Genomic DNA, 57,671 nt, shown 5'->3' with positions numbered 1-57,671 from the left:
ACTCAGATGCAGGGTCACGCCCATGGCGCGCTGACCGAAGCGCGCCAGCAGCTGCCGCAAACGGCCGTGGAGATGGTCGTGCTCTTCACGGGAGAGCCTGATGCCTTGGGTGCAGATCGACACGTTCATTGGATGCGCCTCGGTGCAGGTTGGACATGCATTGCAACCTACCGGTCAGGTTTTCTCACGTAAATTCGAATTTGATTAAAACTCAATAAGGAAAAATCGAAGTGAACTACCGGCACTTGCAATACTTCTGGGCCGTCGCCCGCCTGGGAGGGGTGATCAGGGCCAGTGAGCAGCTGCACGTCACCCCCCAGACGGTCAGTGGCCAGGTCCAGTTGCTCGAAGAGGCGATCGGACGACCACTGTTTCGCAAGAAGGGCCGCAAGCTGGAGCTGACCGAAACCGGCGAGCTGGTCTACAGCTATGCGCGCGACATCTTCCACTTGGGTTCCGAGCTGGAAGAGCTGCTGCGGCAACCCCGCGGCGTCCAGCGCCCGGTTGAACTGCGGGTCGGCATCGTCGATGCCGTGCCCAAGCTGGTGGCCGGCCAATTGATGACACCGGCCATGGTGGGGGCACAGCCTTTCCGGGTCATCTGCCGCGAGGGCAAGATCGAGAGTCTGCTGGCCGACCTGTCGGTGCACCGGCTGGAGCTGGTCCTGTCGGACCGCCCCATGCCACCGGCCCTGAGCGTGAGCGCCTACACCCATCGACTGGGCGGCTCGCATGTGGGCTTCTACGCTGCGAACCAGCTGGCGGCGACCTTCGACAGACCCTTTCCCCAACTGCTCGACGGGGCACCGCTGCTGTCGCCGGGCAGCGAGTCGGCAATGGGCCTGCGTCTGCGCCAGTGGCTTGGAAAGCACAAACTGCGTCCGCGGGTGGTGGGCGAGTTCGACGACAGCGCGATGGTCAAGTCACTGGGAATGCAGGGACTGGGCGTCTTTATCGCGCCGCGGGTGCTCGACGCCTCGGTGTGTCGGCAATATGACGCGACCTGCCTGGGCGAGGCCACCGACCTGATCGAGGAGTTCCACGTCATCACGGTGGAGCGCCGCATCACCCACCCCGGCGTGGCGGCCATCACCGAGGCCGCCCGACAGGGGCTGTTCGCCGACTGGGGGCGTTGAGCCACCAGCCCTGCGGATGCGATGCCGCACTGGCGAAGACGCGGGCGGCGTTATTTCGGACTCGCCTGCCGCTCGGCGTCGAGGCGCTCGGTGATCAGCGCCGCCGGCATCGGCCGGGCGAAATGGTAGCCCTGCATGACACGGCAGCCGAGCTCCTGCAGGGTTTGCGACTGGGCAGATCTCTCCACACCCTCCGCCACCACGCCGACGCCGAATGCCTTGGCGACCGCCAGGATCGCCTGCACCACCGCCCGGTCACCGTCCGCGTCCGGCAGGCCGGCGACGAAGGCACGGTCGATCTTGAGCCGGTCGACCGGCAGCTCGCGCAGGTTGGCGAGCGAGGCGTGGCCAGCACCGAAGTCATCGATGGCAAAACGCACGCCGAGTTCACGACAGGCCTGCATCAGTGCCTGCGCGCGCGGCAGGTCTTCGAGCGCCGCGGTTTCGGTGATCTCCAGCATCAGCCGCTCGCGCGGCAGGTCGCCGTGATCGGCCAGCAGTTCGGTGAGGCTGGCGAGAAAACCCTCCTCCAGAAACTCCCGTGCCGACACGTTCACCGACACGGCGATCGGGTGGCCCTGCCGGTGCCACGCCGCAGCCTGCGCCAGCGCGCTGCGCAGCACGTAGCGGCCGAGTGCGACCATCAGGCGCCGGCTGTGGCGCTCCACATCCGGGATGAAGCTGACCGGTGGACGCAGGCTGCCGTCGGGCTGTGGCCAGCGCAGCAGCGCCTCGACCGCCACCATGTGGCCACCCGGCAGCTCGACGATCGGCTGATAGTGCAGAACGAAGCGGCCGTCGTTGAGCGCCTGCTCCACCTCCTCCAGCAGCACTTCGCGCTGGCGCACGGCCTGTGCGATGGAGCGGTTGAAGAAGCAGACCTCACGCTCGCCATGGCGCCGTTTGGCCTCGTACATCGCCAGATCGGCATTGGCGAGCAGCGTGCCGGCGTCGTCGCCGTCTTCGGGAAAAGCCGCGATGCCAATGCTCGGCGTCACCGCCGTGGTGCCACCCGCCACCGCCACGCGCAGCGTCAAGCGTGCCTTGACGCGCGCCGCTACGGTGGCCGGCTCCTCCGGCCAGGACTGGAACTCCATCAGCAGTACGAACTCGTCGCCGCCGAGGCGGGCGATCACGTCGCCGCCACGCACCACCTCGCGCAGCCCCTGCGCCACGTCGCGCAGCAGGGCATCGCCGACCGCATGCCCGGCCCGGTCGTTGACGGCCTTGAAGCCGTCGAGGTCGATCACCATCAGTGCGTAGCGCCGCCCGTAGCGTCGACCATCGGCCACCGCCTGTTGCAGACGTTCGAGAAAATGGCCTCGGTTCGGCAGACCCGTCAGGTCATCATGGTTGGCGCGGTGCTCCAGACGCTGTTCGAGTCGCCAGCGATGGTGAGCAAGACCGACTTGGGCGGCAATGGTGCTCAGCAGTGACAGCAGCGCCTGGTCGGGCGCGTGCACCGCATTCCTGAACCAGGAGACCACCAGCACACCGACCGCCTCGCCCGCGCTGTGCAGCGGCACGGCAAGATTGGCGCGCAGCCCGCTCGCCACGAACTCCGCAATGGCGCCCGGATGCGCTGGATAGTCCGGCACGAAAACCGGACGACGGTGCGTCAAAGCCTCGCCGGCAACGCCCGCCTGCCCCCCGAAGCGATAGCCGAGAAACTTGTCGCTGTACCCATCCGGCACGCCGAGAAAGAACTGATATTCGAGCTGGCCATCATCGTTCAGCAAGATCAGCGCCGCCGCGTCAGCGCCGACCAGATCCGCCGCCGCGCCCGCCGCCTTGCGAAAGAACGCCTCGAAATCGGCCTCCAGCGACAGCGCCTCGACCACCTGACGCAGGGCACGGATGGCGGTGAAAGTGTCGGTGTGACGGATGATCATGCAATGGCTGCTTCTCGCGGTGATGGCGGTAACCGATGTGGCGCATAAAAGGCAATATTTGTGCCCGCAGCACGCTTCGGCGGCAGTGCACAGTCACAACAACACACGCCCATCACTCTGGCCCGGAATTGGATCACCACCCCAACCGGATACGCACCACAACAGTGCTGACGTTCGCTGAAAACCGATCAGAGGCTCGCGAGAGAACACACAGCAGGACGCTTTGTCGGCGAGAAGAGGAATCAGGCGGGCCGCAGCGGTTACAGGATTCGTCGCACCCTACCCCTTCGCTTCCAGCGCTCCGAAGAAGCCGACCAGGCGTTGCAGTTGACCGGTGGGAGACAGCTCGCCGAAGTCGATCCCTTCGACAAAGAGCGTTCCATCGGCGTTCAACATGCGCCAGTTGAAGCGAAAGTAGCGATCGTGCGCGTCGATCTCGCTGGTACGCTCGAGACGTGACCCCGGATATTGCTGAATGAACGCCCCCATGTGGTCGACAAGCGCCATTCTGCCGGCCACGAGACCGAACGGGTCGGCATAGGTGCCCTGCTCATCCCAGACCGATTCGAGCAGTTGCTGCCGACGCGCGCGGTCGGGCTGGCTCCAGACATCGGCGTAGTGCGCGATCAGTTCCGACAGTTCCATGATTGACCTCCGCTGTACTGGGTGGGTGCTCCAGTGTGCGGCATCGGCACCGGTCGGACAATCCGCAGGGATTCAGCGCAACGGCGGCTCGGGTGTGAAGCCCTGAATGTCGGCCTGCTCGATCAGCTGGGCGATGTAGCGGGCGATGGCGCGGCGCTGCGCCTGTTCGGCGAGGCGGGCGGCGATGGTGGCGCTGACCGCCTCGAACGGCAGGCGCTGGGGTTCGCCGCGCCGGAGCAGGCGGATCAGATGGAAGCCGTAGGCAGTCTCCAGCGGGGCGGAGAGCTCACCCGGTGCGAGGCATTGCAGGGCGGCTTCGAACGGTGGCGTGGTCTCGCCCGGGCCGAGCTGGCCGAGACGGCCGCCGTCGGCGCCCGAGGCGCAGTCGGAGAAAGCGCGCGCCAGTTCGGCGAACCGCTCCGGGGCCTGTTGCAGCCGTGCATGGAGTTGCTCCGCCTTGGCGCGTGCGGCGGCAAAGGCGTCGGCCTGATCACGGCGCGCGGCGACCAAGATGTGCTCGGCCTCATGCAGCAGCGGGGTCATGAAACGCTCGGGGTGGTCGTCGTAGTGGCGGCGCACCTGCTCGGCCGGGGCTTCGCATGGCGGAACCTCCCGTTCGATCAGGGTGCGGATCAGCGCATCCTCTTCGGTTTCAATGCCGCCCTGGGGCTCGGCCTGCGGGATGGCGTCGAGCGCCAGCCGGCGCGCCTGCTGCAGCAGCAGTTCGCGGATGATCAGCGCCCGCGCGGCCTGCTGCCAACTGCTCTCGAACTGATCGCCCGGAAAGTGCTGCATCTCGGCGGCGATGCGCTGCGGCGCGATCGGCTGGCCGTTGACCGTCAGCATCGCTGGCGTGGCGTGTGCCGCCTGGGGCGGATCCGCGTCCAGGTTGAACAGTGGAATGACGCCCTGATTCGGAAAATCGGCTGCGTTGTGCTGCATGATCCGTTCCTCAGGCATTGCGCGGCGGCTGGGCGCGGCGGCGGACGATCTGGTAGCCGGGCCGACCGAGGTACCAGATCGGCGCGCTCCAGATGTGCACCAGCCGGGTGAAGGGGAACAGCAACAGCAGCGTCAGCCCCAACAGCAGGTGGGCCTTGAAGATCGGATGGACATCGGCGACATGGACCGCGGCAGCCGGTTGCAGGGTGACGATGCCCTGGGCCCACGCCATGAACTTGACCATTTCGTGGCCATCCAGATGTCCGAGCGAGACGAAGATGGTGCAGAGCCCCAGCGTGAGTTGCAGCCAGAGCAGCAGCAGGATGGCGATGTCACCGACGCTCGAGGTGGCGCGGATGCGTGCATCGAACAGCCGCCGGTGGGCCAACAGCGTGATGCCGATGAAGCAGACCACGCCGGCCAGACCGCCGACGACGATGGCGAGCGTCTGCTTGAAGCCGTGGCTGATGCCCAACTGATCGAAGATCTCGATCGGCGTGAGCAGGCCGACGAAGTGGCCGGCCAGAATGGTCAGGATGCCGACATGGAACAGGTTCGATCCCCAGCGCAGCTGGCGCTTGCGCAGCAGTTGCGAGGAGCCGGTCTTCCAGCTGTACTGCTCGCGGTCGAAGCGCAGCAGGCTGCCGAGCAGGAAGATGGTCAGGCAGAGATAGGGATACCAGCCGAACAGGGTCATGTTGAGGGTCGCGGACATGGGTGCTTCTCCGTCGGATTCAGGTTTGCCGCGCCCGTCGGGGCACGGCTGACAGGGGAACGCTGGCCACCGTCGCGCCCGCGCCTTCGCAGGCCGCCGCGCCGGGACCGAAGATCACCGGCGGCTCGGCCCACTCGGCATCGAGTTCGGCCAGCAGATCGCTCGCCAGGTTGACCGTCACGGTAGGGAGCGACTGGTCGCCGGCTGCACTGCGAATGGCCCGCAGCAGGCTGGCATAGCCGCTGTCGCGTGCCCGCAGCCGCTCTTCGAGGGCGGCGAGGATCTGCAGCGTCTCGGCCAGCAGCGATTGGGCCTCGTCGAGCGGTCGGGTCGAGAGGTATTCGAGGAACAGCGGCAGGTAGTCCGGCAGCTCGTTGTCGACCCGCTCCAGTCCGCCCTGTTCATAGAGCGCAGCCAGATCGACCAGCGCCTGGCCGCGGTCGCGGCTCTCGCCATGGACATGCTCGAACAGGTGGAGTGACAACTGGCGGCTGCGGTCGAACAGCGCCACGTAGTGCTCCTGCAGGTCGATCAGATCGCTCTGCTCGATGAAGGCGCAGAAGCCCTCCAGCTCGGCCAGAACCGCCGGCGCGATTTGCCCTTCAGCCGCGATGAGGCCGCGAATCTCGGCGATGGCCGCCTGCAACGTCTCACTCGGATAGCAGAGCAGCGCCGACAGCGCCTTGAAGGTGAGGCTCATTTCAGCACCTCCCCGGGGTTGTGCGATTGACTGCCCTGCGCCGGGCTGAACAGTTTCACCGGCGTGAACAGCTCGGCCTTCGAACTGCCGCCGGAGCAGCCGTTGCCGAAAGAGAAGCCACAATTGCCGCGCAACGCGTAGAGATCCTCGTGCGCCTCGCGGCGGGCGGTGGGGATGACGAAGCGGTCTTCATAGTTGGCGATCGCCATGATCCGGTACATCTCCTCGATCACCGCGCCGGACAGCCCGACCCGCTCGGCGATCGACTCATCGATGCGCCCCTCGACGCTCTTGGCGCGCATGTAGCCGCGCATCGCCAGCATCCGCTCCAGCGCCAAGGCGACGGGCGCCTCGTCGCCGGCGGTCAGCATGTTGGCGAGGTAGCGCAGCGGAATGCGCAGCGAGCGCACATCCGGCAGGCCGGCGTCGATGCCGATCTGCCCGGCGGTCGCGGCCGACTGGATCGGCGACAGCGGCGGCACATACCAGACCATCGGCAGCGTGCGGTACTCCGGATGCAGCGGAAAGGCGATCTTCCACTCCATCGCCATCTTCCACACCGGCGAATGGCGGGCCGCCTCCAGCCAGCTCTCAGGAATGCCGTCGGCGCGCGCCTGGGCGATCACCGCCGGGTCGTGCGGATCGAGGAAGAGGTCGAGCTGCGCCTGGTAGAGGTCGCGCTCATCCGCTGCGCTGGCCGCCGCCTCGATGCGGTCGGCGTCGTAGAGCAGCACGCCGAGGTAGCGGATGCGGCCGACGCAGGTCTCGGAGCAGACCGTCGGCTGTCCCGACTCGATGCGCGGGAAGCAGAAGATGCACTTTTCCGATTTGCCGCTCGACCAGTTGTAGTAGATCTTCTTGTAGGGACAGCCGGAGACACACATCCGCCAACCGCGGCATTTGTCCTGGTCGATCAGCACGATGCCATCTTCCTCGCGCTTGTAGATGGCGCCGGAGGGGCAGGCGGCGACGCAGGCCGGGTTGAGGCAATGCTCGCACAGCCGCGGCAGGTACATCATGAAGGTGTTCTCGAACTGGCCGTAGATCTCCTTCTGCACCCCCTCGAAGTTGACATCGGCGCTGCGCTTGGCGAATTCACCGCCGAGAATCTCCTCCCAGTTCGGCCCCCATTCGATCTTCTCCATGCGCTCGCCGGTGATCGCCGAGCGCGGGCGCGCCGTCGGAAAGGCCTGGGACTCGCGGGCGCTCTGCAGGTGTTCGTAGTCGAAGTTGAACGGCTCGTAGTAGTCGTCGATCTCGGGCAGGTCGGGGTTGGCAAAAATGTTCGCCAGCACCCGCCACTTGGCGCCGATGCGCGGCTCGATGCGGCCGTTCGGCTTGCGCCGCCAGCCGCCGTTCCAGCGCTGCTGGTTCTCCCAGTCGCGGGGGTAGCCGATGCCCGGCTTGGATTCGACGTTGTTGAACCAGGCGTACTCGACCCCTTCGCGGCTGGTCCAGACGTTCTTGCAGGTGACCGAACAGGTGTGGCAGCCGATGCATTTGTCGAGGTTGAGCACCATGCCGATCTGTGCGCGGATTTTCATCGTGCAACCTCCTCAGGGGTTCCGGGTGTCGAGCGGCGCTTCGAGCCAGTCGACTTTCGCCATCTTGCGGACCACGACAAACTCGTCCCGGTTGGAACCGACCGTGCCGTAGTAGTTGAAGCCATAGGCCTGCTGGGCATAGCCGCCGATCATGTGCGTCGGCTTGAGCACCGTGCGGGTGCAGGAGTTGTGGATGCCACCGCGCAGGCCGGTGATCTCCGAGCCGGGGGTGTTCACGATCTTCTCCTGCGCGTGGTACATGAACAGTGTCCCCTCGCGGATGCGCTGCGACACCACCGCACGCGCGGCGAGAGCGCCGTTGGCGTTGAAGGCCTCGACCCAGTCGTTGTCACGGATGCCGGCCTTCTGCGCGTCGGTTTCCGAGAGCCAGACCACCGGGCCGCCGCGGTTCAGTGTCAGCATCAGCAGGTTGTCGGAGTAGGTGGAGTGGATACCCCACTTCTGGTGCGGGGTGATGAAGTTGAGCACGATCTCGGCCTCGCCGTTGGGCTTGAGGCCCTTCACCCAGGTGGTCTTCAGGTCGAGTGGCGGCTTGTAGAGACAGAGCGCCTCGCCGAAGGCGCGCATCCACAGGTGGTCCTGATAGAGCTGCTGCCGGCCGCTGAGGGTGCGGAACGGGATCAGCTCGTGGATGTTGGTGTAGCCGGCGGTGTAGCAGACCTTCTCGCTTTCGAGGCCGGACCAGATCGGCGAGGAGATGATCTTGCGCGGCTGGGCCAGCAGGTCGTGGAAGCGGATCTTCTCATCCTCCTTCGGCAGCGCCAGATGGGCATGGGGGCGGCCGGTCTTCTGCTCCAGCGCCTCCCACGCCTTCACCGCAACGCTGCCGTTGGTCTCCGGCGCCAGCGCCAGAATCGCCTCGCAGACATCGATGTCGCGCTCGAGCCGCGCCAAACCTTGGGTCGCGCCTGCCTCATGCACCGCGCCGTTGATCTGCCGCAGCCGCTCGACATCCTCACGGGTGTTCCAGGTGAGCCCCTTGCCGGCATTGCCCAGCCGGTCGAGCAGCGGCCCCAGCGCAGTGAAGCGCTGGTAGAGGTTCGGATAGTCGCGCTCGACCACGCTGATCTGCGGCATGGTCTTGCCGGGAATCGGCTCGCACTCGCCCAGATACCAATCCTTCACGTCGAGCGCCTGCGCCAGCTCGCCGGCGCTGTCGTGCTGGATCGGGCTCAGCACCACATCCTTCTCGACCCCCAGCACCTCGGGCGCGACGGCCGAGAATGCCTTGGCGATCGCCTTGAAGATCTCCCAGTCCGATTTGCTCTCCCAGGCCGGGTCCACCGCCGCACCGAGCGGGTGGATGAAGGGGTGCATGTCGGAGGTGTTGAGGTCGTTCTTCTCATACCAGGTCGCGGTCGGCAGCACGATGTCGGAGTAGACCGCAGTGGTCGACATGCGAAAATCGAGCGTCACCAGCAGGTCGAGCTTGCCCTCGGGGGCCTCGTCGTGCCAGGCGACCTCGCGCGGCTTCTGCCGCCCCTCCTGCCCCAGATCCTTGCCCTGCACCCCGTGGGGAGCGCCCAGCAGGTGCTTGAGGAAGTACTCGTGCCCCTTGCCGGAGGAGCCAAGCAGATTGGAGCGCCAGATGAACAGGTTGCGCGGCCAGTTGGCCGGATCGTCGGGGTCCATGCAGGAGAGTTCGAGCCGGCGCGACTTGAGCTCGTTGACGGTGTAGGCCACCGGGTCGACCCCGGCCGCGGCAGCCGCCCGCGCCACCTCCAGCGGATTGGTCTTGAGCGCCGGCGTCGAGGGCAGCCAGCCCATCCGTTCGGCGCGGGCGTTGAAGTCGATCAGCGATGCATCCCAAGGCCCCGCCGGCGCCGTCGGCGACAGGATCTCGGCGGTGCTGACGGTCTCGTAGCGCCACTGGTCGGTGTGGGCATAGAAGAACGAGGTCGAGTTCTGCTGGCGCGGTGGGCGAATCCAGTCGAGGGCGAAGGCGATCGGCGCCCAGCCGGACTGCGGACGCAGCTTCTCCTGGCCGACGTAGTGGCTCCAGCCACCGCCGGACTGGCCCACGCAGCCGCACATCACCAGCATGTTGATGACGCCACGGTAGTTCATGTCCATGTGGTACCAGTGGTTCATCGCCGCGCCGATGATGACCATCGACCGGCCATTGGTCTTCTCGGCGTTGTCGGCAAAGCCGCGCGCCACGGCCAGAATCTGCTCGCGCGGCACGCTGGTCATTTGCTCGGCCCAGGCCGGCGAGTAGGGTTCGGGATCGTCGAAATCGCGCGGCATGTGCTCGCCGCCAAAGCCCTGATCGACGCCGTAGTTGGCCAGAAACAGGTCGTAGACCGAGGCGATGAGCACCTCGCCCTCCTTCAGCTTCAGCCGCTTGACCGGCACGTTGCGCACCAGCACGTCGGGGTGGTCGGTCGCGGCGAAGCCGTTGCTGGCCGCGTTGGCGAAATAGGGAAAGCGCACCCCCGCTACCGCGTCATGCACCCCGTTGAGGCCGAGGCGCAGCGTGGTGTCGCGGCCGGCGGCATCTTTTTCTTCGAGGTTCCATTTGCCGGCGTCGTCGCGCCCGTCCGGGCCCCAGCGAAAGCCGATCGAGCCGGTGGGCACCACCACCTCGCCGCTGCGCTCATCCAGCGCCACCGTCTTCCATTCGGGGTTGTTGCCCTGCCCCAGCCCATCGTCGAAGTCGGAGGCGCGCAGCAGGCGCTCGGCGACATACGCCCCCTCCTGCGGCACCAGCCGCACCAGCAGCGGCAGGTCGGAGTATTTGCGCAGGTAGTCGCGGAAGTAGGGCACCTGCCGGTCGACGTGGAACTCCTTCAGGATCACATGGCCGAACGCCATCGCCAGCGCGGCGTCGGTGCCCTGCTTCACGGCGACCCACAGGTCGGCGAATTTCGACGCCTCGGAGTAGTCGGGGCAGATGACCACGCTCTTGGCACCCCGGTAGCGCGCCTCGGTGTAGAAGTGGGCATCGGGGGTGCGGGTCTGGGGCACGTTGGAGCCCCACAGCACCAGGAAGCCGGAGTTGTACCAGTCCGCGCTCTCGGCGACGTCGGTCTGCTCGCCCCAGGTCTGCGGCGAGGCCGGCGGCAGGTCGCAATACCAGTCGTAGAACGAGCCGCAGCCGCCGCCCAGCAGTTGCAGGTAGCGCGCCCCGGCGGCGTAGGAGATCATCGACATGGCCGGAATCGGCGAGAAGCCGAACACCCGGTCGGGCCCCCAGCGCTTGACGGTGTAGGCGTTGGCGGCGGCGATGATCTCGGTGATCTCGTCCCAGCCGGCGCGCACGAAGCCGCCGTGGCCGCGGATCGCGGTGTAGGCGCGCCGCTGCGCGGGATCCTCGACGATGGCGGCCCAGGCCGCGACCGGCGGCAGCGTGGCCCGCGCGGTGCGCCATGCGCGCAGCAGCCGGCCGCGGATCAGCGGGTACTTCACCCGGGCGCCGGAGTAGAGATACCAGCTGTAGCTGGCGCCACGCGCGCAGCCGCGCGGCTCGTGGTTGGGCAGCTCCTCACGGGTGCGTGGGTAGTCGGTCTGCTGCGTCTCCCAGGTGACGATGCCGCCCTTGACATAGATTTTCCACGAGCAGGAGCCGGTGCAGTTCACGCCATGGGTGGAGCGCACGATCTTGTCGTGCTGCCAGCGCTTGCGGTAGCCCTCCTCCCAGCTGCGATCCTCCTGGGTCACGATGCCGTGGCCCGCGGAAAAATCACCGACGGTTCTGCGAAAGAAGGTGAGCCGATCGAGAAAGTGCGACATGGTGAGGGTCCCTGGTTACTTGGCCGCAGCCGGTTGAGCAGGTGCAGCGCGCCGCTGCCGTTCGAGGTCGTGCAGCAGGCCGCCCTTGCGGGTGTAGACCCGCCAGGTGATGACCAGACAGCTGACGTAGAAGATCAGGAAGCACCAGAGCGCCGCCTGTGCGCCACCGGTCAGCGCGATCGAGGTGCCATAGCTCTTCGGGATGAAGAAGGCACCGAAGGCGGCGATCGCCGAGGTGAAGCCGGTGATGGCCGCCGCCTCCTTCTCGACCTGCCGCTGGCGGCTCTCGGCGTCGACGTCGGGCATCAGCCGCTGCAGCTCCTTGGTCATGATCGCCGGGATCATCTGGAAGGTGGAGGCATTGCCGATGCCGGTGGCGCAGAACAGCGCCAGGAAGCTGGCAAAGAAGATCGGGAAGCTCTGCATCTCCAGCCCGTAGAGCACACCGCCGACGCCGGCCATCATCGCCACGAAGACCCAGAAGGTGACGCGCCCGCCGCCGTATTTGTCCGCCACCCAGCCGGTCAGTGAGCGCGACAGCGCGCCGACCAGCGGACCGAGAAAGGCCAGTTGCAGGGCGTTGACCGCCGGGAATGCGGTCTTGGTCAGCAGCGGGAAGGCCGCCGAGTAACCGATGAAGGAGCCGAAGGTGCCGGTGTAGAGCCAGCACATGATCCAGTTGTGTCGCCGCTGGAAGATGACCGACTGCTCGGAGAACGACGCCTTGGCCGAGGCGATGTCGTTCATGCCGAACCAGGCGGCGATCGCCGCGGCGGCGATGAAGGGCACCCAGATGAAGCCGGCATTCTGCAGCCACAGGCTCACTGTCTTGTCACCCTGGGTCGCGACCCGCGGATCACCCCCCAGCGCGCCGAACACACCGGCGGTGATCACCAGCGGCACCAGGAACTGCACCACGCTGACCCCGAGGTTGCCGAGCCCGGCGTTGAGTGCCAGCGCATTGCCCTTCTCCGCCCGCGGGAAGAAGAACGAGATGTTCGACATCGAGGAGGCGAAGTTGCCGCCGCCAAAGCCGCACAACAGCGCCAGCAGCAGAAAGACCCAGTAGGGGGTGGCCGGATTCTGCACGGCAAAGCCGATGCCGACGGCCGGGATCATCAGCGACCAGGTGGTCAGCGTCGTCCACATCCGTCCGCCGAAGATCGGCACCATGAAGGAGTAGAAGATGCGCAGCGTCGCGCCCGACAGTCCCGGCAGCGAAGCGAGCCAGAACAGCTCATTGGTGCTGTAGCGAAAGCCGATGGCCGGCAGCTTGGCGACCACCACCGACCAGACCATCCACACCGCGAACGACAGCAGCAGACAGGGGATCGACAGCCAGAGGTTGCGGCGGGCGATCGATTTGCCCTGCTGCTCCCAGAAGGTGCGCTCCTCGGGCCGCCAGTCGGCCAGCACGCGATGCGGTCCCAGGACGCCCACCTGTCTGGCGCCATGCACACCCTTCATCTCCGGCAGCTCCGGCAGCGTGCTGAGGAGGGGGGCCGCCGCTTCACGCTCCATGCGCAGAATCGCCAGATGCATCCAGACCATCGCCACCAGCACCAGCACGAACAGCGCCATGAAGCAGCTGGTCCACAGCCCGGTCAGGTCGAGCAGGACGCCGAACAGGATCGGCAGAACGAAGCCGCCCAGGCCGCCGATCATGCCGACCAGACCACCCACCGCGCCGACATGCTCCGGGTAGTAGACCGGGATGTGCTTGTAGACCGCCGCCTTGCCCAAGGCCATGAAGAAACCGAGCACGAAGACGATGACGACGAAACTGGGCAGCCCCATCTCCAGGTGGAACGAGAAGGTCTCCTTCACCCCGTGCACCACGTAGTCGGTCGGTGGATAGGAGAGCAGAAAGGTGGCGACGATGGAGACGAAGAAGGTCCAGTAGAGCACCCGCCGCGCGCCGTAGGCATCGGAGAGGTGGCCACCATAGGCGCGGAAGAAGCTGGCCGGAATCGAGAACAGCGCCGCGATCATCCCGGCACTCTTGATGTCGAGCTGGTAGACCTGGGTCAGGTAGCGCGGCAGCCAGAGCGCCAGCGCGACAAAGGCGCCGAAGACAAAGAAGTAGTAGAGCGAGAAGCGCCACACCTGCACATTCTTCAGCGGCTCCAGCTCGAGCCAGGCGCTTTTGGCCTTGATGCCGGCACGGCGACGCTCGACCAGCACCGGATCATCCTGGGTCGTCAGCCAGAACAGCACGGCGGTGATGGCAAGGGCCGCCGCCCAGATCTGCGCGACGCTCTGCCAGCCGAACGCCACCAGCGCAAACGGGGCGAGCAGCTTGGTGACGGCGGCGCCGATGTTGCCCATGCCGAAGATGCCGAGCGCCGTGCCCTGCTTCTGCTGCGGATACCAGCGCGAGACATAGGCGACGCCGACCGCGAAGGAGCCGCCGGCAATGCCGACCCCCAGCCCCGCCAGCAGGATCTGCGGATAGGTCTCGGCCTGCGACAGCAGCCAGGTGGCCACGGCGGCGGCCAGCATCGTCAGCGTGAAGACCAGCCGGCCGCCGTAGAGGTCGCTCCAGACCCCCAGCGCCACCCGGATCAGCGAGCCGGTCAGAATCGGCATGCCGACCAGCAGGCCGAACTGGGTCTCGTTCAGACCCAGCTCTTCGCGAATGCGGATGCCAATGATCGAAAAGATGGTCCATACGGCGAAGCAGACGGTAAAAGCCACCGTGCTCGCGCTCAGGATGCGGGTCGATTGGGGATGGGCCTCGCTGTTCATCGCTCGATTTCCTTCTGTCGATGGGGGGTCGGAAAACGGTGAGCCTGCATCAGGCTCGCGACTACGGTGACAGGACCTCGCAGCTCTTTCATTGATCCAAATCAAATGTTGCCGTGACATTTATCACAATACTTGTCGCCAAGCAAAATCGGCCGATGCAGCGGATCAAGCCCTGAAAACATTTCGCAGCCCAGCGAGGAGAACCCAACAGTGACCGTGGAGGAGGAGATCGAACTGCAGACGGTACCGCCGCTGTGCCGGTTGCCACAGGCCAGCCGCGAGCGGCTGCTGGCCAGCGCGATTCAGCACCGGGTGGCGGCGGGAACGGTGCTGTTCGAGCAGGGCGAACTGCCCACCTTCCAGATCGTGGTGCTGGCCGGTTCGGTGCAGCTGTTCGGCCGTTCGACCCAGGGTCGTGAGGTGCTGGTGGAGGTGGCGCGCGCGCCGGACCTCATCATTCCGGCCGCAGTGGTCACGGGTGCGCCCTATCTGATGCAGGCGCGGGTGCCGGAGCCTTCGCGCCTGCTGCTGATTCCAGCGGCGCTGTTTCGCGACACCCTGCTGCAGGATCCGCTGCTGGCCCACGAGGTGATCGATGCGCTGGCACGGCAGTTCCGGCGCATGGTGCGGCAGGTGAAGAACCTGAAGCTCAGGTCGTCGGTGCAGCGGGTGGGCTGCTATCTGCTGACGCTGTCGAAGCGCCAGGGCACGCCGGGGCAGGCGGTGCTGCCCTATGAAAAAAATCTGATCGCCTCTGAGCTCGGCATCACCCGCGAATCGTTTTCGCGTGCGCTCGCCAACTTGGAGCAGGCCGGCATCCGGGTGAATGGACAGACCATCATGATCGTCGACGCGACACGGCTGGCAACGGCCTGTCAGCCCGATTCGCTGATCGATGACATCGAGGGGGCCGTGGCAGTGTGAGCCTGCCGCGCTGTCGGGGCAAAAATCGAACCGCGCTCACCCCGCCCGGTGAGCAGCAGTGGCCGTCGCGGCCTGCTTGCCATGCTCGACGATGGCGCCGGCCATCTGCGTCAGCGACAGCGAGCGTTCGACCGCGCCCAGCCTGACCGCCTCCCTGGGCATGCCGTAGACCACGCAACTGGCTTCATCCTGTCCCAGCGTCATGGCACCGGCATCGCGCATCTCCTTCAGCCCACGCGCGCCATCATCGCCCATGCCGGTCATGATGATGCCGAGCGCATTGCGCCCAGCGACACGGGCCACCGAACGGAACAGCACGTCGACCGAGGGTTTGTGGCGGTTGATCGGTGGACCGTCGATCACCTCGACATGGTACTGGGCCCCGCTGCGCTTGAGTGTCATGTGCCGTCCACCCGGCGCGATCAGTGCACGACCCGGCATCACCCGGTCACCATGCCGCGCCTCACGCACCTCGATGGCCGACAGCCCGTTCAGCCGCTCGGCAAAGGCCGCAGTGAACTTTTCCGGCATGTGCTGGACGATGACGATGCCCGGCGCCACCCTTGGCAGCGCGGTCAGCACCACTTCCAATGCCTGAGTGCCCCCGGTGGAGGTGCCAATGGCCACGATCCGCTCGGTGGTGGTGGTCAGCAGCGGCGCAGCGGCGGCGGGCAGCAGTGCATCGACCGACAGCTTCGCCGGTACCGGCAGCGCTGCCAGTTGGCTTGTAGACTTTTTCAGCCGCTGCATGTCAGCGGCCGCTGCGCTCTTGATGGCGGTGACGATGCTGCCGATGTCATCCTGCAGAAAGCCCTTGAGCCCGGCCTTGGGCTTGGTGACGATGCCCACCGCGCCGGCCGCCAGCGCCTGCATCGAGATCTCCGCCCCCTTCTCGGTGAGCGTCGAGCAGATCACCACCGGCGTCGGTCGCGTCGCCATGATCTTTTTCAGAAAGGTGAGGCCATCCATGCGTGGCATCTCCAGATCGAGCAGCACCACATCGGGCCAGTCGCGGTTCATCCGCTCCAGCGCGAAGATCGGGTCGGACGCGGCACCGACCACCTCGATCGACCGCTCGCGGTTCAGCAGGGCGGTCAGCACCTGCCGCACCACGGCGGAGTCATCGACGATCAGCACCCGGGTCCTGGTCGGGCTCATGCGACACCTCCGCTGGCTGTGCCTGCGACATGCCTGAGCCAGACGTGGCCACTCCACAGCTCGAGCAGCAGCGTGCGGTGGCCGGTGCCGCCGACATGTTGTGCCTCGAGCCTGAAGCCATAGTCAGCCAGTAACCGCTGGCCCGCCTCGATGTTGCGCTCCGGCACCTTGCCCCCCGCGCTGTCCTGCAGCAGTTCGGGAAACTGGTTGCCGCCACCGAACAGCTTCACCTGATACTGCTCCGGTCGGGTGCCGCTGCGGGCCAGCTCGCGCATGAACCGCAGCATGGCCTGGTCGGCATAGCGGCCATCCAGCTCAGCCGAGCTGCTGCCCGGCCCGGCGCTCGGCAGCAGATAGTGGCACATGCCGCCGATCAGCAATTGCGGATGCCACAGCGTAATGGCCACGCAGGAGCCGAGCAGCGTGCGGATGCGGGTGTCGCGGTGGCCGAAGTGGAATTCGCCCGGATTCAGAAAGATTTCGACCGGTCGAGCCGGAGGCTGTCGAGACATCGGGTTCTTCATGCGCTGGCACTGCGGTAGATCGATGGCTGCACCGGCTTCAGCGCGGTACTGATGCCATTGAGCGTCTCGGAGTGGCTGATGATGAAGTAGCCGCCGGGACGCAGCAGCGGTTGCAGCTTGTCCAGCAGCCGCTGCTTGGTCGGCATGTCGAAGTAGATCATCACATTGCGCAGCAGGATCACATCGAACAGCCCCAGCTCGGGCAGCGGCTGCAGCAGGTTGGCGCGCAGAAAACGGACCCGCCTGCGCAGCGCCTCCTGAATGCGCAACAGCCCTTCATGTTCATCGCGCCCCTTCAGGCAATACTTTTTCAGCAGCGGCAGCGGAATCTTGTCGGCGGCGGCGAGCGGATAGAGTCCGCGCTGCGCCTTCTCGATGACCCGACCGGAGATGTCGGTGCCGATCACCTCCCACTCGCTGGGACCATGCTCCGCCAGCAGCATCGCCAGCGTGTAGGCCTCCTCGCCGCTGGAGCTGGCCGCGCTCCAGCAGCGCAACGGGCGGTTGCGCGGGTGGGATATGAAAAGCTGTTCGCGCAGGAATTCAAAATGTTTCGGTTCGCGAAAGAAAAAGGTCTCGTTGGTGGTCAGCAGATCGACCACCAGTGCCGCCTCCGCCTGCTGGCCGGGCTGTCCGAGCAGGCGAAAATAGTCGCCATAGCTGCCCAGCCGATGGTGCCGCAGCCGCTTCTCCAGCCGCCCGGTTACCAGTGCCCGCTTGCTGTCGTTGAGGGCGATGCCGCTCTGCTGATGCAGAAAACGGCGAATCCACTCGAATTCGTCAGGACGCAGCTCGGGCGACGGATTGGCGCGATGGACCGATGCCTCCTTCACTCCGACAGACACGGTGCAACCTCCTGCCCCAGCAGCGCCACTTGGTCGTCCGACAGCAGATGGTTCAGATCGAGCAGGATCACGAAGCCGCTGCCGCGCTGCGCCATGCCATGGATGAATTCCGGCTGGACCCCGGCGCCAAAGGTCGGCGGCGGTCTGATCGCATCGCCGTCGATCTCGACCACTTCGTTGACCGCGTCGACCAGGATGCCGATCTCCTGAAGTTCGCCGTCAGCCTGTTCTCCCTCATCAACGCGGGTCTCGATGATGACGATGCTGGTGCGGCGCGCCACCCGCGTGGACGCACGGCCAAAGCGGGCTGCCAGATCGACCACCGGCACCACCCGGCCACGCAGGTTGATCACCCCGCGAATGAAGTCCGGCATCAGCGGCACGGTGGTCAGGGCACCGTACTCGATGATCTCCTTGATGTTGAGAATGCCGAGGGCAAAGGTCTCACCCGCCAGCATGAAGGTCAGGTACTGGCCCGACTCCATGGCGGCGGCAGGCGCGACGACGGCGGGCAGCCGATCCCCGGATGCAGCGATGGTTTTCATGGCGCCCTCCTAGAACCGGCTGAATTTGGCTTCGTCGATGCCGGCCTCCGCCACCGCCGCAGCAGGGCGGGGCGACATGCCCCGGCCACGGGTCGGCGGCACGGGCGATGCCAGGCCGCGCAGCGCGCTGTCGTGGCCGGCCAGCTTGAAGAAGTCCATCAACGTTTGAAGCTGCTCGGCCTGTGAAGTCATCTCCTCGGCCGTGGCGGCCAGCTCTTCGCTGCTGGAGGCATTCTGCTGGGTGATCTGGTTCATCTGGCTCATCGCCATGTTGATCTGGCTGGCACCGGAAGATTGCTCCTGCGAGGCCGCTGCGATCTCCTGCACCAGATCGGAGGTCTTGCCGATGCTCGGCACGATCTCGGCCAGCAACTCACCGGCGCGCTCCGCCATCCTGACACTGCCGCCGGCCAGCTCGCCGATCTCCTGCGCCGCCACCTGGCTGCGCTCGGCCAGCTTGCGCACCTCGGCTGCCACCACGGCGAAACCCTTGCCATGCTCGCCGGCACGGGCCGCTTCGATCGCGGCATTGAGCGCCAGCATGTTGGTCTGATAGGCGATGTCGTCGATGATGCCGATCCGCTCGGCGATCTGCTTCATCGCCTCCACCGTCTGCCTGACCGCGCCGCCGCCTTCATTGGCCTCCTGCGCCGCCTTGCTGGCCATGCCATCGGTCACCTTGGCATTCTCGGCATTCTGGTTGATCGAGGCCGACATCTGCTCGACCGAGGCCGAGGTCTCCTCCACGCTGGCCGCCTGCTCGCTGGCTGCCTGCGACAGCGCCTGTGAGGTGGCGCTGATCTGTCCGGAGGCGTTGGCAAGCTGATCGGCAGCGGTCATCACATCACCGATGATCTGCGACAACCGGTTCATGGTGTCGTTGTAACCTTGCTGGATGACACCGTAGCTGCCCTGATAGCTGCCGTCGATCGGTGCGGTGAGATCACCCCTGGCCATGCGCTCCAGGGCACCGACGGTCTCATTGATGATGGCCTCGGTGTTGCTGACCATGCCGTTGATCGATCCGGCCAGTGCCCGGAAGAATCCTTCCTTGCCTGCCAGATCGATGCGCCGGGTCAGGTCACCGCTGGACGCAGCGTCGACGATCCGCGCCACTTCACCTTCGATCGCCACCTCATCGGTGCGGTCCTTCCACTCCACCACGCTGCCGAGGCGTTCACCCTGGGCCGAGATGACCGGGTTGGCGATGAGCCCGAAGGTGCGTCCACCAATCTTGATCTGGGCGCGATGGGTGCTGCTGAAGGTCGCCAGCATCTGCCGTTGATGCTCCGGATGTTTGTGGAACTGATCGATGTTCGATCCGATCAGCCTGCCGGCATTGAAGTTGGTCAGCTCCTTGCGGATGTCGGACTCCGCATTCCTGAGCATGTCGATGACCGACTGGTTGGTGTAGACGATGTTGCGGTCATTGTCGGCAATCATCACATTGGTGGTGACATTGTCGAGCGCGATCCTGATCCGGCTGTTTTCGGCCAGCATCTGCGCCATCACCTCGGCATCCGCCTTCATGCGGGCACGCACTGCATCGAACGCCTTGAGCATCTGGCCAATTTCGTCATGACCGGTCTCGATCTCGGGATCGGTCTCACCGCTGGCCAGCCGGTCGAAAAAGACGACTGCCGCGCTGAGTGGTCGCCGGATGCCGCGGATGACGACCGCGGCGAACAGTATCAGCAATGCAGTGGCGCCAAGAGCGCTGACCAGCATCAGGGTCGTGGCACGCGTCGCGTCGGCCTCCCCGGTGGCCACCGCTTGGGTGCCCACCCGCTCATTCAGATCGGAAATCTCGCGCAGCGTGGTCTGGGCAGCGCCAAAGAGCGGCAACACTTCACGCAGTTGGCTTTCCATTTTGGCAAAGAGCACCTTCTGCCCCTCGTCGGACTGCCCCTTGCTCAACGCCTCGATGGTCTCGCTCATCCGGTTGTCGGCGGCTCTCCACAGCTGCCACTCCTGGACGAACCGCTTCCACAGCACTGCCTCTTCTTCGGTCTGCGGCAGCGGTTCATAGAGCTTCCAGCCATCGTCGATGCGCGCCCAGATGTTCTGCTTCTCTTTCAATATGGCGGCAAACTGCTCCCGAGCCTTGGGGCTGCTCTGCAACACCAGCACGCCGCGGTTGGCCGAGCGTATCGCGGTCTGCCCCTCGGAGATCATGTGCAGCCCCACCACCGAAGGCAGCCGAACACTGCCGATTTCATGCATGGCGCGGGTGGTGTCACGCAGCCCCAGCACTGCGATGGTGCCGACGACAACCGTGATACCGATGGCAATGGCGAGCAAAAAAATCAACTTCGCCCTGATGGTCATTTTGGCAAACATGGTCAATGCTCCTTTGGGTTTTTCCGCTTCAATCAACAGCGATGCTGCTGAGACATTTCTGCGGTTCAGCCGCCTGCGCGGTCTGACCGGCACGTTTTGTCGTCGCCGCTCCAATCGACGACGACAATTCCGGGAGCACGGCCGCATTGACGGCCCAACCCCCTGAATTCCGGGTGGTCACGGCTTGTGAGCCGGGTTTCTTGTACATACAATCAGGCCGATGGAGATCGCGTTCGACCCGGACAAGAGTGCCCGCAATCTGCTTGAACGCGGCCTGTCGTTTGAGCGGGTGGCTGAGTTTGATTTTGAGTCCGCCCTGTTCGAAGAGGACCGTCGCCGGGATTATGGCGAGTTGCGCATCCGCTCCTTCGGCTTCCTCGATGGTCGCTTGCACGCCTTGGTCTTCGTCACGACCCAGGTTGGCATCCGCGTCATCAGCTTGCGCAGGGCCAATGCACGAGAAGTGAGGCATTACCATGAACAAACGTCCGAACCCTGAAATGATCGATGAGGAGAATCCAGAGTGGACGAAGGAGGCGTTCGCCCGCGCCGTACCCTTCTCCGCCTTGCCGGAGACGTTGCGCACACAGCTCTCATCGTTGCGTGGGCGTGGCCCGCAAAAAACGTTGCCCAAGGAGCGCATCACCATTCGCCTGTCGCCCGAGGTGGTGGCACACTTCCGTGCCACCGGCCGCGGCTGGCAGACGCGCATGGACGAGGCGCTGAAGGAGTGGCTGAAGACGCATCCGTAGCTTGGCATCGCCTGTCGCTCCACTGCTTCAGCCTGCCGCCAGCACGCGGTGGGGTGCATCGTCGGGACTGGCCCCAGTGATGCCGGCTTCGCGCACCACTGCCTGCTGAATCAGCGCTGGCACATCCAGAATCAGCGCCACATCGCCGCTACCGAGGATGGTGGAGCCGGAGATGCCCTTCAGCCGTGAGAAGATCTTGCCCAGCGGCTTGATCACGGTCTGGAATTCGCCCATCAGCCGATCGACCACCACACCGGCCTTCTGGCCACCGTACTGCACCACCACGATGTTCTCGCGCCGCCCGGGGTTGCCGCCGATCTCGAAATGGTCGCGCAACCGCACGAAGGGCAACGCCTCGCCACGCAGGTTGACATAGCGGCGATGGGCCAGCGCCTGGCGGTCGGCCTCCGCCAGCTCGACGCACTCCAGCACCATCCCCAGCGGCACCACGTAGGCGGCATCCCCGACGCCGACCAGAAAGCCATCGATGATCGCCAGCGTCAGCGGCAGACGGATGCGCACGGTGGTGCCCTCGCCGGGCACACCCTCCAGCTCGACGGTGCCGCGCAGCGCCTCGATGTTGCGCTTCACCACATCCATGCCGACACCGCGGCCGGAGAGGTTGCTCACCTGGTCGGCGGTGGAGAAACCGGCCGCGAAGATCAGCTGATGGATGTCGTGGTCGCTGAGATTCGCGTTGGGCGCGACGATGCCGCGGTCGATCGCCTTGGCCAGGATCCTGTCGCGGTTCAGGCCGCCACCGTCATCGCCCACTTCGATGACGACGCTTCCAGCGTCGTGGCAGGCATTGAGCATCAATCGGCCCCTGGCCGGTTTGCCGGCCGCCAGTCGCCGCTCGGTCGATTCGATGCCATGGTCCATGGCGTTGCGCACCAGATGGGTGAGTGGGTCACCGATCTTCTCGACCACACTCCGGTCCAGTTCGGTGTCGGCGCCGCGGATGACCAGCTCGATCTCCTTGCCCAGCTCGCTGCTGACATCGCGCACGACACGCTGAAAGCGGCTGAAGGTGGTGCCGATCGGCACCATGCGCAGTTGCAGGGCGCTGTCGCGCACCGCCTCGACCAGCCGCATCACTTCGGCGGTGGCTTCGTTCAGGGCAGCATCGGCCACCACCGAGGCACGCAGGTTGGCGCCCGCGCCAGCAATGACCAACTCGCCGACCAGATCGATCAGCCGGTCGAGCCGTTCGGCGTCGACCCGGATGCTCTGCGCCTCGCGGGCTTTTTTCTCCTTGATCTGCTGCTGTCTTTCCAGCACTGCTTCGACGACCGGCTGCTGCACCATCTGCTGCTCGACCAGAATCGCGCCGATCGGCTGATGCGGCGTGCCTGCGGCACTGCTCTGCTGCTGCAAGCGCAGCCCCTCGTCCAGTTCACGCTGGGTCAGGATGCCGCTTTTGACCAGAATCTCACCGAGGCGGGCCTCCTCTTCCGGCAGTGAGCGGATCAGCTCGATGTAGTCGCTGACCTGGCTGTCAGGCGGCAGGATGCGGACCGTGCTGCCATCGAGCACGAATTCGAAGACGCTCTCGATCTCCTCCTTGCTGGCACCGCTGTGAAAATCGATCTCGAAACCGAGGTAGCAGCACTCCGGATCGATCGCCGTCACACTGGGCAGCCTGTCGGTGAGCGTCGTCAGATGGATGATGTCACCCAGCGTGGCCAGATAGCGGATGAACGAGAAGGGGTCCATGCCGTTGCGCAGACACTCCTCGGCAAAGCGCAGCGACAGGTGCCAGTTGCCGCTGCGAAGCGGGCCACCACTGGTGTCGATGCGCGTTGTCCCCTGCTCGGCCGGGGTCACTGCCTGAATGACGCCGCTCACCAAGGGCTGCAACCGTGCCAGCAGGGCAGTGCCGGCGGCCAGCTGCGGTCCTTCATCGGCATCGCCGCCGGCTGCGACCGCCTCGATCAACAGGCCGATGTGGTCATGGCATGGCAGCAAGGTGGCGATCAGCTCGGCGCTGACTTCGATCCGTCCGTCACGCAGCGCATCGAGCACGCTCTCGACCACATGGGTGAACTCGACAATGTGCGTCAAACCGAACAGGCCGGCCGACCCCTTGATGGTGTGGACGGTGCGAAATATCGCATCGATCGCCTCCGCCACCTCCTCGGCCTGCTCCAGGCCGAGCAGTGCCTCCTCCATCTGTTGCAGCAGTTCGCGTGACTCGACGATGAAGGTGTCGAGCGCAACCCTCATCTCATCCTTGAAGCTCATTGGCCATCACCTCATGCACGGTCGGGTCGATGGGAGAGCACCAGCGGGTCATCGAAGAAGTTGACCAGATTGGCCAGCTCGAACAGTTCGATGACGGCCGGGCTGTGCAGCACGAAGCCGAGCCGCTTGCCACTGTGCCGCGCCTGCTGCTTGGCCATGATCAGCAACTGCAGGCCGGCGGTGTCGATCTCATCGACCGCGGCGAGGTCGATCTCCAGCTCGTCGCCACGGTCAAGAAAGGCCAGCAACTGCGCCTTCTGCTCGGCGGCGTGGTAGATGGTCATCTCGCCCTCGAATGCCAGCCGTTGCATCGTGATTTCCTCCTTTCTCCGGGCCATTAGGGCAGAATCAGCTTGGAGACGGCCTGCAGCATCTGTGCGGGCTGAAACGGCTTGACCACCCAGGCCTTGGCACCGGCGGCCTGGCCCTCGGCCTTCTTGCCCTCCTGCGACTCGGTGGTCAGCATGATCACCGGGGTGAATCTGTAGCTGGGCAGCTTCTTGACCTCTTTGACGAAAGTGATGCCATCCATGTTGGGCATGTTCACGTCGCTGATGATCAGATGGATCTTGCGGCCATCGAGCTTCGTCAATGCATCCTTGCCATCACAGGCCTCCACCACCTCGTAACCGGCCCCCTTGAGGGCAATGCCGACCACTTGGCGCAGCGAAGCGGAGTCGTCGACGATCATGATGCTTTTGGCCATGGTGGACTCCTGTTGGCGCTCGTTCAGAAAAAGGTGATCTCATTCGACTGCGGTGCTGCGACCGCCCGCCCCGCATGGGCCTGGTGCTGGTCGACCATCGTGTAGCGTCGGGACGACTCTTCGAGCCAGCGCCTGGCATCAAGCGGTTCCCGTGACCCCTGATCGCGCTCGAGCCACTGCTGCAGCGCACCCAGATCGTCGCAGACATGCCCCAGGATCTGCTTCACCCGATCCTGGAACTGCAGCGAGACCAGCACTTCGCTGAGCTCATCGCCAATCATCCGGTTCTGCGCCTGCAACGCCTGTGCTGAATCGAGCAATGTCGAGGCGGTCTGCTCGAACCGATCGAGCACGCCCGCGATGCGCGTTTCGGCACTGCTCACCCTGTCGGCATGTTGCTGTGAAGTGGTTTCGGAGAGCTTGAGCGTGTGATGGATGGCACCACTGACCGCCGCCACCTTCGCGTTGATGCGCTCGACAGTCTCGCCCGAGCGCAGCGACAGCTTGCGCACCTCATCGGCCACCACCGAAAAGCCCCGGCCCGCTTCACCGGCACGCGCCGCTTCGATCGAGGCGTTGAGCGCCAGCAGTTGGGTCTGGGTGGCAATCTTGCCCACCTCACCGGTCATCTGCTGCAATTCACCGGTGAAGGCGGCAAGCTGCTGGATGCTGGCTGCGGTGGTTTTCTGGGTTTGAAGCACCGCGTGCAGGGCGTCCATCACCACCTGGAGTTCGCCGCTGCTGTGTTGCAGCAGCGCGTTGAGGCTGCTGTCCTGATTTTCCTGCGAGGCCACCACACCGCCACTGATGTGGTCATAGAGATTGGCGAAACGGCTCGACAGCGCGGTGATGGCCTGCTCGGTCTGCGACTGCGCCATGTCGATCTGCCGCATCCAGATCGGCAACGCATCGCCACAGAACCGTTCGAACTGGAGCTGCTGCTCTTCGGTCCGGCTTACGGCGGTCGGTTCGGCGTCGGCATCGGCTTGCAGCGGCGCCACGGTTTTGCGGTACTGGCGACCGAGCAGTACACCCACGACACAGCCAGCCAGGAGCAACAGCGTGGATGGAAGCAGTGCCAAAGAGTCGGCCGGATGCACGGCCCACACCGTGAGCGCGGCGGCCAGACCCAACAGCGCAGGCGTCATGCGGCATGGCAGCAGAAATCTGGCCTGCTCCTTCGATTTCAGGTTCTCCGCCATCGAAAACATCTCCTTGAAAACTGTCTATTGCTTTGCCCGAACTCCCTTCGCTCTTGGCGGCCGCCTTGATGGCTTTTTGCAGGACTCACGGATAAACCTAGACCAGATTGGCCGCTTCGCAACTTTGTGTTCAGATCACCCATGAAAATGCACCACCACACCAACCAACCGCGGAGCATGGGCAAATGAACGATGCAAACAGCCTGAGCGGCCTGACCGTCGCCCTTGCCGAGAGCCGTGAACTCGACCTGCTGGCGCGGATGGTCGAGGAGCGTGGTGGCCGGGTATGGCGCTGTCCGCTGGTGGCGATCGTCGATGCGCCGGACGAAGCGGCGGTGCAGGCGTGGATCGGACGGATGATCGCCGGCGAGTTCGACCTGTTCATTCTGTTCACCGGCGAGGGGTTGCGCCGCCTGCTGGCGGCGGCCGGGCGCAGTCAGCGCGAGGCGGCACTGATTGCCGCCCTGGCCGACACCGAGATCCTCTGCCGCGGCCCCAAGCCAGTGCGCGAGCTGCGCAGGCTCGGGCTGAAGCCACGGCATCAGGCCAGCGCGCCGACCACCCAGGGGGTGATCGAGACCCTCGAACAGCTCGACCTGCATGGGCGCCGGGTCACCCTGCAGCTCTATGGCAGCGACCCCAACCCACCGCTGATCGACCATCTGGCCGCACGCGGCATCGTGCCGGTCACGGTGGCGCCCTACGCCTATGCACCAAAGAGCGACGAGATGCAGGTGGTGACACTCATCGACGCGCTGGCGCAGGGTGGCGTCGATGCGCTGCTGTTCACCAGCCAGCCGCAGTATCGCCGCCTGGTCGAGGTGGCACAGCGCCACGACCGCGGTACACAGTTGGCAGCTGGACTGGAGCGAATCAAGGTGGGAGCGATCGGGCCGGTGATGGCCGATCTGCTGCATCAACAGGGGGTGCGGGTCGACTTCATGCCCGAGGCGCGCTTCTTCATGAAGCCGCTGGTGAGCAGTCTGGTTCGCCACACCGAGGGCGGCGAGCCGGCCTGAGTCGCAACCCTACAGTTGCAGAAGCTGCAACCGGTCGTCGTCGTCGGCGGCCGCCGGCGCAGCGCTGGCGGTAAGGTTGACGAAATCGAACAGCCTGACATCGGCCAGTTGCGACGGGGCGACGTTGCGGATGGCGGCAAAGATCACATCGAGCCGGCCCGGCTGCTGCCGCTCCCACTGCTGCAGCATCTCCTTGACCTTCTGCCGTTGCAGATTCTGCTGCGAGCCGCAGAGGTTGCAGGGAATGATCGGGAACGCCTTCAGCCGCGCATAGGCGGCGATGTCCTCCTCGGTGCAGAAGGCCAGCGGCCGGATCACCACATTGCGCCCATCATCGCTGAGCAGCTTCGGCGGCATCGCCTTCAGCTTGCCGCCATGGAACAGGTTGAGAAACAGCGTTTCGATGATGTCGTCACGGTGGTGGCCGAGCGCGATCTTGGTGGCGCCGATCTGCTGCGCAAAGCTGTAGAGATTGCCGCGCCGCAGCCGCGAGCAGAGACCGCAGGTGGTCTTGCCCTCGGGGACGATGCTTTTGACGATGCTGTAGGTGTCGCGCTCCAGAATGTGGAACGGAACGCCGAGCCGGCTCAGGTAGCCGGGCAGCACCTCCTGCGGAAAGCCGGGCTGCTTCTGATCGAGGTTGACGGCGATCAGCTCGAAGTCGAGCGGCGCGTGGTCGCGCAGGTTGAGCAGAATGTCGAGCAGGGTGTAGGAGTCCTTGCCGCCGGAGAGGCAGACCATCACCCGGTCGCCCGCCTCGATCATGTTGTACTCTTCGATGGCACGGCCGACATTGCGCCGCAGCCGCTTCTGCAACTTGTTGAATTCGAAACGGTCCCGCTTCGAGAGCTGCTCGATCTCCATCGCCTCGCCTCTGCTGTCCGCCGCGCTGACTCCGGAGCCCTCCGCAGCATCGATCTGTCGTGTTGTCATGGTGTGCTCTCAAGGTTCGGCCGGCGGACGCTCGCCGACCGTGGCCGTCAGCTCCATCGGCTCACTGCCGCGCAGCACGCTGATTCTGACCTGCTCGCCCGGCCTGGCCCGGGCAATCTGCTCCATCGCCAGCCGGCCATTCCAGCTCTCCCGACCGCTCAACCGGGTGATGATGTCATTCTCTGCGATGCCGGCCTGCTCGGCCGGACTGCCGGGCACCACCGCGGTGACTCGCAGACCCTCGACCTTGGCGGTGGCAGCGCCGGGCAGTTCCACCCGCTCCACCTCGATGCCGAGCCAGCCGCGCACGACGCGGCCATGGTCGATCAGTGCCTGCATCACCTGGTAGGCCACCGCGGCCGGAATGGCGAAGCCGATGCCGAGCGAACCGCCACCCTGCTGGCTGTAGACCGCACTGTTGATACCCACCAGCCGTCCCTCGGCATTGACCAGTGCACCGCCGGAGTTGCCGGGATGGATGGCGGCATCGGTCTGGATGAAATTCTCAAAGGTGCTGAGGCCGAGGCCAGCCCGCCCGGTGGCGCCGATGATGCCGAAGGTCACGCTCTGCCCCACGCCGAAGGGGTTGCCGATCGCCAGCACCACGTCGCCCACCTCGATCTGCTTGCCGTCGGCCAGCTCGATCGGTTGCAATCCGGTCAATTCGATCTTCAGCAGCGCCAGATCGGTCTCGGGGTCGGCCCCGACCAGCCGGGCAGCGGCCTCACGCCCGTCGCGCAGCAGCACCAGAATGTCCTCGGCATTGGCCACCACATGGTGGTTGGTGAGAATGTCGCCCTTGTGGCTGACGATGACGCCAGAGCCGAGACTCGACTGCATCCGCTGTCGACGCGCCTCGTCGTTGCCGCCATGGATTCTGGCCAGCAGAGGATCATCGAGATAGGCGCTGGTCGCCGCAGAGCGCTTGCGGGTGTAGACATTGACCACCGCCGGCGCGGCGCGCTTCACCGCCTCGGCGTAGGAGGCGACGACCGCAGGAGGCGTCTCACGGTGCGGTTCGCTGACGGGCGGCGGTGCAGCCGGCGGCGCGGCGGATGGCGCCGGAGCGGGCACTGGCTCGGGCTTGCGCAACCAGTCAGGCGAATTGAACAGCAACAACAGGCCCACCAGCAGCCCCAGCAGGGCTGCGATCAGCAGCTCACGCGGACCCCGGTTCATGCCAGTCCGAAAATCGCCGTGGCGGTGGTCCGGATCGGGTCAGTCAGCATCCGCTTCAAGGCTGATCGAGGCCGTAGTCATCGGCCAGCAGCCCCTTCTCGTCAGGGTGGCGTTTGGGTGCGTAGTCGCGCGGCGGCGTCAGTGGCAGCTCATCGCTGAGTGGCAGCCGCTCGGTCAGCCGCTCCTTCTGAATCCGGTTCTGGATGACGATGCGTTCGACAGCCTCGCCGTTGCACAGCCGCTGGGCGCCGCTGGCCAGATGGTCGAAGACGTCGCGGTAGCTCTCGGAGAGCCGGCCGACCAGCTCGCTGGTCTGCACGAAGTGGCTGCTCACCTCATCGCGGTACTGGTCGAACTCCCGCTCCAGCGCGCGGGCATCGTGCTGGGCCTTGGACCCCCCCTGGCGCAGTGCAAGCAGCCAACCCATTGCGCCGCCCAGCAGGACGGCGACGACAAAGATCGAAATGGCTTGCCAGAACTGCAGCGTGATCACGGGCGACTCCAGAGTGATGCCGGCCAGGGAGTTCCCTGGACATTGCTAGTGTAGCAAGCCCACCACCGTGAAGAAACGCGCCCGGTCTTCGGCAACGCGGATGACACCGACAGGCGGGGAGCCCCAAAACGACAAAGACGCCAGCTGGCGTCTTTGTGCGTGGCTCAACGTCAGAACGACATCAGTAGGACTTCGGCAGACCCAGCAGATGCTGACCGATGTAGTTGAGGGTCATCTCGCGGTTGATCGGCGCCACCTTGCCCAGCCGCGCGCCGACGAAGCTGTGCAGCATGTCCATGCTCTCGGTGAAGCCGTAACCCCCATGCACCTGCAACGCGGCATCGGCGGCGCGGTAGCTCGCCTCGGAGGCGGTGTACTTGGCGATGTTGGCGGCAGCACCGGCATTCTCGCCATTGTCCTGCTGCCAGGCGGCCTTCAGCGTCATCAGCCAGGCCACTTCCAGCAGCGCGGCGGCATCGGCCAGCGGATGTTGCAGCCCCTGATAGGCACCGATCGGCCGGTCGAAGATGACCCGCTGGTTGGCATACTCGACACCACGCTTCAGGCACCAGCGTCCACCGCCAACGGCACCGGCGGCGACGACGATCCGCTCGGGGTTGAGGGCATCGAACAGGTAGGCAAGCCCCTTGCCCGGCTGCCCGATCACATTCTCTTTCGGCACCCGCACGTTGTTGAAGTAGACGAAGTACTGCCCTTCGGTGTTCTGCAGCATGGTGTCCATCGGGTCGAAGGTGAGGCCCGGCGACTTGGTGTCGACCACGAACAGCGTCAGACCCTCATATTTTTTGTCTTGCCCCACCTCGGCATAGGACTGGGTGCGCGCCACCACCAGCACATGGTCGGCCTGGTTGATGCCGCTGATGAACAGCTTGGAGCCGTTGAGCACATAGTCGCCGCCATCGAGCTTGCCGAGGGTCTGGATCTTGAAGGTGTTGGTACCGGCATTGGGCTCGGTGATCGCGAAACAGCAGCGCTTTTCACCGCGCGCCATCGCCGGCAGCCAGCGCTGCTTCTGCTCCGGGGTGCCGTGCTTGGAGATGCAGGGCATCGCGATGCCCTGGTTGACGACGAAGTAGAGCAGCGCCACGCCATGGCTGGCGAGCCGCTCCTGCAGCAGGGCCAGCTCGGTCATGCCCATGCCGGCGCCGCCATACTCCTCGGGACAGGTGATGCCGAGGTAGCCCATGCTGCCCAGCTCATTCCACATCTCCTGCGGAAAGCGCTTGTGTTTGGCGCACTCAAGCCAATATTTGCGATCGAACTTCTGCGCGATCTTGTCGGCGGAGTCGACGATCAGTTGATGCTCTTGCGAAAGGGTGAAATCCATGACGACATCCTTGATTGATTATTGTGAATCGTTGAATTTGCCCATGAGCGCCGACGCGCCCGTGGAAGCTGGACAATACCACAGCGTTATGATCGAACGAATAGCCTGCTGGCCCGCCTCGGCTCGGCAGGCCGACCGCTTCAGTGGAATGCCTGCCCCAGCACCAGGGAGAGCACGATCAGCGTGACCATCACGCCAATCAGTACGGTCACGGTGATGCCCAGCCGTTTGGCGACGGTCGTATCTTCATTATTGTGCATGGCGCGATGCCTCATGAGTCGGGTGGATCGATGGCTTGCAAGCCGCAGCGCCCACTGTTCCAGTGTCCGACTCCATATGCATTGATCAGGATCAATCTCCGCGCACTCTTGCCTGAACATCACCCGGATGCTCTAAGATGGGCAGGCGAACCGGCACGAACGATCACAACAATAACAAGAGGTGCAACATGTATCTGACAGGCAAGAGTGCATTGGTGACCGGCGGCGGACGCGGCATCGGCCGCGCCGTTGCGCTGCGCATGGCCGCCGAGGGGGCCGCCGTGGTGGTGATGGACCCGGGTGTCGGCCGCGATGGCCGTAGCACCGAGGGCGCGCCGGCCAGCGAGGTGGCCGAGGAGATCCGGGCCGCCGGCGGCCAGGCCGTGCCCTGCCACGAGCCAGTCGATGACCACGCCGCCGCCGAACGGGCGGTCCATCTCGCCGTCGAAGCCTTTGGCCGGCTCGACATCGTCGTCAACTGCGCCGGCGTGCTGCGTGAGCGGATGATCTGGAATCTGACCGAAGATGACTGGGACACGGTGATCCGCGTTCATCTCAAGGGCCACTACAACATCAACCACCACGCCAGCAAGCTGATGCGCAGCCAGCAGAGCGGCCGCATCATCAACTTCTCATCGGATGCCTGGCGTGGCAGCGTCGGCCAGGTCAACTATGCCGCCGCCAAGGGCGGCATCGTCAGCATGACGCGCGGACTGGCGCGTGAACTGGGACGCTATGGCGTCACCTCCAATGCGATCTGCCCGATGGCGGCAACGCGGATGACCCTCAACGAAGGGGTGATCGCCGGCATGAAGAAGCGGCTGGAGGCGGGGCTGATCACCCCGGAGCGCTTTGCCGCGATGCAGGCCATGCCCGGGCCGGAGTATGTCGCGCCCTTCGTGGCCTATCTGGCCAGCGACCATGCCGCCCACATCAATGGGCAGGTGTTCCATGTCGAGAAGGGGCGGGTCTCCATCTACTCGGAGCCGGTCGAGGAGCGCGCGCTCTACAAGCAGGAGAACGATGGCCACTTCACGCTGGACGACCTGATCGCCCAGGTGCCACAGACCCTGCTGAATGGCTACCACAACCCGGCGCCCCGCGAATCGCAGCCGTAAACAGGGAATCCAACCACCCAAGGAGAGCACGATGGCAGAGAAACAGGTAGGCACCAACATGCCCCTCGGCACCGTCGCCGAGGGCCAGGCCATGGTGGGCAAGCGCAGCCGCACCCGCTTCCACACCATGGATGTCAACTGGCCGATGATCAGGATCTACGCCAGCGCGATGGAAGATGGCAACCCCTGCTACTGGGATGTCGACTATGCCCGGCGTCGCTTCGGCGACATCGTCTCGCCGCCCGGCATGCTGATGGTCTGGGGCATGGGGCTCGACTGGCAGCCCGACGCGCCGGTCGTCGCCGACGATCCGCCGCTGATGAACATCCCGCTGCCCGGCACCACCATCATCAACGTGGTCACCGAGACCGAGTTCTTCCGGCCGATCCGGGTCGGCGAGCGGCTCAATGCCCAGGAAGAGCTGGTCAGCGTCAGTGACGAGAAGAGCACCCGGCTCGGCGTCGGCTGCTTCATCCGCACCCAGACCAGTTACCGCAACCAGGCAGGCGAGCTGGTCGCCCTTCACACCAATGACGTCTACCGCTACCGGCCCCACGACAAGGAGGTGACCCCATGACCCACAGCATCGCCGGCGCCTTCGGCAAGAAATACCTCTACCGCACCTGGGGCGAGGTCGAGGTGGGGCAAGCGCTCCCCGAGGTGAGAATGCCGATCAGCTACCGCCGGGTGGTCCAGATGACCGTCGCCACCCGTGATTTCTTTCCCGGCCACCACAACCGTGAATATGCCCGCAACCAAGGGGTCGACGACATCTACCTCAACACCATGACCTACCATGGCCTGATCGACCGCTATGTGCTGGAGTGGGCCGGACCCGAGTCGTTCCTGCGCAAACGCTCGATGCGCATGGGCACCTCGATCTGCGCCGGCGACGAGGTGGTGATGAATGGTCGGGTGACCGCCAAGGAGCGCGAGGGCGAGCATGGCTTGGTGGTGGTCGAGATGGTGGTCGCCAACCGCGCCGGCGTGCCCTGCTGCCCGGCCACCGTCCGGCTGTGGATGCCCGATCAGTGAGTGATTCGCGCGGTCAGCCGTGACCACCATCACCACCATCGACCTGCAACGGCTCGGCCTGAAGCCTGACGATCGCCTGCTCGATGTCGGCTGCGGGCTGGGCCGTCACACGCTCGCCGCCTACCGCCACTGTTCGCTGCTGGCGGTGGGCGTCGACCTGTCGCTGGCCGACCTGCAACAGGCGCAGCATCGCTTTGGCGACTTCGATCAGGACTCACCCCACCGCAGCGCCCTCTGGGCCCAGGCCCACGGCGCCCGGCTGCCCTTTGCCGATGCCAGCTTCGACAAGGTGATCTGCTGCGAAGTGCTGGAGCACCTCGACCGGCCGGAAGCGGTGATCAGCGAACTGGTGCGGGTGCTCAAGCCCGACGGCCTTCTGGCGGTTTCGGTGCCCAGCTACTGGCCGGAACGGCTCTGCTGGCTGTTGAGCCGCGACTACCCGGCCGACGTCGGCCATCTGCGCATCTTTTGTGGCGATGAACTGCCGCGCGCCATCGAGGCCAGCGGCCTGCGCTGCATCGCCGAGCACCGCGAGCATGGCCTGCACTCACCCTGGTGGTGGCTGCAGGCGCTGCTCTGGTCTCGCCGAGAGCAGTCGTGGCTGGTGCGGCGCTACAAGGATTTTCTCGACTGGGCGCTGTTCCGCTCGCCCGCCTGGCTGCGGCGGCTGGAGCTGCGGCTCAATCCGCTGCTGGGCAAGAGCCGGGTCTTCTACTTCACCCGGCGCTGACCCGCCTCTTCAGCCGGCCTGACGCGACTCCCCGCCATGCCAGGCATGGAACTCGGCCGTCTCGGCCTTGCCCATGTAACGGGCCAGCGTCCTGGGTTCGGTATGCAGCAGATCGACCATGATCAGCCCATCGAGGCTGTTGTTGAACTGGTCATCGACATTGAACGCCAGAATCTGCCCGCCGAACTTCAGATATTGCCGCAGCAGCACCGGAATGCCCTTGCCGTCCACCTCGAGTTCGGCGATCAGGTCATCCACCGCCTCGACCGAGTTGAGGTGTGCCCGCGCACTGTCCACCGCCTTGCCGGCACGCGCCCGGAATGGCGAGCGCGGCTTCACCAGCTTCGCCAGCGTCGGCTGGCTGTTGTGGATGCGCAGAAAATCGACCAGCAGCTTCTGCGACAGCGGCTGATAGTCGCTGCTGATGCTGACCGGCCCGAACAGGCGGCGGTAGCGCGGATTGCGGTGCATGAAGGTGGCGATGCCCTTCCACAACAGCAGCAGCGGCGCGAAGCTCTTTTGATACTCCTGCCGCACGAACGAACGCCCCAGCTCCAGCGCCGGATTGAGCTGATCGATCAGCCGCCGTGAATAGCGGAACAGCGAGTGGCTGTAGAGCCCCGCCACCCCCCGGCTGGCAACGATCCGGTCCGACTCACCGAGGCGATAGGCACCCACCACCTCGTCGGTGTCGCGGTTCCAGATGAAAAGATGCAGGTAGTAGGCGTCATAGGCATCGAGATCGAGCGCCCGACCGGTGCCCTCGCCCGCGGCGCGAAAGCTCAGCTCGCGCAGCCGGCCGATCTCGCGCAGCAGATTGGGAATCTGCCCGGCAGTGGCGCAATGCACCTGCAGCGCACCGCCATCGACCAGCCGCTGCGCTTCGGGCAGCGCGTCGACCTCCTGCCGCAGCAGCGCGCACTCGACCGGCTCGATCAGGGCGCAACCGCTGGTCTGACCCCGCTCGCGCTGGCCGCCGGCCGGCTTCGCACTGTTGCGCAGCATGTAGGTGCGCATCCGCAGATAGTCGATCAGCGCCTGATCCTCCTCGATCTGCTTCAGGCGGCTCCAGGGCTGCACCTTGCCGATGCGGATCGGGATGGTGGTGTTGGTCTTGTTGAGCAGCTCTCGCGGCAGCATCACGGTGCGCAGCAGCGGATGCATCAGACCGGCAAGCTGGAACAGCAGGCTGTTGGCGCCATGGAAGTAGACCGGCTGCGCCGGCGCCTGCGCCAACTGGATCAGCCGGCCGATGCTGCGGCTCCAGGTCGAATCCTCGATGCCGCGAAACGGCTTGAGGTTGGAGACCTCGCCGGCCGGAAAGACCATCAGCAGCCCGCCCTGCTTCAGCCAGCGCAGCGCCTCCTTCATCGGACCGATGTTGCTGCGCGCCGCCCCGGCACCACCAAAGGGATCGACGGCAATGAACAGATCACGCAGCTCGGGAATGCGCTTGAGCACGAAGTTGGCCATGATCTTCACATCGGGCCGCACCTGGCGCAGCAGCGCCGCCATGATCACCCCCTCGATGGCACCGAACGGGTGGTTGGCCACCACCACCAGCGGACCACTTTGCGGAATGCGCGCCAGCTCCTCGTCGGCCACCTGATAGTGAATGTTGAAGAGCTCGAACAGCTGTTGCAGAAACAGCTGCTGATCACTGCAGGGCGCCAGCGCGCTGTAGAGCCGGTCGAGCTTCTTCAGCGACAGAACACGCTCCAGCAGTGCCTCCATCGGCCGGCTGATCGCACGGTTGGGAATCGCATCGAGGGTGCCGGTGAGGCTGAACGGGGTTTCGGTTGCGGCGTCGCGCATGGTCATCGCATCCCTTTGAATTGGAATGGCGATGACGGTAATCAGCCCGGATGACAGTCAGATAAACCGTGGGTCAAGATTGTGTGACAGCAAGGTGATCTCAGTTTGCATACAAAGGTCTCAAGGAAACCGTGGTCTGTCCCCGATTCTCCCTCCGCTGTCCCCGATTCTCCCTCCGATTCTCCCCTTCAGCACTCAGTTGTTCGTATTCGTTTCCCATCGCAACACCTTAACAAGGTGTTGCACTTGATTATTGAGCCGGCCCTTGCATCTCATAGAACAGCGCCGATCAGACTTTCTTGATGTACTGGGACTTCAATTGCATGGATCCGAATCCTTCAATCTTGCAGTCGATGTCGTGGTCGCCATCAACGAGGCGAATGTTCTTGACCTTCGTTCCGACTTTGACAACTGAAGATGAACCCTTAACTTTGAGGTCTTTGATAACGGTTACCGAATCTCCGTCTTTGAGTTCGTTGCCGAAGGCGTCTTTCCACACGCGCCGGTCTTCAACAGCCTCTTTTGAAGCAGTACTCCATTCGTGGCCGCATTCCGGGCAAACATACTGGCCACCATCTTCATATGTGTAGGCCGAATTGCACTTCGGACAGCACGGAAAATTGCTCATCATTATTCCTTTTCAAAAATCTCTTATAGAAAAAGTTGACACCTGATTGCGAGCCCTAACAGGCCGTTGAAAAACCCGTCCCCTGTCATGGCATGATGTTGCCAATATTCTGCTGATGCGAGCTTGAGCGATGCGTGGTCATTCTGATTCCCAAGCTGACCAGGGGAATTGGGGACAGACCACGGTTTCCTGCCTTCTGCTCTTCACAACAGGTTGATTCAAAAAGATTGATTCTCACGAAACACACCTCCCTGTCTCCAGGCGACACGCCGGGTTGCCGTTCGCAACCGATATGCCGCAGCCCTCCTCACAACCTCACTCCCCCGCTACCCGCACTTGGAATCACCGCAGTTGAGGCAGGTGAGGCAGCCATCCAGCAGCACCTTGGCCTTGAAGTGGCATTTGTCGCACAGTTGCGCCTGGGCCGGAAAGTGGCCGCCCTCTTCGGCAGCTTCGTCGGTCTGGGCATCGAGCGGGGTCAGGGCGAACTCCTTGCGTTTCTCTTCGAGCAGCTGCTTCTGGGCGGCGTCGAGTTCGGGCGCCTTCAGCATGCCGATGCGGATCAGATGCTGTTCGATCACGTCGCCGATCTCGGCCACCAGCGAGGGGACGTACTTGCCGCCCTTCTTCCAGTAGCCACCACGCGGGTCGAACACCGAGCGCAGCTCCTCGACCAGGAAGGTGACGTCACCCCCCTTGCGGAACACGGCCGAGATGATGCGGGTCAGCGCGACGATCCACTGAAAGTGGTCCATGTTCTTGGAGTTGATGAAGATCTCGAACGGCCGGCGCAGTTCGTACTCGGTGCCGGGGTTGAGCAGGATGTCGTTGATGGTGATGTAGAGGGCATGTTCGGAGACATGGCCCGGCGTCTTCACCTTGTAGGTGTGGCCCTGCAGGATGTTGGGCCGCTGCACCGACTCATGCATCTGGATGATGTCGGCCGCGCGCTTCTCGGTCGCTGCCGGGGCCGGTGGCGCGGGCGGCGCCGCGGCCGGGGTGCTTTCGTCCTCTTCCTTGATCACCTTCTGGCCGATGATCTTTCTGTCGATCTTGATGCTCATGGTCTCACCTGGGTGTGGGGTTGCCGCTGGGGTTCAGAACTTGCCGTAGTAGCCCTCTTTGAGCGCATCGTAGAGGTTGGCGGCGGTGTGGGTTTCACCTTCGTATTCGATCTCGTCGTTGCCCTTCACTTCGACGACGCTGCCATCGTCGAGGGTGAACTGGTAGCGGGTGCGCTCCAGATCCTGCTCCTTGACCAGCACGCCCTGGAAGGCTTCGGGGTTGAAGCGGAAGGTGGTGCAGCCCTTCAGCCCCTGGTCGTAGGCGTACAGATAGATCTCCTTGAAGGTGTCGAAGGCGAAGTCGGTCGGCACGTTGATGGTCTTGGAGATCGAGGAGTCGATCCAGCGCTGCGCGGCGGCCTGGATGTCGACATGGCTGCGGGCCGGGATGTCGTCGGTGGTGACGAAGTAGTCGGGCAGTTGCGCGGCGGGGTCGCTGGCATAGGGCATCGCGTCCGGGTTGACCAGCGCACGGTAGGCGAGCAGTTCGAACGAGAAGACCTCGACCTTCTCCTTGCTCTTCTTGCCGGCACGGATGACGTTGCGCGAATACTGGTGGGCAAAGCTCGGCTCGATGCCGTTGCTGGCATTGTTGGCCAGCGACAGCGAGATGGTGCCGGTCGGGGCGATCGAGCTGTGGTGAGTGAAGCGGGCGCCGACGCTGGCCAGTTCGGCCACCAGCTCGGGTTCGACGCTGGCAACGCGCTGCATGTAGCGGCTGTAGCGGGCATGCAGCACCCGGCCCGGCAGTTGGTCACCCACCTTGTGGCCATCGACGGCCATCTCCGGCCGCTGCCGCAGCATTTCGGCGGTGACGGTGAAGAGCTCATCCATGATCGGCGCCGGCCCCTTCTCGCGGGCCAGGTCGAGCCCGGCGCGCCAGCCGGTGATCGCCAGCTCGCGGCTCACCTCGTCGGTGAAGGTGACCGACTGCGCATCACCATAGGTCATGCGGAGCATCGCCAGCGTCGAGCCGAGGCCGAGGTAGCCCATGCCGTGGCGCCGCTTGTGCATGATCTCGTGACGCTGCTGCGGCAGCGGCAGGCCGTTGATTTCGACGACATTGTCGAGCATGCGGGTGAAGACCAGCACCGCCTCGCGGAACCGTGGCCAGTCGAAACGGGCCCGCTCGGTGAAGGGGTCGAGCACGAACTTGGTCAGGTTGATCGAGCCCAGCAGGCAGGAGCCATAGGGCGGCAGCGGCTGCTCGCCACAGGGGTTGGTGGCGCGAATCTTTTCGCAGAACCAGTTGTTGTTCATCTCGTTGACCTTGTCGATCAACACGAAGCCCGGCTCGGCGTAGTCGTAGGTGGCCGACATGATGCGGTCCCACAGCCGCTGTGCCGGAATCGTCCGGTAGATCCGGCAGGCCACCAGCCCTTCGGCATTGACCACCATGCCATCACTGACCGGCCATTCGAGCCAGAGGATGTCGGGATGCTGGTCGATGTGCGGAAAATCGTCGGCCTCGTCGGAGCGGATCGGAAAGGCCAGCGGCCAGGGGCGCCCTTGCTTCACCGCCTGGATGAAGTCGTCGGTGATCAGCAGCGACAGATTGAACTGCCGCAGCCGGCCATCCTCGCGCTTGGCGGCGATGAAATCGAGCACGTCGGGATGGCGCACGTCGAAGGTGGCCATCTGCGCGCCGCGCCGGCCGCCGGCCGAGGAGATGGTGAAACACATCTTGTCGTAGATGTCCATGAACGACAGCGGCCCCGAGGTGTAGGCTCCGGCGCCCGAGACATAGGCGCCGCGCGGGCGCAGTGTCGAAAATTCGTAGCCGATGCCGCAGCCGGCCTTGAGGGTCAGACCGGCCTCGTGCACCTTGCCGAGGATGTCATCCATCGAGTCGCCGATGGTGCCGGAGACCGTGCAGTTGATGGTCGAGGTGGAGGGTTTGTAGGCCTGGGCACCGGCGTTGGAGATGATGCGCCCGGCCGGAATGCAGCCCTGACGCAGCGCCCACAGAAAGCGGCGGTACCACTCCTCGACCTTTTCCGGGCTGCTCTCGACCTCGGCCAGCGCGCGCGCCACCCGCTGGTAGGTGGCATCGATGTCGGCATCGACCGGCGCGCCACTCTTCTGCACCAGGCGGTATTTCTTGTCCCAGATATCCTGCGAGGCCTCCTGCAGCGGCAGCTCCATGGCGGCCGGGAGGCTGTTGCTGACGGCCGACAACCGGGTTGAAGTCATGATCGTGCTTCCTGTGCGGGTGTTTTTGTTGTGCGTTGGACTGCGCACGGAATACTACATCATGTGCCTTAAAAATAAAAACACACCAGATATAGTGTAAAGAGCAAAAAATTCTTGCGAAAGGAACTTTGCCGGCAGATCAGCCGGTTAGCAGAGATCGGCTGCGCTCACCCAGCTCGACCGGGTGAGCGAAACCGCGGAGCGGATCCGGCTCAGCCGGCCTGCAGTGGCCAGAACAGCGGAATCAGCAGCACGGTCACCGCACCGACGATCAGGTTCATCGCCGCGCCCATGCGCAGAAAGTCGGAGAACTGATAACCGCCCGGGCCATAGACCATCATGTTGGTCTGATAGCCGAGCGGCGTCGCGAAGCTGGCCGATGCAGCGAACATCACCGCCACCGTGAAGGGGACCGGATCGAGCCCGAGCGGCCCGCACATCGCCAGCACGATCGGCAGCATGATCGCCGCGGCGGCATTGTTGGTGATCAGCTCGGTCAGCAGCATCACCGTGAAGTAACTGAGCGCCAGCAGCAGCCAGGGGTCGCCGCTGGCCAGCGTCATCAGTTGTTGGGCCAGCATTTCGGCGGCGCCGCTCTTCTCCAGTCCCTTGCCGAGCGCCAGGCTGGCGCCAATGGTGATCAGCACCGGCAGATCGAGGCTGCGCCGCGCCTCGCTCGCCGAGCAGCAGCGGGTCAGGATCATCAGCCCGGCGCCCAGCAGCGCGGCATTGAGCATGTCGAGCAGCTCGAAACTGGCGAGGCCAATCACCCCCAGCAGGATGGCCCAGCTGATCGGCGCCTTGTCATGGTTGGGCCGCTCCTCGTTCAGGTCGTTGATCACCAGAAAGTCGCGCAGCGCATGCTGGCGGGCGATGAAAGAGGGGCGTGCCTCCAGCAGCAGCAGATCACCGGTCTGCAACTCGATCGAGCCGAGGTTGCCCTTGATGTGGCGCCCGCCGCGTGCCACCGCCAGCACCACCGCGCCGTAACGGCTGCGAAACTGGCTGTCGCGGATAGTCTGCCCGATGCATTCGCACTCGGGCGAGATCACCACCTCGACCAGCCGCCGCTCCGGGGCATTGCGCTCGATCACCGGCTCGGCGCCTTCCGAGGCGACCAGCCCGTTGATGCGCAGCACATCGATGATCGCATCGGTCTCGCCGACGAAGACCAGCCGGTCACCGCCTTCGAGCCGCTCCTCGCTGGTCACCGCGGTCAGGATGTGGCCACGGCGCTCGATCTCCGCCAGATAGATGCGCTGCAGGTGGCGCAGTCCGGCCTCGATGATGCTCTTGCCGACCAGCGGGCCATCGGCGGCCACCGCCACTTCGAAGGTGAACTGCTTCTTGTTGGCGAATGCCTGCTCGGTCCCCTGCCGGTTGGGCAGCAGCCGCGGCGCGGCCAGCATCATGAACGACATGCCGACCAGCGCCACGGCAATGCCGAGCGGGGTGATGTCGAACAGGCCGAAGCCGGGGCGACCGGTCAGCGTCTGGTACTGACCATTGACCACCAGGTTGGTGCTGGTGCCGATCAGCGTAACCGTACCGCCCAGAATCGAGGCGTAGCTGAGCGGGATCATCAGACTCGACACCGGCACCTTGATCTTCTTGGACCAGCGCGCCACGGCGGGAATCATCGTCGCCACCACCGGCGTGTTGTTGATGAAGGCGCTGGCCAGCATCACCGGCGCCATCAGCCGACCGATGGCGCGCCGCTCGCTCTTCGGCGTACGCAGCAGCTGGTTGACCACCAGATCGACACCGCCGGAAGCGCGGATGCCCCCGGCCAGCACGAACATCGCCGCCACCGTCAGCAGACCACTGTTGCTGAAGCCGGAGAAGGCCTCACTGGGGGTCAGGATGCCGCTCATCGCCAGCACCAGCACGGCCGCCATCATCACCATGTCCGAAGGAGCGCGAGTGAAGATCAGCAGCAACAGCGTCGAAAGGGTGAGTCCAGTGGTCAGCCAGACCTGCCATGCCAGTGCCATCGTCACCTCTGGTGTGCTGTGAAAATCGATCGATCTGATTCATAGCCTAGCAGGCCGTTGAAAAACCCCGTTCGCCATTCGATCGGATGGCGTTTTACACCCGGAAAATCCGGTTGAGGCATGTTTTTGGGGGTTTTGAGCCTCCTGAAGGTCATTTTGAGTCTCCCGAGAGCCGTTTTCATGGCCTTTGGACGAATTTCTGGCACAGTGATCCTGCCATGGGAGCCCTTTCATGGACGCGGCAGAGTTTTTCAACGACCTGCTAGCCTGCATCGCCAGTGCTGCCATGCGGCATGGTTTACGCACGCACGCGTCGAGCCAACTTCTTTATCAGTGAAGAAAAGCGGTTGGTGACATGGGTGAGACGAAGGCAGCAGTGCGATGGCGGAGGGGGTGGGATTTGAACCCACGAAGGGCGTTAACCCTTGCCGGTTTTCAAGACCGGTGCAATCAACCGCTCTGCCACCCCTCCGGCGGCCGCCATCTTACCCCAGCCGACCGGGGAATTGAATTGGACTTTTTTCGCAGGCCAAGCCACCCGGATCGAACTGGCTGAGTGCCGACCGCCAGGCAGCCAGCTTCTGCTGCTGGCCGAGGGTGGCATGGGCCGGACTGGTCGAAGGCAGCCGCAGGCAGCGGAGCGATGTTTCATCCAGAGCGGACCGCACATGGCGCAGAAAGCACTGCTCGGCCTTGGCACCATTGAAGAGAATGGCGTGGATTCGCGGATGTTGGCGCAGAAAACCGGCAATGTCGTTGAGCTCGAGCGAAGCATCGTCGATCTTCGCATCGGCGCTGCCTTCGCGGCGGCAGGCGTGGAGCACATCCCACAGCGCGATGCCGGATGACTTGAGCGCCTCGAGTCGCTGCGGGTAGGCGAGCGCTGCGTCAAAACCGCAGAGTTCGGCCATGATCGGCCAGAACCGGTTGCGCGGATGGGCGTAGTATTCGCCCAGCCGCAGCGAGTGGCCGCCCGGCATGCTGCCGAGAATCAGCAACCGCGCCCGCGCATCCGCGATCGGGGCAAACCCCTCCAGCCGGACCATCGACGGCCGGCTACTGCGCCAGCGCCTCACGCACGAAGCGTGGCAGCACACCGGCCGCCTGGTGGATCTGCGGCGTGTAGTAGCGGGTGTCGATCCCCAGCTCGTCGAACCGGGCCGGTCCCGTTTCCGCCAGGGTCACCCCCTGACCGCCGAGGGTGACGCTCCACCAGCCCGAAGGGTAGATGGTGAGCGGAAAGGTCAAGGTACGGCGGCTGCTGAAGCCGACCTGCGCCAATCCGTCGTGCACCCCCCTGATGATGCTGCCGGCGTGGAACAGCGGCGATTCGCTCTGCTGCACCAGCACGCCCTGGGCACCCAGTGCCCGGTGGCAGTCGCGGTAGAAGTCGGGGTGGAACAGCCCGGCAGCGGGGCCGACCGGATCGGTCGAGTCGATGATGATCACGTCGAGCGAATCGGCCGGGCGTTCACGCATCCAGGCGATGCCGTCGGCAAACAGCAGTTGGGCGCGCGGGTCGCCATTGCTGCCACACAGCTCGGGAAAGTACTGCTCCGACACCCGGGTGACCCGCTCGTCGATCTCGATCTGCCAGGCCTGCTCGACGCCACGGTGCTTCAGCACCTCGGTGAGGGTGCCGCAGTCGCCGCCGCCGATGATGGCCACCCGTCGGGGCGCGGGATGGCTGAAGAGCGCCGGATGGGTGATCATCTCGTGGTAGATGAAGTGGTCACGCTCGCTGAGCATGAAGCAGCCATCGATCAGCATCACCTTGCCGTAGCTGCGGCTTTGGTAGATCTCGATCTTCTGGAATTCGCTCTGCTCCTCGTGCAGCTTGGCCTCGACCGCAAGCCCGATCGCCGAGCCCTCGTCACCAAACCGCTCGATCACCCAGGCGTCGCCGTTGCTCATCGATTGTCCTCGTTTGTCATGTCACTGAAGTAAGGCAGTCATTACCCTGTGCCCGATCACAGCGGGACGATCGACAGGCAAAGTGCTCTGGCTGGCAGAAAAGAGCGGCTATTATAGTGAGTCCGCCCGCAGCACGCGCTGCCGAGTGCAGTGCAGCCGTCCATTTTACCGACCACCACCCATCGTCGACCTGCCGTTCGCGCATCACAGAGGAGTATCCCGATGGCGCATGACCACACCATGACCGCCGCCGCCCATTTTCGCGTCGCCCGCTGGGGCGAGGGCTACTTCGACATCGATGCACAAGGGGAGGTGGTGGTGGCGCCCCGGGGCGCACGGGCACCGCAGCGGTTCAAGCTGACCGCCATCGCCGACCGGGTGCGGGCCCAGGGGCTCAACTACCCGATTTTGCTGCGCTTCACCGACATCATCGCCGACCGGCTGACGGCACTGTCGGAGGCGTTCGAGCAGGCCCTCGCGCGCAGCGGCCATGCCAGCGGCTACCGGGCCATCTATCCGATCAAGGTGAACCAGCAGCGCGAGGTGGTCGAGGCGATGGTTGCCGCGCAGAAGCAGCGTGGCTATGTCGGCCTCGAGGCCGGCAGCAAGCCGGAACTGCTGATCGTGCTGGCCAATGCCGAACCGGGCTGCACCCGCATCGTCTGCAACGGTTACAAGGACCGTGACTTCGTCCGGCTGGCGCTGCTGGGCGAAAAGCTCGGCCACTGCGTCTATCTGGTGATCGAGAGCCTGAGCGAGGTCGAGCTGATTCTCGACGAAGCCGCACGCCTCGGTGTGCGGCCTCGCCTCGGCGTGCGGGTGCGGCTGGCCACGGTGGCCAAGGGCAACTGGCAGAACACCGGCGGCGAGAAGTCGAAGTTTGGCCTGTCGGCAGCGCAGATTCTGACCCTCGTCGAGCGGCTGCAACGCGCCGGACGGCTCGACTGCCTGGAGATGCTCCACAGCCACATCGGCTCGCAGATCGCCGACCTCGAGGACATTCGCCGCGGCAGCCAGGAGGCGGCGCGCTTCTACGGCGAACTGCACCGGCTGGGCGCCGCCGTGCAGGTGGTCAACCTCGGCGGTGGCTTGAGCGTCGACTACGATGGCAGCTTCTCCAGCAGCTACTTCTCGATGAACTACCGCTTTGCCGAATATGCCGGCGCGATCATCGAAGGCATCACGGTCGAATGCGCCCGCCGGCAACTGCCGTTCCCGCAACTGATGAGCGAATCTGGACGGGCGCTCACCGCGCACCATGCCCTGTTGCTGACCGATGTCGCCGACGTCGAACGGCCGGTGCAGGAAGTCGCGCCGGCCGCCACGCTGCTGGCGCAGTGGGCCGAGGTCTCGCCGGTGCACCGGCGGCTGGTGGAGTGCCATCAGCGGCTCGAAGCGGGGGATCTCGACCATGCGCGCAACGCCCTGCAGTGGATGGAGGGATGGCTGGACGAACTGGAGACGCTGTTCGCCGCCGGCGAGGTCTCGCTGCGGCAGCGGGCCGAGGCCGAGCAGTTGCATGCGATCAACTGCCGCAAGATCGCCGCCCTGCTCGCTGCGACAGACATTCCCGACGATGGCCTGCTGGCCGCACTGCGCGAGAAGCTGGCCGACCGGCTCTATGTCAACTTCTCACTGTTTCAGTCGATGCCGGACATCTGGGGCATCGACCAGATCTTTCCGGTGCTGCCACTGAGCGGCCTCGATCAGCCTCTGCAACGCCGCGCACTGATTCATGACATCACCTGCGACTCCGATGGCCGGCTCGACCGCTATGTCACGGCCGAACGCACCACGCTGGCGCTGCCGGAGTTCGACCCGCACCAACCACCGCTGATCGGATTCTTTCTGCTGGGTGCCTATCAGGAGACCCTCGGCGATCTGCACAACCTGTTCGGCCGGGTCGACTCGGTCAATGTCACCCAGAGCGAAGCGGGCGAGCTCTGCTTCACCGAGACCATTCCCGGCGAGAGTGTGGCACAGGTGCTGCGCGCGGTCGATTACCAGCCGGAGCAGTTGTTCGACCTTCTGGCAGAGCGGGTGCGGGAGGGAATCGAACCGGGCGCAGAGCGCGAACGGCTGCTGCAACTGATTGCCATGCAGGCTTCGACCCACACCTATTTCAGGCGTGACACGGAACAGAGATGACCTGCGAAGGACTCCCCGCAGCAGCGGGGAGTCCGAAAGCAGCGCGGATTGGATTATTGCAGCAGACCCTCGGCCTTCATCGCTTCGCGCACGGCTGGACGTTCCATCATCCGGGCGCGAAAGGCTTGCAGGCTGGGGTAAGGCGACAGGTCGAGCTTGGCATAGCTCGACCAGCCGCTCACCACGAACAGATAGACATCGGCCGCGCAGAAGCGGTCGCCGAACAGATAGGATTTGCCCGCCAGCGCCGCATCGGCCAGCTTGAGTCGCCCTGACAACTGCTGCACCACCCCCGCGCGGGCCTCGTCGCTGATGTTGGGCCGGAACAGCGGGGCAAAGCCCTTGTGCAGTTCGGTGCCGATGAAGCCGAGCCACGAGACCATCTGATACCAGACCGGGCTCTTCGCCGGCGGCACCAGTGCGGTGCCGGTGGCATGGTCGCCGATCCAGAACATCAGCGCCGGTATCTCGGTCAGCAGTTCACCGCTGTCGAGTTGCAGCGCCGGCACATAACCCTTGGGGTTGATCGCCAGAAAATCGGCACCGCTGGCGGTCTTCTTGCTGGCCAGGTCGACCCGCTCCAGCTCGAAGTCGAGCCCCGCCTCGCGCAGCAGGATGTGGGGTGCCAACGAGCAGGCGCCGGGCGTGTAGTACAGTTTCATCGGGTTGTTCTCCGCAGGGATGAAAAGGTGAGCCACCAATGTGCGCCACCGCTGCACGATGGTCAACCGTGTCACCGTGACCACCCGGCGCGACCACAAAAAACTGATAGACTCGAAAACCCCGACCCACTCATCACCCGCTCCATGACCCCATCACGGCCCGCTGTTGCCGAATTGCGCCGACTCGCCGCGCTCGCCGGACCCATTCTGGTGGTGCAAATGAGCTACACCGGCATGAGCGCCACCAACGTGATCATCGCCGGTCAGCTGAGTGCCACCGATCTGGCGGGAGTCGCGGTGGGGGCGGGCGTGTGGATACCGATCTACCTCACCCTGTGCGGACTGCTCTACGCACTGGCACCGCTGGTGGCCTACCGCCAGGGCAGTGGTGCAACGGCCCAGATCAGGCCACTGCTGCAGGTTGGCCTCTGCTGTGGATTGGCACTGGCGGCGCTCGGCATGCTGCTGCTGTGGAACATCGAGCCGCTGCTGCGCTGGATGGGCAGTCCGGAGCCGGTGCGGCGGGTGGCGGTCGACTACCTGCGTGCGCTCTGTGCCGGCATTCCGGCGATGATGCTGTTCCAGCTGCTGCGCAACCTCAACGAGGGACTGGGACTGCCCCGACTGGCGATGCGGGTCGGCACGGTCGCCTTCGCGCTCAACATCCCACTCGCCTGGTGCCTGGTGACGGGTGAAGCGGGACTGCCGGCACTGGGGGGCGCCGGCTGCGGCATCGCCACGGCGCTGCTGTTCTGGGTGATGTTCGCGCTGCTCTGGCTGCTGTCGCGGCGCGATGCGCGCATCGCGCCCCATCTGCGCGGAACCGTGCGTCTCGATGGCGCGCTGTTGCGGGAGTTCCTGCAGCTCGGCCTGCCGATCGGCGTTGGACTTTTTCTTGAAAGCGGCCTGTTCGCACTGGTGGCGCTGCTGCTGGCGCCGCTGGGCGCGGTGGCTGTCGCCGCCCATCAGGTGGCGCTGAACATCGCGGCCACCCTGTTCATGCTCCCCCTCAGCCTGGCCCTGGCACTGACGGTGCGGCTGGGACACCATCTGGGTGCCAGCGCTCATCCGGCCGCCCATCGCACGCTGCGGGTGGCCCTGGCGATGGCCGCCGTCATCGCCACCGGCAACACGCTGCTGATCCTGCTGCTGGGCGAGCCACTGGTGGCGCTGCACAGTGGCGATGCAGCTGTCCGGGCGCTGGCGTTGCGCCTGCTCTGCTATGCGGCGCTGTTCCAGCTTTCGGACTGCATGCAGATGACCCTGCTGGGGGCGCTGCGCGCACTCGGACAGACCCGCGCCACCATGTGGATCGCCTTTTTCGTCTACTGGGGGGTCACCCTGCCGCTGGGTTACAGCCTCGGCATCGCCGACTGGCTGGGCCCGCCACGTGGGGCCGAGGGGCTCTGGATCGGCCTGACACTGGGCATCACGCTGGCGGCAGTGCTGCTGGGGTGGCGTCTGCGGCAATCCTCGCTGTTCGACAACACGCGTGCGCAAACCTGGAAGGGTCCGCCTCGTACGCTGTCCGATCCGAGCGGATCGTCATGAGCCTCCGCTATCTGGCCTCGTTGGCTGAACCGCCCAGACAGCGCGGCGAGTCGAGCGAACCACCGCCACGCGCCTGCCATTCGGCCAGCGAGTAGGTGTGCAGCGCCAGCGCATGCACACCGCCAGCCAGCGGTTCGCGCAGCAGCGCATAGATCTGCCGATGACGGGCCACCAGGTTTTTCTGCGCGAACTGATCGCTGACCACCGTGACCTTGAAGTGGCTCTGCGCACCGGGTGGGACATTGTGCTGCTGGCTCTCATCGACCACTTCGAGGTATGCGGGCGCCAACCCGGACTGCAACAGCTCTTCGATGCGGATCGACATGTTCATCGTGCGCTCCTGTGGACAGAAATTGGCAACGGTTCGCACGTTAACGCAAATCCGGTCCCGATGCCCAGCTTCGCGCTCATTCAGCGGAATTGCGCCTTTTCTGGCCGATGCACCTATAATTGGCCGCAGCTTTCAACGCGGCGAGCAGATGTTCGACCTGTGACCACTTCCGAAGCAGCAGAGCGCGATCGCGGCATCATGGCCAGCCGGTTGACGCACCCTTCAGGCCATCTTCCATCCTCTGCAAGAGCCATCCTTCCTTGTCAATGAACAGTGAACGGGTGCCGGTCTTGAAGTACCGCCGGATCGGTCGCGCGGCCGGTCGCCAGGAGCGTTCTCACTGCGTGTCACCGCAGAGCTTTGCCGAACAGATGGCCAAACTGCACAAGAAGGGCTATCAGGCGGTCGGCATCGACGGTTTCATGGCCTGGTTCAGGGGCGAGGCCACTTTGCCCGAAAAGGCATTCCTGCTCACCTTCGATGACGGTTTTTTTGATCTCGACCGCCATGTGGCCGATCTTCTGCAGGAGTTTCAGTGGCCGGCGGCGATTTTTCTGGTCACCGGTCTGATGGGGCAAACCGACGAGTGGATGCAGAGCCAAGGCACATCGGCAGTGCATCGACTGCTCGACTGGGAGCAGGTCGAGGTGCTGAAGACGCTGGGGTTCACGGTTCACGCCCACTCCCGCAGCCACCGCGATCTCACGCTGCTCGATGATGAACAGCTCGCCAGCGAGGTCGAGGGCGCAAAGCGCGATCTGGCCGAACATGGCTTTGACGCCCACTTCTTTGCCTACCCCTACGGGCGCTGCGATGCACGGGTCATCGCAGCGGTCAGAGAGGCCGGCTACGAGGCGGCTTTCTGCAACCAGTGTGGCTTCAACCGGCCGCAGCGCGATCCTTTCCAGATCCGCCGCATCGAAGTGCATGGCAGCGACTCACCGGTCAATCTGCTGCGCAAGATCGAACTGGGCACCAATGATGGCTCGCGCCGGGCACGGGCACGCTACTACCAAAGCCGTCTGCAGGCGCGAATCAGGCCGGGGTCCGGATGAGCGCCTCCACCATCCAGGCCAGCGTCATCGTCTGCACCTACAACCGTGCCGAATCGCTGCGCCACACCCTGAACGCGCTGGCCGCACAGCAGTTGCCGTCTACGGTCGAGTGGGAACTGATCGTGGTCGACAACAACTCCAGCGACCAGACCCGCGAGGTGGTGCTGGCCGCGCAGGCGCAGTTCGCCACGCTGCATTATCTGCATGAACCCCGACAGGGGCTGTCGTTCGCCCGCAACTGCGGCATCGCGGCGGCACGCGGGGAGGTGCTGCTGTTCACCGACGACGATGTCCGCCCCGAACCCGACTGGATCGCCACGGTGCTGGCCGCGCTCGAGCGCGAACAGGCCGAGGCCTGTGGTGGCTACATCGCGCCCGACTGGGAGGTCGCCCCGCCAGCCTGGCTGACCGAGCGTTTTTACGGTTTTCTGGCCATCAAGACCGAGACCGCAGCCTGTCGGATCGACACGCTCGACCGATTGCCGTTCGGCGCCAACATGGCCTTTCGTCGCCAGCTGTTCGACCGTTTCGGCCGGTTCGACACCGAGCGCGGCCGCAAGGGCAACCAACTGGCCAGCGGCGAGGATGGCGAGCTGTTCGCACGGCTGATCAGGGCCGGCATCAAGGTGATCCATGTGCCCGAGGCGCGGGTGCATCACCGCATCGAGGCGTTCCGGGTCGAAAAGCGCTACTTCCGCCGCTGGCGCTCGCACACCAGCCGCAACTTGGCACAGACGGTGGGGCTGCCGGGAGAGCGACGGCTGGCGGGAATTCCGCTCTATCTGTTTGCCCAGCTGGCCCGCGCGGCCTGGCGCACATTGGTTGGCTACCTGACGGCACCGGCCGATGAGGCCTTCCACCGGGAGGTGGTGCTGTGGCATTTCATCGGCACCCTCGATGGCCTGTGGCGCAGCCGCCACCGGCCGGTACAGCCCTGAAGGTCTGACCGGGCAAGGATGCGCTCATGTCAGCTTCGTTGACGGTCTTCATCTGCACCCACAACCGGGCCGAACTGCTGCGCCGGACCCTGCACCACCTGAATCAGGCGCGGCGACCGGCGATTTCAGTGTCGATTCTGGTGATTGCCAACGCCTGCAGCGACGACACCCAGCGCCTCCTCGAGGCCTATCAGGCAGAGGCCGCAGAGCAGGATTGGCTGGCGCTCGACTGGCATGCCGAACCGCGCCCGGGCAAATCCCATGCGCTCAACTGCGGGCTGGCGCTGATCGAGAGCACGCTGGTGGCCTTCGTCGACGATGACCACCGCGTGGCCGAGGATTTTCTGGTCGAGACCGTCAAGGCTGCCGCGGCCTTTCCCGAGACCACCCTCTTCTGCGGCAGGATCCTGCCCGATTGGGATGGCAGTGAACCGGCATGGGTGCACGACGAAGGACCCTACCGCATCTATCCGCTGCCGGTGCCCTGCTTCGACTGCGGCGATGCAGGATTCGAAATCGACGCGCAGGGTCGGCTCCCCGGCGGCGGCAACCTGTTCGCCCGCACCGAGGCCCTGCGACGCACCGGCAGATTCAGCATCGAACTGGGGCCGAAGGGACACGATCTGGGTGGCGGCGAGGACACCGAGTTCATCGCCCGCGCCCTGAATCAGGGCGAACGGTTGCGCTACATTCCGACCGTGGTGCAACACCACTTCGTCGAGCATGAGCGGCTGGAGTTGCGCTATCTGCTGCGCAAAAGCTATCAGCGCTCCAAGGCGGCGATGCAGATCCAGGCGCCATCGCGGCAGATTCCACGCTACATGGTCCGCAAGCTGGTGGAGCATGGCGGTCGGGCACTGTTCAGCCTCAATGTTTCCCGCAGCCGCTTCTATCTGATGCGGGTCGCCGCCACCCTGGGCGAGATCGCCGGCACACGCGCTGCCCGACAGCAGCGTCCGTCATGGTGTTCATTCGACCGGCCGCTGCGCTGGCCACTGTGGCTGGCCGCAATCGGTACCGGTCTGACGGGCATGGCCCTGACCCGGCCATCACTGGAGAGCGAAGCCGTGGCGGCGCTGACCAGCAGCGCGGTCATGGCGCTGCTGCTGACGCTGGCGCTGGTGACCAAGTCGATCATCGACTTCAGCCAGACCGGACCGCAGATTCGGGACGAGGTCACCGGCGCCTTTCGCTTTTACACCCTCTATGCGATGGGACGGCTGGCCTTCTGGTGCTGGCTGATCCTGACCCTGACCGGCAGCCTCGGCGCGGCAGGCTGGATGGCGGTCAGCACCTTGCAGCAGGCGGACGTGCCGGGCCCCATGGCGCTGGGCGCTGCCGCGCTGCTGTCGAGCGGCATGGTGGTTCTGGGCCGCTTCTGCCACCTGCTGCTCCATCGACCGGCCGCGCTGGCGGCCTCTGCGCACTATCGGCTGAGCCGGCTCTATCCGCTGTGGCGACGGCTGTCGCCGGCGCGATTGCGGCATGCCGCCACCCTGTTGCTGCTGATCCCGACCGGGCTGCTGACCGCAGCGGCCATTGTCGCCCTCCTGCGTGGCGAACCGGCCCTGGCAGCGCTCCACGGTGGTCTGCTGCTGACCCTCACCGGCATTGCCGGCTGGAGCTTTCTGCCCAGAGCATTGCAGAGCGGCCCGCTCCGCACCGGCGCACCGATGAACCTGCTGATGATCGGTGTCGACACCCTGCGCTCCGACCGGATCGGCCGGCTGCGCCACGGCAAGCCGTTGAGCCCCACCCTCGATGCACTGGCCGAGCGCGGCCTGTTCTACCCCAACTGCTACACACCCTGCGCCCGCACCGCACCGAGCCTGATCTCGCTGCTGACCGGCACCTGGCCACACCGCCACGGCGTGCGTGACAACTTTGTCGATGATGGGCAGACGCAACTGCCGGTGACCGCCCTGCCCGAACTGCTGCGGGCGGCGGGCTACCACACCGCGGCCATCTCCGACTGGTGTGGCGCCGACCTCGGCAAATTCAGCTTCGGCTTCGAGCAGGTCGATCTGCCGGAGGATCAGTGGAACCTCAAGTATCTGATCCGCCAGGGGCCCAAGGATCTGCGGCTGTTCCTGTCGCTCTTCACCCACAGCCACTTTGGCCGTCGCTTTCTGCCGGAGCTCTACTACCTGGCCGGCATCCCGCTGACCCGCCATCTGAGCCAGCGCGCCTGCCATGCCATCGACCAGCTGGCCGGCCAGCCCAAGCCGTTCTTTCTCAACCTGTTTCTCTCCACCACCCATCCGCCCTTCGGTTCGGAATATCCGCACTACATCAGCCAGAGCGATCCGGCCTACCAGGGCGAGTCGAAATTCGTGATGACCCGGCTGACCGATCCCTTCGAAATCATCGCCCGGCAGGGCGAGGCGCGCGAGGAGTTCGACCTCGATCAGATCATCGACCTCTACGATGGCTGTGTCGCCAACCTCGATGCCGAACTGGCGCGCATCCTGCGCCATCTGCAACAGCGTGGCCTGACGCAGAACACGCTGCTGGTGCTCTACAGCGACCATGGCATGGAGTTCTTCGAGCATGACACCTGGGGCCAGGGCAACTCGGCGATCGGCGAGGCCAGCCCGCGCACACCGCTGATCCTGGTCGATCCGCGCCAGCCGCCTCGCGGAAAATCAGCGGCGGTGGTGCGCAGCATCGATCTGCTGCCAACGCTGCTCGAACTGCTGGGAATCACCGCTGCCGACGAGATCGATGGCGTGTCGCTGGCGGCCCATCTGACCGAGGGCAGACCGCCCGCCATGCTCGACGCCTTCAACGAAACCGGCATCTGGCTGACTCCTCCACCGGGGATGCCGGCAGACCACCTGCGCTACCCCGACCTGCTCGAACTGATCGAGGTGGCAGACAAGCGCAGCGGCACCCTCGGCATCAAACCCGATTATCGGCAGCAGATCGTGCTGGCCAAGGACCGCATGCTGCGCCGCGGCCACTGGAAACTGGTCCATCAGCCGCTGCAACAGGGCGCGCGCCAGCTGCTGTTCGACCTGGAGCAGGACCCGCACTGCCGGCATGACCTGGCGGCGCAGCACCCCGAGGTGGTGGCGCAATTGTGGCCGCGGCTCGATGGCTGGATCATGGCCGATCCGCTGATGCGGACGGCGCCGGGACCGGCTGGGGATGGGGCCGTCAGGAGCCCTTGAGCTTGGCCAGCCGTTTCTGCAATCCGGTAGATTGCGGCGCGACCTGAAGGCCACGCTCGACTGCCTGCAGCGCTGCTTTGCGGTCACCGACAGCCATGTAGGCATCGCTCAGGCCGATATAGGCCTTGTAGTAGCTCGGGTTGAGACGGATGGCGGTTTCATAGTCGGCAATGGCTTCGGCGGGACGTTTGGCCAACTCCAACGCACGTCCTCGGGAAACCAGCACCATCGGTCGCATGTAGAAATTCTCACTGACATGCCCCAGAACATAGTTGCAGCCATCGACTGCCTGACCGAGATTGTCCCGTCTTTGCGCCTCATTCGCACTGCTCACTGCGCGCTGGGTAAAACGCAGACAGTCGCAATAGTGGTGCATGTGCACCCAGTTAGCTTGATCGGAGGTGTCGCGGCCCTGGTTGATCACTGCGACACACATGGCGTTCTCTTCAGCAGTCCGGGCAAAATCCTGCGCCATCACGGCCATGGAAAAAAACCACAACAGGCCAAGACAATACCTCATACGCTTCATCGCTCTCTCCTCATTCAGGGTTGCGCCGACCATTCGGCAGCAGCTGCACGGTCTTCTGCGCCACGCTGTGCCATGAAAAATCCCGTCGGGCACGGCTGAGCGCCTGGGTGGCCAGCTGCTGGCGCAGCGTGGCATCTTCGAGCAGGGTCGCGATGGCCGCCGTCAGCGCCGGCAGTTCGGCGCCATCGATGCGCAGCCCGGTCTCGCCATCGACCACGGCATCGCCGGTGCCGCCGGCCAGTCCGGCGATGGCGGTGCGACCGCAGGCGGCTGCTTCGAGAAAGACCATGCCGAAGCCTTCGGTGTCGCCATCGACCTCGCGGTTCGGCATCACGAACAGCTCGCAGCCGTTGTACCAGCGCGGCAGAGTGTCGGTCGGCACATGGCCCAGCAGGTGCAGGCGGTCGCGCACCTGCAGTTCGCTGGCCAGCCGGGCCAGAGGGTCATGCTCCTCGCCAATGCCGATGATGGCATAGTGCGGGTCGAAACCGGCCTCGATCAGCGCGGGCAGCGCCCGGATCACCTGATCGAACCCCTTGCGCCGGCTGAGCCGGCCGACCGACAGCAGCAGTGGCTGCTCCGGGTCGACACCGATCGACTGGCGCAGATCGGCCGCCGGCAGTCCGGGGCGAAACCGCTCGATGTCGACACCGGGGAAGAGGGTCCGGATCCGTGCCGGATCGACCCCCAGCTTGCACAGCTCGTCGAAGGTGAAGCGGCTGTTGGCGATGATGCAGTCGGCCCGCCGGTAGCTGAAGCGCATCACCCGGCGCTTCAGCGGCTGGGTCCAGGTGGTGATCTCTTCGCCATGGGCGTAGATCAGCAGCGGCACGCGCCGGCAGACGGCGACCAGCCAGCCGATCAACCCTTCCGGCAGCACCCGGCCGGCATGGACCGCCACCACTGGCTGGGTGAATGCCAGCTTCAGGCTGCTGCCGAGCAGCTTCAGGTACATCGCCAGACTCTCGGGACGCAGCCAGGGGTGGCGCTGCAACCGCAGTCGATGGATCGAGTTGGGGTGGTCGCGGTCATGCTCGTCCGAACCCGGCACGGCGGCGGTGACGACATGGATCTCCTTGCCGCCGATGCGCCGGTAGACCTCGTCGAACCAGACTGCGGTGCCGCCCTTGGTGGGCAGAAAGAGTTCGGTGATGACCAGCAGCGGGTGGTTCATGGCTCGGTTCGCGAATGGAGGTTCTGGAAGCAGCCGCGTGCCACCGAGGCCACCTGCCGCAGACTGGCCCATGACGGCTGTTCGCTGAGCAGTGGCAGGACGGCAGCGAGCGCCTGGCGACGCTGACCGCGGCGCAGCAGGGCCATCGCCCAGTCGAAGCGGGCATGGCGGCGGGCGCCGGCGACACCGGTCCGGATCCAGCGCGGCATCTGTTCCAGCCCGGCGATGGCGGAGAGCGCCCGCACCGTCTCGGCCTGCGCCCGCACCGGATCGCGCCGGGTCGCGCTGGCGCCATGAATCAGATAGACCGCCAGTGGCTGGCAGTGCACGCCGATGCGTTGCGCGCGGGCGCAGAGCCGGATCAGGAAGTGGACATCCTCGCAAACCGGCAGGCCGAGCGGATAGCCGCCAAGCTCGATGAACCAGTCACGCCTGACACTCAAGGTGTGGGTGTCGCCAAAGTGGGCTTCGATGAAGGAGGCGATCTGCTCGCCACCGAAAAAGGCTTGGCCCGCCGCATCGGCCTGTTGCAGCAGCTGCCGCCCGAGCGGGGTGCTGACCATCGAACGGCGCAGGAAGTTTCCGGCATCGTCGAAGTAGTCGAAATCGCCGGTCATGAAGCCGACATCGGGGGCGCGCTCCAGCAGCCGGGCATGGGCTTCGAGCCGGCAGGGGTGGTACCAGTCATCGGCATCGAGAAAGGCCAGCCAGTCGCCGCTGGCCAGCGCGGCACCCTGGTTGCGCGCGGCCGAGACCCCCTGGTTCGGCTGGCGAAGGTAGCGGATCGCGCTGCCATAACCGGCGGCGACCCTGCCGGAGTCGTCGGTCGAGCCATCATCGACGACGATGATCTCGTGCGCCGGATGGCGCTGCGCCAGCACCGAGTCGATGGCGCGCGCCAGGGTGGCGGCACCGTTGTAGACCGGAATGATCACCGAGAAGCTGGGGCTGCCCGTCGTCATCACCCGCGCCCCGCCAGCAGCAACAGCCCGCTCAGTTGGAACCAGCGGCTGAGGCCGGGCTCGATGGCGCCGCGGCGCACAAAGAATTTCAGCCGTTGCAGTGGCTGATGGAGCATCCAGTCGGCATCGTTGCGGTCGATTCGCTCGGCCAGTTCGAGGGTGGAGAGAAAGCGCAGTTCACCATGGTGTCGCAGCGCCTGCTCCAGCAACCATTGCAACTCCTGGAGCGCGCGTTCGCACAGCGCGCTGTCGCCGATGAAGTTGCTGCGGTGGATCTCCAGCAGCGTGGGCCGCGCCAGGCGGCTCTGCTGCGTCAGCGCCCGCAAGCCATCCTCGGCGGTGTGGCCGCGCTCGGGCTCGAAGTAGCACTCCCGCACCAGGTAGCCGAGCCCCTGCCGGCTGCGCTGACCGTTGTGCAGCACGACTCCGGCGTCACGCAGTCGACCGGTGGCATCGCGTGCCTGCCAGCGCCGCCCCGGGGTGACGACATGGCGCACTCCGCCACGGCGCCAGCCCGTCTCGACGGCCTCCTGCCACAGAAAGGTCGGTGGCACCGCCACCCGCGGTGGCTCGCCGAAGCAGCGCTGGAACAGTGTGGCCTCGGCCTCGGCCGCTGCCTCGGCCTCGGCCGCCGCCGGGGCGGCCGGCGGATCGAGCCGCGGGTTCCACCAGCGGCTCTGCAGCGCCGAGGGCAGTGTTTCAGTGCGCAGGTTGGCGGCATCGCCCCACCATTGACCGGCCGCCGAATCGCCGGCGAGCCAGTCTGCAAAGGCCGCCGGCCAGTAGTGGGCCGCGCCGTGCAGTTGCGGTGAGAAGAGTCCGGCATCGATGCCGCGTTGAATCACTGCCCGCAGCGGTTCGGCGGCCGGTTCGTCGAACTGGCGAATCTGGAGCTGCCCGGCCTGCTGCACCGGTGCGCTCAGCACCAGACCCAGTGTCATCACCGGCGGGTGGTCGACGGCATCACGAAAGGCAGCGAGCGTGTCGATCAGCCGGTTCAGCGCCGCCTGCTGGGTCGGCGGCGCCGGCGCCCAGTCGTCGCTCTCGAAGATCAGCACGGGGCGGCTCAGGCAGGGTTCGCACCACAGCGCCCGAAGCGCGCCACGCAGACGCCAGCCCCAGCCGAGCAGCAGTGCGAGCCAGAGGGCAACCAGCCCCAGCCCGATCATCGGCCCGCTTCGCGCAGGTCGCCGCAACCGCCACTCACCGCGGATAACCCATGGCAGCGGCCACCTCGGTCAGTTGCGGCAATACCCGCTCGACCTTGTCGGCAAAGCGGCTGCCGCGCCACTTCTCGACGCCGATCGGTGAAAAGGCGTTGTAGGGCCGCTTCAGCACCGTGGCGCAGTGGTGGGCCATCGCCGCATCGAATGGCAGGTCGCAGGATTCGAACAGCGTGCGAAAGCCCCCGACCGGGTCGTCGACCAGTGCCTCGTAGTGGATCTCGCTCCATTGGCGCGGATCGACCGCATCACGCGCGGTCAGAATCGCCTGGTTCATCGCCTGATACTGGAAGGCGCAGACCGCCTCGACGCTGGCATGGCGGTAGGCCTCCCACCCCTCGGCCAGAAAAAAGCACCACTGCCGCAATCGGCCCTGCTCCAGCGCCACCTCGCCGGGCAGCTGTTGCGACCAGGTGGCAAACTCATCGGGCCGCATCCAGCCCTCGATCAGCGAGTTGACGTTGTCGCCCGGCTCCCGCTTGACGTAGACGAAGTGGGCGCGGGGGAACAGCCGCAGCAGATAGGGGATCGACAGCCCACCCTGGTTGTTCTTGTCGACCCAGCGCTGATGGCCGGTTTCGGCGTAGAAATGGCGGGCAATCCGGTCTGCTTCTTCCGGCGTGGCCAGTTCGGCGGCGACGGCATGGCTCTTCCAGCCGATGGCGGCCGGTGGATGGAGCGCCGCCCAGAAGTCATGGGTCTCGCGTTGCAGCGAACCCAGCGCCACCGATTCGGAAAAAGTCTTGTAGACCAGCGTGGTGCCGGCGCGGCTGCAGCCGACGATGAAGAGCGGTCGGCAGTCTCGCATCCTGAACAGCGGCCAGGCGGCATCACGCAGCCACACCTGCGCGCGTCGCTGGTGGTGGCGCAGGGTCTTGTCGACCTTG

General features: G+C 65.1%; 51 protein-coding genes and 1 tRNA gene (2 of these 52 only partly in view). 15 read left to right on the top strand and 37 right to left on the bottom strand.

Translation table 11 applies throughout. The features are described from left to right. A protein-coding gene (locus tag H7A13_01385) for a hypothetical protein (protein MCP5332006.1) crosses the window boundary here: on the bottom strand, positions 1–129 show its 5' portion. It extends 264 nt beyond the left edge of the window; the window shows 129 of its 393 coding nt (coding positions 1–129); its start codon is at positions 127–129; its stop codon lies off the left edge, out of view. Positions 130–230: 101 nt separating this feature from the next. On the opposite strand from H7A13_01385, the gene nhaR reads away from it, so the two are divergent. Further along, on the top strand, positions 231–1,136 hold the full coding sequence (gene nhaR / locus H7A13_01380) for a transcriptional activator NhaR (protein ID MCP5332005.1): 906 nt from the start codon (positions 231–233) through the stop codon (positions 1,134–1,136). Between the two features lie 50 nt (positions 1,137–1,186). On the opposite strand, the gene H7A13_01375 is transcribed toward nhaR, so the two are convergent. The 8 genes from H7A13_01375 to H7A13_01340 form a co-directional block, all read right to left on the bottom strand. Continuing rightward, positions 1,187–3,028 carry an EAL domain-containing protein gene (locus H7A13_01375; GenBank protein ID MCP5332004.1) on the bottom strand — a complete coding sequence of 614 codons (1,842 nt, stop codon included), beginning with the start codon at positions 3,026–3,028 and terminating at the stop codon, positions 1,187–1,189. A gap of 279 nt (positions 3,029–3,307) precedes the next feature. After that, complete coding sequence (locus H7A13_01370) at positions 3,308–3,673, bottom strand: nuclear transport factor 2 family protein (protein ID MCP5332003.1); 366 nt, start codon at positions 3,671–3,673, stop codon at positions 3,308–3,310. Positions 3,674–3,745: 72 nt separating this feature from the next. Next, positions 3,746–4,615 carry a peptidylprolyl isomerase gene (locus H7A13_01365; GenBank protein ID MCP5332002.1) on the bottom strand — a complete coding sequence of 290 codons (870 nt, stop codon included), beginning with the start codon at positions 4,613–4,615 and terminating at the stop codon, positions 3,746–3,748. Between the two features lie 10 nt (positions 4,616–4,625). Beyond that, the gene (gene narI, locus H7A13_01360; protein MCP5332001.1) at positions 4,626–5,330 is read right to left on the bottom strand and encodes a respiratory nitrate reductase subunit gamma; all 705 of its coding nucleotides are present in this window, start codon (positions 5,328–5,330) and stop codon (positions 4,626–4,628) included. Positions 5,331–5,349: 19 nt separating this feature from the next. Then, complete coding sequence (gene narJ, locus H7A13_01355) at positions 5,350–6,030, bottom strand: nitrate reductase molybdenum cofactor assembly chaperone (GenBank protein ID MCP5332000.1); 681 nt, start codon at positions 6,028–6,030, stop codon at positions 5,350–5,352. Next, entirely contained in the window at positions 6,027–7,574 is a 1,548-nt protein-coding gene (narH, locus tag H7A13_01350; GenBank protein MCP5331999.1) for a nitrate reductase subunit beta, read from the bottom strand. The genes narJ and narH overlap by 4 nt, the downstream gene beginning before the upstream one ends. Positions 7,575–7,586: 12 nt before the next feature. Next, positions 7,587–11,327 (bottom strand): nitrate reductase subunit alpha, encoded by a 3,741-nt coding sequence (locus H7A13_01345; GenBank protein ID MCP5331998.1) that lies wholly within the window; start codon positions 11,325–11,327, stop codon positions 7,587–7,589. 15 nt (positions 11,328–11,342) lie between these two features. Continuing rightward, entirely contained in the window at positions 11,343–14,075 is a 2,733-nt protein-coding gene (locus H7A13_01340; GenBank protein ID MCP5331997.1) for an MFS transporter, read from the bottom strand. A 216-nt stretch (positions 14,076–14,291) separates the two neighbouring features. Between H7A13_01340 and H7A13_01335 the strand changes: the two genes are divergently transcribed. Beyond that, positions 14,292–14,999 (top strand): helix-turn-helix domain-containing protein, encoded by a 708-nt coding sequence (locus H7A13_01335; protein ID MCP5331996.1) that lies wholly within the window; start codon positions 14,292–14,294, stop codon positions 14,997–14,999. Positions 15,000–15,035: 36 nt separating this feature from the next. Here H7A13_01335 and H7A13_01330 read toward each other — a convergent pair whose 3' ends face one another. The 5 genes from H7A13_01330 to H7A13_01310 are packed head-to-tail and all read right to left on the bottom strand — an operon-like array spanning position 15,036 to position 20,381. Further along, positions 15,036–16,157 (bottom strand): chemotaxis response regulator protein-glutamate methylesterase, encoded by a 1,122-nt coding sequence (locus H7A13_01330; GenBank protein MCP5331995.1) that lies wholly within the window; start codon positions 16,155–16,157, stop codon positions 15,036–15,038. Continuing rightward, positions 16,154–16,669: a chemotaxis protein CheD gene (locus tag H7A13_01325; protein MCP5331994.1), complete on the bottom strand. Its 516-nt coding sequence runs from the start codon at positions 16,667–16,669 to the stop codon at positions 16,154–16,156. Before H7A13_01325 ends, H7A13_01330 begins: the two co-directional genes overlap by 4 nt. 8 nt (positions 16,670–16,677) lie before the next feature. After that, positions 16,678–17,472, bottom strand: coding sequence for a protein-glutamate O-methyltransferase CheR (locus H7A13_01320; protein ID MCP5331993.1), 795 nt, complete (start codon positions 17,470–17,472; stop codon positions 16,678–16,680). A 38-nt stretch (positions 17,473–17,510) separates the two neighbouring features. Next, a complete protein-coding gene (locus H7A13_01315; GenBank protein ID MCP5331992.1) occupies positions 17,511–18,071 on the bottom strand; it encodes a purine-binding chemotaxis protein CheW in 561 nt (186 codons plus the stop codon). A gap of 9 nt (positions 18,072–18,080) precedes the next feature. After that, positions 18,081–20,381: an MCP four helix bundle domain-containing protein gene (locus tag H7A13_01310; GenBank protein MCP5331991.1), complete on the bottom strand. Its 2,301-nt coding sequence runs from the start codon at positions 20,379–20,381 to the stop codon at positions 18,081–18,083. Here H7A13_01310 and H7A13_01305 point away from each other — a divergent pair. The 3 genes from H7A13_01305 to H7A13_01295 are packed head-to-tail and all read left to right on the top strand — an operon-like array spanning position 20,356 to position 21,163. Beyond that, positions 20,356–20,577, top strand: a complete 222-nt coding sequence (locus H7A13_01305) for a hypothetical protein (protein ID MCP5331990.1) — start codon at positions 20,356–20,358, stop codon at positions 20,575–20,577. The genes H7A13_01310 and H7A13_01305 overlap by 26 nt on opposite strands. A gap of 54 nt (positions 20,578–20,631) precedes the next feature. Further along, complete coding sequence (locus H7A13_01300) at positions 20,632–20,910, top strand: BrnT family toxin (GenBank protein ID MCP5331989.1); 279 nt, start codon at positions 20,632–20,634, stop codon at positions 20,908–20,910. Then, a complete protein-coding gene (locus tag H7A13_01295; GenBank protein ID MCP5331988.1) occupies positions 20,888–21,163 on the top strand; it encodes a BrnA antitoxin family protein in 276 nt (91 codons plus the stop codon). The genes H7A13_01300 and H7A13_01295 overlap by 23 nt, the downstream gene beginning before the upstream one ends. A gap of 27 nt (positions 21,164–21,190) precedes the next feature. Here the strand turns inward: H7A13_01295 and H7A13_01290 are convergent, their stop codons facing one another. The 4 genes from H7A13_01290 to H7A13_01275 are packed head-to-tail and all read right to left on the bottom strand — an operon-like array spanning position 21,191 to position 25,324. Further along, on the bottom strand, positions 21,191–23,407 hold the full coding sequence (locus tag H7A13_01290) for a chemotaxis protein CheA (GenBank protein MCP5331987.1): 2,217 nt from the start codon (positions 23,405–23,407) through the stop codon (positions 21,191–21,193). A gap of 11 nt (positions 23,408–23,418) precedes the next feature. Next, positions 23,419–23,718 (bottom strand): STAS domain-containing protein, encoded by a 300-nt coding sequence (locus H7A13_01285; protein ID MCP5331986.1) that lies wholly within the window; start codon positions 23,716–23,718, stop codon positions 23,419–23,421. Between the two features lie 26 nt (positions 23,719–23,744). Then, complete coding sequence (locus tag H7A13_01280; protein ID MCP5331985.1) at positions 23,745–24,113, bottom strand: response regulator; 369 nt, start codon at positions 24,111–24,113, stop codon at positions 23,745–23,747. A gap of 23 nt (positions 24,114–24,136) precedes the next feature. After that, positions 24,137–25,324 carry a methyl-accepting chemotaxis protein gene (locus tag H7A13_01275; protein MCP5331984.1) on the bottom strand — a complete coding sequence of 396 codons (1,188 nt, stop codon included), beginning with the start codon at positions 25,322–25,324 and terminating at the stop codon, positions 24,137–24,139. 176 nt (positions 25,325–25,500) lie between these two features. On the opposite strand from H7A13_01275, the gene H7A13_01270 reads away from it, so the two are divergent. After that, entirely contained in the window at positions 25,501–26,334 is an 834-nt protein-coding gene (locus H7A13_01270; GenBank protein ID MCP5331983.1) for a uroporphyrinogen-III synthase, read from the top strand. A gap of 9 nt (positions 26,335–26,343) precedes the next feature. Here H7A13_01270 and ttcA read toward each other — a convergent pair whose 3' ends face one another. The 4 genes from ttcA to H7A13_01250 form a co-directional block, all read right to left on the bottom strand. Then, on the bottom strand, positions 26,344–27,192 hold the full coding sequence (gene ttcA, locus H7A13_01265; protein ID MCP5331982.1) for a tRNA 2-thiocytidine(32) synthetase TtcA: 849 nt from the start codon (positions 27,190–27,192) through the stop codon (positions 26,344–26,346). 84 nt (positions 27,193–27,276) lie between these two features. Next, a complete protein-coding gene (locus tag H7A13_01260; GenBank protein MCP5331981.1) occupies positions 27,277–28,446 on the bottom strand; it encodes a trypsin-like peptidase domain-containing protein in 1,170 nt (389 codons plus the stop codon). A 55-nt stretch (positions 28,447–28,501) separates the two neighbouring features. Further along, on the bottom strand, positions 28,502–28,939 hold the full coding sequence (locus H7A13_01255; GenBank protein ID MCP5331980.1) for a DUF1043 family protein: 438 nt from the start codon (positions 28,937–28,939) through the stop codon (positions 28,502–28,504). Between the two features lie 181 nt (positions 28,940–29,120). After that, positions 29,121–30,287, bottom strand: coding sequence for an acyl-CoA/acyl-ACP dehydrogenase (locus H7A13_01250; protein ID MCP5331979.1), 1,167 nt, complete (start codon positions 30,285–30,287; stop codon positions 29,121–29,123). A 448-nt stretch (positions 30,288–30,735) separates the two neighbouring features. On the opposite strand from H7A13_01250, the gene H7A13_01245 reads away from it, so the two are divergent. Genes H7A13_01245 through H7A13_01230 form a run of 4 tightly spaced genes read left to right on the top strand, consistent with a single transcriptional unit; the run spans position 30,736 to position 33,430 of the window. Beyond that, positions 30,736–31,665 carry an SDR family oxidoreductase gene (locus H7A13_01245; protein ID MCP5331978.1) on the top strand — a complete coding sequence of 310 codons (930 nt, stop codon included), beginning with the start codon at positions 30,736–30,738 and terminating at the stop codon, positions 31,663–31,665. Positions 31,666–31,696: 31 nt separating this feature from the next. Then, a complete protein-coding gene (locus H7A13_01240; protein ID MCP5331977.1) occupies positions 31,697–32,242 on the top strand; it encodes a MaoC family dehydratase N-terminal domain-containing protein in 546 nt (181 codons plus the stop codon). Beyond that, entirely contained in the window at positions 32,239–32,700 is a 462-nt protein-coding gene (locus tag H7A13_01235; GenBank protein ID MCP5331976.1) for a hypothetical protein, read from the top strand. The genes H7A13_01240 and H7A13_01235 overlap by 4 nt, the downstream gene beginning before the upstream one ends. A 28-nt stretch (positions 32,701–32,728) precedes the next feature. Continuing rightward, positions 32,729–33,430: a class I SAM-dependent methyltransferase gene (locus tag H7A13_01230; protein MCP5331975.1), complete on the top strand. Its 702-nt coding sequence runs from the start codon at positions 32,729–32,731 to the stop codon at positions 33,428–33,430. A 9-nt stretch (positions 33,431–33,439) separates the two neighbouring features. Here H7A13_01230 and H7A13_01225 read toward each other — a convergent pair whose 3' ends face one another. The 8 genes from H7A13_01225 to speE all read right to left on the bottom strand — a co-directional run bounded on the left by H7A13_01225 (position 33,440) and on the right by speE (position 43,038). Beyond that, the gene (locus H7A13_01225) at positions 33,440–35,245 is read right to left on the bottom strand and encodes a lysophospholipid acyltransferase family protein (protein MCP5331974.1); all 1,806 of its coding nucleotides are present in this window, start codon (positions 35,243–35,245) and stop codon (positions 33,440–33,442) included. Between the two features lie 289 nt (positions 35,246–35,534). Then, a complete protein-coding gene (locus tag H7A13_01220; GenBank protein MCP5331973.1) occupies positions 35,535–35,873 on the bottom strand; it encodes an alkylphosphonate utilization protein in 339 nt (112 codons plus the stop codon). A gap of 326 nt (positions 35,874–36,199) precedes the next feature. Continuing rightward, positions 36,200–36,937, bottom strand: coding sequence for an NrdJb (locus tag H7A13_01215; protein ID MCP5331972.1), 738 nt, complete (start codon positions 36,935–36,937; stop codon positions 36,200–36,202). 33 nt (positions 36,938–36,970) lie between these two features. After that, positions 36,971–39,130, bottom strand: coding sequence for an adenosylcobalamin-dependent ribonucleoside-diphosphate reductase (locus H7A13_01210; GenBank protein MCP5331971.1), 2,160 nt, complete (start codon positions 39,128–39,130; stop codon positions 36,971–36,973). 212 nt (positions 39,131–39,342) lie between these two features. Further along, the gene (locus H7A13_01205; protein ID MCP5331970.1) at positions 39,343–41,118 is read right to left on the bottom strand and encodes an SLC13 family permease; all 1,776 of its coding nucleotides are present in this window, start codon (positions 41,116–41,118) and stop codon (positions 39,343–39,345) included. A gap of 388 nt (positions 41,119–41,506) precedes the next feature. Next, a tRNA-Ser gene (locus tag H7A13_01200) sits at positions 41,507–41,596 on the bottom strand. Between the two features lie 13 nt (positions 41,597–41,609). Next, positions 41,610–42,170 (bottom strand): DNA-deoxyinosine glycosylase, encoded by a 561-nt coding sequence (locus tag H7A13_01195; protein ID MCP5331969.1) that lies wholly within the window; start codon positions 42,168–42,170, stop codon positions 41,610–41,612. 10 nt (positions 42,171–42,180) lie between these two features. Next, positions 42,181–43,038: a polyamine aminopropyltransferase gene (gene speE / locus H7A13_01190; GenBank protein MCP5331968.1), complete on the bottom strand. Its 858-nt coding sequence runs from the start codon at positions 43,036–43,038 to the stop codon at positions 42,181–42,183. 222 nt (positions 43,039–43,260) lie between these two features. On the opposite strand from speE, the gene speA reads away from it, so the two are divergent. After that, positions 43,261–45,186 carry a biosynthetic arginine decarboxylase gene (speA, locus tag H7A13_01185; GenBank protein MCP5331967.1) on the top strand — a complete coding sequence of 642 codons (1,926 nt, stop codon included), beginning with the start codon at positions 43,261–43,263 and terminating at the stop codon, positions 45,184–45,186. A 53-nt stretch (positions 45,187–45,239) separates the two neighbouring features. Here speA and gstA read toward each other — a convergent pair whose 3' ends face one another. Continuing rightward, entirely contained in the window at positions 45,240–45,848 is a 609-nt protein-coding gene (gstA, locus tag H7A13_01180; GenBank protein MCP5331966.1) for a glutathione transferase GstA, read from the bottom strand. Between the two features lie 219 nt (positions 45,849–46,067). Between gstA and H7A13_01175 the strand changes: the two genes are divergently transcribed. Then, entirely contained in the window at positions 46,068–47,399 is a 1,332-nt protein-coding gene (locus H7A13_01175) for an MATE family efflux transporter (GenBank protein ID MCP5331965.1), read from the top strand. 7 nt (positions 47,400–47,406) lie between these two features. On the opposite strand, the gene H7A13_01170 is transcribed toward H7A13_01175, so the two are convergent. After that, complete coding sequence (locus tag H7A13_01170; protein ID MCP5331964.1) at positions 47,407–47,730, bottom strand: BolA/IbaG family iron-sulfur metabolism protein; 324 nt, start codon at positions 47,728–47,730, stop codon at positions 47,407–47,409. A gap of 344 nt (positions 47,731–48,074) precedes the next feature. On the opposite strand from H7A13_01170, the gene H7A13_01165 reads away from it, so the two are divergent. From H7A13_01165 to H7A13_01155, 3 genes are read left to right on the top strand one after another with little or no spacing between them, the layout of a single operon-like run. Further along, positions 48,075–48,785, top strand: a complete 711-nt coding sequence (locus H7A13_01165) for a polysaccharide deacetylase family protein (GenBank protein ID MCP5331963.1) — start codon at positions 48,075–48,077, stop codon at positions 48,783–48,785. 11 nt (positions 48,786–48,796) lie between these two features. After that, the gene (locus H7A13_01160; GenBank protein MCP5331962.1) at positions 48,797–49,723 is read left to right on the top strand and encodes a glycosyltransferase family 2 protein; all 927 of its coding nucleotides are present in this window, start codon (positions 48,797–48,799) and stop codon (positions 49,721–49,723) included. Positions 49,724–49,749: 26 nt separating this feature from the next. Beyond that, complete coding sequence (locus H7A13_01155) at positions 49,750–52,896, top strand: sulfatase-like hydrolase/transferase (GenBank protein MCP5331961.1); 3,147 nt, start codon at positions 49,750–49,752, stop codon at positions 52,894–52,896. Here H7A13_01155 and H7A13_01150 read toward each other — a convergent pair. The 5 genes in view from H7A13_01150 to H7A13_01130 are tightly spaced (at most 34 nt apart) and all read right to left on the bottom strand, a layout consistent with a single transcriptional unit that may run on beyond the window. After that, a complete protein-coding gene (locus H7A13_01150) occupies positions 52,883–53,458 on the bottom strand; it encodes a tetratricopeptide repeat protein (protein MCP5331960.1) in 576 nt (191 codons plus the stop codon). The genes H7A13_01155 and H7A13_01150 overlap by 14 nt on opposite strands. Beyond that, positions 53,436–54,599, bottom strand: a complete 1,164-nt coding sequence (locus H7A13_01145) for a glycosyltransferase family 4 protein (GenBank protein ID MCP5331959.1) — start codon at positions 54,597–54,599, stop codon at positions 53,436–53,438. The genes H7A13_01150 and H7A13_01145 overlap by 23 nt, the downstream gene beginning before the upstream one ends. Further along, complete coding sequence (locus H7A13_01140) at positions 54,596–55,561, bottom strand: glycosyltransferase (GenBank protein ID MCP5331958.1); 966 nt, start codon at positions 55,559–55,561, stop codon at positions 54,596–54,598. Before H7A13_01140 ends, H7A13_01145 begins: the two co-directional genes overlap by 4 nt. Continuing rightward, positions 55,561–56,730: a hypothetical protein gene (locus H7A13_01135; GenBank protein MCP5331957.1), complete on the bottom strand. Its 1,170-nt coding sequence runs from the start codon at positions 56,728–56,730 to the stop codon at positions 55,561–55,563. Before H7A13_01135 ends, H7A13_01140 begins: the two co-directional genes overlap by 1 nt. A 34-nt stretch (positions 56,731–56,764) precedes the next feature. Continuing rightward, a protein-coding gene (locus tag H7A13_01130; protein MCP5331956.1) for a sulfotransferase crosses the window boundary here: on the bottom strand, positions 56,765–57,671 show its 3' portion. It continues 23 nt past the right edge of the window; only the last 907 of its 930 coding nucleotides appear in the window; the start codon falls outside the window, past its right edge — the gene reads right to left on this strand; its stop codon occupies positions 56,765–56,767.

It is taken from the genome of Pseudomonadales bacterium, assembly GCA_024234215.1.
Classification (GTDB): domain Bacteria; phylum Pseudomonadota; class Gammaproteobacteria; order Pseudomonadales; family UBA5862; genus JACKOQ01.
Note: the sequence above shows the minus strand (reverse complement) of the source record. Positions and strands in the feature narration are given on the sequence as shown.

Excerpts from the sequence above, each read along its gene's own strand:
- narI (MCP5332001.1), bottom strand. The coding sequence starts at position 5,330 with ATGTCCGCGACCCTCAACATGACCCTGTTCGGCTGGTATCCCTATCTC.
- H7A13_01240 (MCP5331977.1), top strand. The coding sequence starts at position 31,697 with ATGGCAGAGAAACAGGTAGGCACCAACATGCCCCTCGGCACCGTCGCC.
- gstA (MCP5331966.1), bottom strand. The coding sequence starts at position 45,848 with ATGAAACTGTACTACACGCCCGGCGCCTGCTCGTTGGCACCCCACATC.
- H7A13_01215 (MCP5331972.1), bottom strand. The coding sequence starts at position 36,937 with ATGAGCATCAAGATCGACAGAAAGATCATCGGCCAGAAGGTGATCAAG.
- H7A13_01330 (MCP5331995.1), bottom strand. The coding sequence starts at position 16,157 with ATGAGCCCGACCAGGACCCGGGTGCTGATCGTCGATGACTCCGCCGTG.
- narJ (MCP5332000.1), bottom strand. The coding sequence starts at position 6,030 with ATGAGCCTCACCTTCAAGGCGCTGTCGGCGCTGCTCTGCTATCCGAGT.
- H7A13_01225 (MCP5331974.1), bottom strand. The coding sequence starts at position 35,245 with ATGCGCGACGCCGCAACCGAAACCCCGTTCAGCCTCACCGGCACCCTC.
- speE (MCP5331968.1), bottom strand. The coding sequence starts at position 43,038 with ATGAGCAACGGCGACGCCTGGGTGATCGAGCGGTTTGGTGACGAGGGC.
- H7A13_01250 (MCP5331979.1), bottom strand. The coding sequence starts at position 30,287 with ATGGATTTCACCCTTTCGCAAGAGCATCAACTGATCGTCGACTCCGCC.
- H7A13_01280 (MCP5331985.1), bottom strand. The coding sequence starts at position 24,113 with ATGGCCAAAAGCATCATGATCGTCGACGACTCCGCTTCGCTGCGCCAA.
- H7A13_01370 (MCP5332003.1), bottom strand. The coding sequence starts at position 3,673 with ATGGAACTGTCGGAACTGATCGCGCACTACGCCGATGTCTGGAGCCAG.
- H7A13_01170 (MCP5331964.1), bottom strand. The coding sequence starts at position 47,730 with ATGAACATGTCGATCCGCATCGAAGAGCTGTTGCAGTCCGGGTTGGCG.
- H7A13_01155 (MCP5331961.1), top strand. The coding sequence starts at position 49,750 with ATGTCAGCTTCGTTGACGGTCTTCATCTGCACCCACAACCGGGCCGAA.
- H7A13_01340 (MCP5331997.1), bottom strand. The coding sequence starts at position 14,075 with ATGAACAGCGAGGCCCATCCCCAATCGACCCGCATCCTGAGCGCGAGC.
- H7A13_01325 (MCP5331994.1), bottom strand. The coding sequence starts at position 16,669 with ATGTCTCGACAGCCTCCGGCTCGACCGGTCGAAATCTTTCTGAATCCG.
- H7A13_01315 (MCP5331992.1), bottom strand. The coding sequence starts at position 18,071 with ATGAAAACCATCGCTGCATCCGGGGATCGGCTGCCCGCCGTCGTCGCG.
- narH (MCP5331999.1), bottom strand. The coding sequence starts at position 7,574 with ATGAAAATCCGCGCACAGATCGGCATGGTGCTCAACCTCGACAAATGC.
- H7A13_01195 (MCP5331969.1), bottom strand. The coding sequence starts at position 42,170 with ATGGTCCGGCTGGAGGGGTTTGCCCCGATCGCGGATGCGCGGGCGCGG.
- H7A13_01300 (MCP5331989.1), top strand. The coding sequence starts at position 20,632 with ATGGAGATCGCGTTCGACCCGGACAAGAGTGCCCGCAATCTGCTTGAA.
- H7A13_01175 (MCP5331965.1), top strand. The coding sequence starts at position 46,068 with ATGAGCTACACCGGCATGAGCGCCACCAACGTGATCATCGCCGGTCAG.
- H7A13_01150 (MCP5331960.1), bottom strand. The coding sequence starts at position 53,458 with ATGGTCGGCGCAACCCTGAATGAGGAGAGAGCGATGAAGCGTATGAGG.
- H7A13_01260 (MCP5331981.1), bottom strand. The coding sequence starts at position 28,446 with ATGAACCGGGGTCCGCGTGAGCTGCTGATCGCAGCCCTGCTGGGGCTG.
- H7A13_01305 (MCP5331990.1), top strand. The coding sequence starts at position 20,356 with ATGGCAATGGCGAGCAAAAAAATCAACTTCGCCCTGATGGTCATTTTG.
- speA (MCP5331967.1), top strand. The coding sequence starts at position 43,261 with ATGGCGCATGACCACACCATGACCGCCGCCGCCCATTTTCGCGTCGCC.
- H7A13_01295 (MCP5331988.1), top strand. The coding sequence starts at position 20,888 with ATGAACAAACGTCCGAACCCTGAAATGATCGATGAGGAGAATCCAGAG.
- H7A13_01270 (MCP5331983.1), top strand. The coding sequence starts at position 25,501 with ATGAACGATGCAAACAGCCTGAGCGGCCTGACCGTCGCCCTTGCCGAG.
- H7A13_01245 (MCP5331978.1), top strand. The coding sequence starts at position 30,736 with ATGTATCTGACAGGCAAGAGTGCATTGGTGACCGGCGGCGGACGCGGC.
- H7A13_01275 (MCP5331984.1), bottom strand. The coding sequence starts at position 25,324 with ATGTTTTCGATGGCGGAGAACCTGAAATCGAAGGAGCAGGCCAGATTT.
- H7A13_01135 (MCP5331957.1), bottom strand. The coding sequence starts at position 56,730 with ATGATCGGGCTGGGGCTGGTTGCCCTCTGGCTCGCACTGCTGCTCGGC.
- H7A13_01220 (MCP5331973.1), bottom strand. The coding sequence starts at position 35,873 with ATGAGCAATTTTCCGTGCTGTCCGAAGTGCAATTCGGCCTACACATAT.
- H7A13_01365 (MCP5332002.1), bottom strand. The coding sequence starts at position 4,615 with ATGCAGCACAACGCAGCCGATTTTCCGAATCAGGGCGTCATTCCACTG.
- H7A13_01375 (MCP5332004.1), bottom strand. The coding sequence starts at position 3,028 with ATGATCATCCGTCACACCGACACTTTCACCGCCATCCGTGCCCTGCGT.
- H7A13_01345 (MCP5331998.1), bottom strand. The coding sequence starts at position 11,327 with ATGTCGCACTTTCTCGATCGGCTCACCTTCTTTCGCAGAACCGTCGGT.
- H7A13_01210 (MCP5331971.1), bottom strand. The coding sequence starts at position 39,130 with ATGACTTCAACCCGGTTGTCGGCCGTCAGCAACAGCCTCCCGGCCGCC.
- H7A13_01140 (MCP5331958.1), bottom strand. The coding sequence starts at position 55,561 with ATGACGACGGGCAGCCCCAGCTTCTCGGTGATCATTCCGGTCTACAAC.
- H7A13_01235 (MCP5331976.1), top strand. The coding sequence starts at position 32,239 with ATGACCCACAGCATCGCCGGCGCCTTCGGCAAGAAATACCTCTACCGC.
- H7A13_01290 (MCP5331987.1), bottom strand. The coding sequence starts at position 23,407 with ATGAGCTTCAAGGATGAGATGAGGGTTGCGCTCGACACCTTCATCGTC.
- H7A13_01145 (MCP5331959.1), bottom strand. The coding sequence starts at position 54,599 with ATGAACCACCCGCTGCTGGTCATCACCGAACTCTTTCTGCCCACCAAG.
- H7A13_01285 (MCP5331986.1), bottom strand. The coding sequence starts at position 23,718 with ATGCAACGGCTGGCATTCGAGGGCGAGATGACCATCTACCACGCCGCC.